Annotated in this window: 55 protein-coding genes (2 of these 55 cut by a window edge); 26 read left to right on the top strand and 29 right to left on the bottom strand. The window is 69.9% G+C overall.

What is annotated here, in order from left to right; all coding sequences use genetic code 11:
• Nucleotides 1–26, bottom strand: the 5' end (the start) of a protein-coding gene (locus tag CLV49_RS06355) for an APC family permease (RefSeq protein WP_106562787.1). 1,441 nt of this gene lie to the left of the window's left edge; the window shows 26 of its 1,467 coding nt (coding positions 1–26); the start codon lies at nt 24–26; the stop codon falls past the left edge of the window.
• Nucleotides 27–49: 23 nt separating this feature from the next.
• Nucleotides 50–829, bottom strand: coding sequence for a carbon-nitrogen hydrolase family protein (locus CLV49_RS06350; RefSeq protein ID WP_106562786.1), 780 nt, complete (start codon nt 827–829; stop codon nt 50–52).
• Between the two features lie 220 nt (nt 830–1,049).
• Between CLV49_RS06350 and CLV49_RS06345 the strand changes: the two genes are divergently transcribed.
• Complete coding sequence (locus tag CLV49_RS06345) at nt 1,050–1,625, top strand: hypothetical protein (RefSeq protein WP_106562785.1); 576 nt, start codon at nt 1,050–1,052, stop codon at nt 1,623–1,625.
• A gap of 148 nt (nt 1,626–1,773) precedes the next feature.
• On the opposite strand, the gene CLV49_RS06340 is transcribed toward CLV49_RS06345, so the two are convergent.
• Together CLV49_RS06340 and CLV49_RS06335 are read right to left on the bottom strand one after the other, a co-directional pair.
• Nucleotides 1,774–2,829, bottom strand: a complete 1,056-nt coding sequence (locus tag CLV49_RS06340; protein WP_106562784.1) for a 2,3-butanediol dehydrogenase — start codon at nt 2,827–2,829, stop codon at nt 1,774–1,776.
• A 43-nt stretch (nt 2,830–2,872) separates the two neighbouring features.
• Nucleotides 2,873–3,652: an SDR family NAD(P)-dependent oxidoreductase gene (locus CLV49_RS06335; RefSeq protein ID WP_106562783.1), complete on the bottom strand. Its 780-nt coding sequence runs from the start codon at nt 3,650–3,652 to the stop codon at nt 2,873–2,875.
• Nucleotides 3,653–3,749: 97 nt separating this feature from the next.
• Between CLV49_RS06335 and CLV49_RS06330 the strand changes: the two genes are divergently transcribed.
• From CLV49_RS06330 to CLV49_RS06320, 3 genes are all read left to right on the top strand, one after another.
• Nucleotides 3,750–4,343 carry a TetR/AcrR family transcriptional regulator gene (locus CLV49_RS06330; RefSeq protein ID WP_158261919.1) on the top strand — a complete coding sequence of 198 codons (594 nt, stop codon included), beginning with the start codon at nt 3,750–3,752 and terminating at the stop codon, nt 4,341–4,343.
• Between the two features lie 131 nt (nt 4,344–4,474).
• Nucleotides 4,475–6,667, top strand: coding sequence for an RNA polymerase recycling motor ATPase HelR (helR, locus tag CLV49_RS06325; protein ID WP_106562781.1), 2,193 nt, complete (start codon nt 4,475–4,477; stop codon nt 6,665–6,667).
• Nucleotides 6,668–6,780: 113 nt separating this feature from the next.
• A complete protein-coding gene (locus tag CLV49_RS06320) occupies nt 6,781–8,157 on the top strand; it encodes an NAD-dependent succinate-semialdehyde dehydrogenase (protein WP_106562780.1) in 1,377 nt (458 codons plus the stop codon).
• A 138-nt stretch (nt 8,158–8,295) separates the two neighbouring features.
• Here CLV49_RS06320 and CLV49_RS06315 read toward each other — a convergent pair whose 3' ends face one another.
• Nucleotides 8,296–8,709: a VOC family protein gene (locus CLV49_RS06315; protein ID WP_106562779.1), complete on the bottom strand. Its 414-nt coding sequence runs from the start codon at nt 8,707–8,709 to the stop codon at nt 8,296–8,298.
• 102 nt (nt 8,710–8,811) lie between these two features.
• Between CLV49_RS06315 and CLV49_RS06310 the strand changes: the two genes are divergently transcribed.
• Nucleotides 8,812–9,831, top strand: coding sequence for a helix-turn-helix transcriptional regulator (locus tag CLV49_RS06310; RefSeq protein WP_106562778.1), 1,020 nt, complete (start codon nt 8,812–8,814; stop codon nt 9,829–9,831).
• A gap of 40 nt (nt 9,832–9,871) precedes the next feature.
• Here CLV49_RS06310 and CLV49_RS06305 read toward each other — a convergent pair whose 3' ends face one another.
• The gene (locus tag CLV49_RS06305) at nt 9,872–12,544 is read right to left on the bottom strand and encodes a LuxR C-terminal-related transcriptional regulator (protein ID WP_106562777.1); all 2,673 of its coding nucleotides are present in this window, start codon (nt 12,542–12,544) and stop codon (nt 9,872–9,874) included.
• A gap of 449 nt (nt 12,545–12,993) precedes the next feature.
• On the opposite strand from CLV49_RS06305, the gene CLV49_RS06300 reads away from it, so the two are divergent.
• The 5 genes from CLV49_RS06300 (at nt 12,994) to CLV49_RS06280 (ending at nt 17,752) form a co-directional block, all read left to right on the top strand.
• Nucleotides 12,994–13,689 (top strand): SipW-dependent-type signal peptide-containing protein, encoded by a 696-nt coding sequence (locus CLV49_RS06300; protein WP_106562776.1) that lies wholly within the window; start codon nt 12,994–12,996, stop codon nt 13,687–13,689.
• A 7-nt stretch (nt 13,690–13,696) separates the two neighbouring features.
• Nucleotides 13,697–14,311 carry a signal peptidase I gene (locus CLV49_RS06295; protein WP_106562775.1) on the top strand — a complete coding sequence of 205 codons (615 nt, stop codon included), beginning with the start codon at nt 13,697–13,699 and terminating at the stop codon, nt 14,309–14,311.
• Nucleotides 14,308–15,105, top strand: coding sequence for a hypothetical protein (locus CLV49_RS06290; protein ID WP_106562774.1), 798 nt, complete (start codon nt 14,308–14,310; stop codon nt 15,103–15,105). The genes CLV49_RS06295 and CLV49_RS06290 overlap by 4 nt, the downstream gene beginning before the upstream one ends.
• Entirely contained in the window at nt 15,102–16,913 is a 1,812-nt protein-coding gene (locus tag CLV49_RS06285; RefSeq protein WP_106562773.1) for a choice-of-anchor G family protein, read from the top strand. The genes CLV49_RS06290 and CLV49_RS06285 overlap by 4 nt, the downstream gene beginning before the upstream one ends.
• A gap of 68 nt (nt 16,914–16,981) precedes the next feature.
• Nucleotides 16,982–17,752, top strand: a complete 771-nt coding sequence (locus tag CLV49_RS06280) for a dienelactone hydrolase family protein (protein WP_106562772.1) — start codon at nt 16,982–16,984, stop codon at nt 17,750–17,752.
• Here the strand turns inward: CLV49_RS06280 and CLV49_RS06275 are convergent.
• Entirely contained in the window at nt 17,749–18,243 is a 495-nt protein-coding gene (locus CLV49_RS06275) for an MSMEG_6728 family protein (protein ID WP_106564924.1), read from the bottom strand. The genes CLV49_RS06280 and CLV49_RS06275 overlap by 4 nt on opposite strands.
• Nucleotides 18,244–18,404: 161 nt before the next feature.
• The gene (locus CLV49_RS06270) at nt 18,405–18,866 is read right to left on the bottom strand and encodes a hypothetical protein (protein ID WP_106562771.1); all 462 of its coding nucleotides are present in this window, start codon (nt 18,864–18,866) and stop codon (nt 18,405–18,407) included.
• Nucleotides 18,867–19,084: 218 nt separating this feature from the next.
• Here CLV49_RS06270 and CLV49_RS06265 point away from each other — a divergent pair, with 218 nt between their 5' ends.
• Nucleotides 19,085–19,864 carry a hypothetical protein gene (locus CLV49_RS06265; RefSeq protein WP_127054433.1) on the top strand — a complete coding sequence of 260 codons (780 nt, stop codon included), beginning with the start codon at nt 19,085–19,087 and terminating at the stop codon, nt 19,862–19,864.
• 15 nt (nt 19,865–19,879) lie between these two features.
• Here CLV49_RS06265 and CLV49_RS18300 read toward each other — a convergent pair whose 3' ends face one another.
• The 4 genes from CLV49_RS18300 to CLV49_RS06250 form a co-directional block, all read right to left on the bottom strand.
• A complete protein-coding gene (locus tag CLV49_RS18300; protein WP_158261918.1) occupies nt 19,880–20,053 on the bottom strand; it encodes a hypothetical protein in 174 nt (57 codons plus the stop codon).
• Nucleotides 20,050–20,652 (bottom strand): hypothetical protein, encoded by a 603-nt coding sequence (locus CLV49_RS06260; RefSeq protein WP_106562769.1) that lies wholly within the window; start codon nt 20,650–20,652, stop codon nt 20,050–20,052. Before CLV49_RS06260 ends, CLV49_RS18300 begins: the two co-directional genes overlap by 4 nt.
• A 5-nt stretch (nt 20,653–20,657) precedes the next feature.
• On the bottom strand, nt 20,658–20,975 hold the full coding sequence (locus CLV49_RS06255; protein WP_106562768.1) for a lactococcin 972 family bacteriocin: 318 nt from the start codon (nt 20,973–20,975) through the stop codon (nt 20,658–20,660).
• 184 nt (nt 20,976–21,159) lie between these two features.
• The gene (locus CLV49_RS06250) at nt 21,160–21,456 is read right to left on the bottom strand and encodes a hypothetical protein (RefSeq protein ID WP_106562767.1); all 297 of its coding nucleotides are present in this window, start codon (nt 21,454–21,456) and stop codon (nt 21,160–21,162) included.
• Nucleotides 21,457–21,524: 68 nt separating this feature from the next.
• On the opposite strand from CLV49_RS06250, the gene CLV49_RS06245 reads away from it, so the two are divergent.
• Nucleotides 21,525–22,811 carry a M18 family aminopeptidase gene (locus CLV49_RS06245; protein ID WP_106562766.1) on the top strand — a complete coding sequence of 429 codons (1,287 nt, stop codon included), beginning with the start codon at nt 21,525–21,527 and terminating at the stop codon, nt 22,809–22,811.
• Nucleotides 22,812–22,827: 16 nt separating this feature from the next.
• Here the strand turns inward: CLV49_RS06245 and CLV49_RS06240 are convergent, their stop codons facing one another.
• From CLV49_RS06240 to CLV49_RS06230, 3 genes are all read right to left on the bottom strand, one after another.
• Complete coding sequence (locus CLV49_RS06240; RefSeq protein ID WP_106562765.1) at nt 22,828–23,892, bottom strand: magnesium and cobalt transport protein CorA; 1,065 nt, start codon at nt 23,890–23,892, stop codon at nt 22,828–22,830.
• 186 nt (nt 23,893–24,078) lie between these two features.
• On the bottom strand, nt 24,079–24,945 hold the full coding sequence (locus CLV49_RS06235; RefSeq protein WP_106562764.1) for an SDR family oxidoreductase: 867 nt from the start codon (nt 24,943–24,945) through the stop codon (nt 24,079–24,081).
• A gap of 68 nt (nt 24,946–25,013) precedes the next feature.
• On the bottom strand, nt 25,014–25,574 hold the full coding sequence (locus CLV49_RS06230; protein ID WP_158261917.1) for a TetR/AcrR family transcriptional regulator: 561 nt from the start codon (nt 25,572–25,574) through the stop codon (nt 25,014–25,016).
• Nucleotides 25,575–25,668: 94 nt separating this feature from the next.
• Here CLV49_RS06230 and CLV49_RS06225 point away from each other — a divergent pair, with 94 nt between their 5' ends.
• The 3 genes from CLV49_RS06225 to CLV49_RS06215 all read left to right on the top strand — a co-directional run bounded on the left by CLV49_RS06225 (nt 25,669) and on the right by CLV49_RS06215 (nt 28,486).
• On the top strand, nt 25,669–26,787 hold the full coding sequence (locus CLV49_RS06225; protein WP_106562762.1) for a zinc-binding alcohol dehydrogenase family protein: 1,119 nt from the start codon (nt 25,669–25,671) through the stop codon (nt 26,785–26,787).
• Nucleotides 26,788–26,946: 159 nt separating this feature from the next.
• Nucleotides 26,947–27,267, top strand: coding sequence for a helix-turn-helix transcriptional regulator (locus CLV49_RS06220; RefSeq protein ID WP_158261916.1), 321 nt, complete (start codon nt 26,947–26,949; stop codon nt 27,265–27,267).
• The gene (locus tag CLV49_RS06215) at nt 27,254–28,486 is read left to right on the top strand and encodes a type II toxin-antitoxin system HipA family toxin (RefSeq protein ID WP_106562760.1); all 1,233 of its coding nucleotides are present in this window, start codon (nt 27,254–27,256) and stop codon (nt 28,484–28,486) included. The genes CLV49_RS06220 and CLV49_RS06215 overlap by 14 nt, the downstream gene beginning before the upstream one ends.
• Before the next feature lie 60 nt (nt 28,487–28,546).
• Here the strand turns inward: CLV49_RS06215 and CLV49_RS06210 are convergent, their stop codons facing one another.
• From CLV49_RS06210 to CLV49_RS06175, 8 genes are read right to left on the bottom strand one after another with little or no spacing between them, the layout of a single operon-like run.
• Nucleotides 28,547–30,013, bottom strand: coding sequence for a glycoside hydrolase family 5 protein (locus tag CLV49_RS06210; protein WP_158261915.1), 1,467 nt, complete (start codon nt 30,011–30,013; stop codon nt 28,547–28,549).
• Nucleotides 30,014–30,065: 52 nt separating this feature from the next.
• A complete protein-coding gene (locus CLV49_RS06205) occupies nt 30,066–31,697 on the bottom strand; it encodes an FAD-dependent oxidoreductase (RefSeq protein ID WP_106562758.1) in 1,632 nt (543 codons plus the stop codon).
• Complete coding sequence (locus tag CLV49_RS06200) at nt 31,694–32,818, bottom strand: LacI family DNA-binding transcriptional regulator (protein ID WP_106562757.1); 1,125 nt, start codon at nt 32,816–32,818, stop codon at nt 31,694–31,696. Before CLV49_RS06200 ends, CLV49_RS06205 begins: the two co-directional genes overlap by 4 nt.
• On the bottom strand, nt 32,815–33,888 hold the full coding sequence (locus CLV49_RS06195) for an ABC transporter ATP-binding protein (RefSeq protein WP_106562756.1): 1,074 nt from the start codon (nt 33,886–33,888) through the stop codon (nt 32,815–32,817). The genes CLV49_RS06200 and CLV49_RS06195 overlap by 4 nt, the downstream gene beginning before the upstream one ends.
• Nucleotides 33,885–34,961: an ABC transporter ATP-binding protein gene (locus CLV49_RS06190; protein WP_243696666.1), complete on the bottom strand. Its 1,077-nt coding sequence runs from the start codon at nt 34,959–34,961 to the stop codon at nt 33,885–33,887. The genes CLV49_RS06195 and CLV49_RS06190 overlap by 4 nt, the downstream gene beginning before the upstream one ends.
• Before the next feature lies 1 nt (nt 34,962).
• Nucleotides 34,963–35,871 (bottom strand): ABC transporter permease, encoded by a 909-nt coding sequence (locus CLV49_RS06185; RefSeq protein ID WP_106562755.1) that lies wholly within the window; start codon nt 35,869–35,871, stop codon nt 34,963–34,965.
• Nucleotides 35,872–35,875: 4 nt separating this feature from the next.
• On the bottom strand, nt 35,876–36,955 hold the full coding sequence (locus tag CLV49_RS06180; protein WP_106562754.1) for an ABC transporter permease: 1,080 nt from the start codon (nt 36,953–36,955) through the stop codon (nt 35,876–35,878).
• Nucleotides 36,952–38,595, bottom strand: a complete 1,644-nt coding sequence (locus tag CLV49_RS06175; protein WP_106562753.1) for an ABC transporter substrate-binding protein — start codon at nt 38,593–38,595, stop codon at nt 36,952–36,954. Before CLV49_RS06175 ends, CLV49_RS06180 begins: the two co-directional genes overlap by 4 nt.
• Before the next feature lie 167 nt (nt 38,596–38,762).
• Here CLV49_RS06175 and CLV49_RS06170 point away from each other — a divergent pair, with 167 nt between their 5' ends.
• The 6 genes from CLV49_RS06170 (at nt 38,763) to pdxY (ending at nt 44,312) form a co-directional block, all read left to right on the top strand.
• A complete protein-coding gene (locus CLV49_RS06170) occupies nt 38,763–39,284 on the top strand; it encodes a hypothetical protein (protein WP_243696667.1) in 522 nt (173 codons plus the stop codon).
• Nucleotides 39,285–39,311: 27 nt separating this feature from the next.
• The gene (locus CLV49_RS06165) at nt 39,312–40,409 is read left to right on the top strand and encodes a hypothetical protein (protein ID WP_127054435.1); all 1,098 of its coding nucleotides are present in this window, start codon (nt 39,312–39,314) and stop codon (nt 40,407–40,409) included.
• Nucleotides 40,410–40,428: 19 nt separating this feature from the next.
• Nucleotides 40,429–41,694, top strand: a complete 1,266-nt coding sequence (locus tag CLV49_RS06160; RefSeq protein WP_106562751.1) for an ammonium transporter — start codon at nt 40,429–40,431, stop codon at nt 41,692–41,694.
• A 120-nt stretch (nt 41,695–41,814) separates the two neighbouring features.
• Nucleotides 41,815–42,825 carry an acetylxylan esterase gene (locus tag CLV49_RS06155; protein WP_106562750.1) on the top strand — a complete coding sequence of 337 codons (1,011 nt, stop codon included), beginning with the start codon at nt 41,815–41,817 and terminating at the stop codon, nt 42,823–42,825.
• Nucleotides 42,826–42,917: 92 nt separating this feature from the next.
• The gene (locus CLV49_RS06150; RefSeq protein WP_208019820.1) at nt 42,918–43,313 is read left to right on the top strand and encodes a cupin domain-containing protein; all 396 of its coding nucleotides are present in this window, start codon (nt 42,918–42,920) and stop codon (nt 43,311–43,313) included.
• Between the two features lie 147 nt (nt 43,314–43,460).
• Nucleotides 43,461–44,312 carry a pyridoxal kinase PdxY gene (pdxY, locus tag CLV49_RS06145; protein WP_106562749.1) on the top strand — a complete coding sequence of 284 codons (852 nt, stop codon included), beginning with the start codon at nt 43,461–43,463 and terminating at the stop codon, nt 44,310–44,312.
• A gap of 109 nt (nt 44,313–44,421) precedes the next feature.
• On the opposite strand, the gene CLV49_RS06140 is transcribed toward pdxY, so the two are convergent.
• Entirely contained in the window at nt 44,422–45,048 is a 627-nt protein-coding gene (locus CLV49_RS06140) for a PadR family transcriptional regulator (protein WP_106562748.1), read from the bottom strand.
• Nucleotides 45,049–45,222: 174 nt separating this feature from the next.
• Between CLV49_RS06140 and CLV49_RS18295 the strand changes: the two genes are divergently transcribed.
• The gene (locus CLV49_RS18295) at nt 45,223–45,381 is read left to right on the top strand and encodes a hypothetical protein (protein ID WP_158261914.1); all 159 of its coding nucleotides are present in this window, start codon (nt 45,223–45,225) and stop codon (nt 45,379–45,381) included.
• Nucleotides 45,382–45,402: 21 nt separating this feature from the next.
• Here CLV49_RS18295 and CLV49_RS06135 read toward each other — a convergent pair whose 3' ends face one another.
• Nucleotides 45,403–46,020 carry a hypothetical protein gene (locus tag CLV49_RS06135; RefSeq protein WP_127054437.1) on the bottom strand — a complete coding sequence of 206 codons (618 nt, stop codon included), beginning with the start codon at nt 46,018–46,020 and terminating at the stop codon, nt 45,403–45,405.
• 59 nt (nt 46,021–46,079) lie between these two features.
• Complete coding sequence (locus CLV49_RS06130; protein WP_106564920.1) at nt 46,080–47,078, bottom strand: LacI family DNA-binding transcriptional regulator; 999 nt, start codon at nt 47,076–47,078, stop codon at nt 46,080–46,082.
• A gap of 210 nt (nt 47,079–47,288) precedes the next feature.
• On the opposite strand from CLV49_RS06130, the gene CLV49_RS06125 reads away from it, so the two are divergent.
• Genes CLV49_RS06125 through CLV49_RS06110 form a run of 4 tightly spaced genes read left to right on the top strand, consistent with a single transcriptional unit; the run spans nt 47,289 to nt 52,823 of the window.
• A complete protein-coding gene (locus CLV49_RS06125; RefSeq protein WP_106562746.1) occupies nt 47,289–48,578 on the top strand; it encodes an extracellular solute-binding protein in 1,290 nt (429 codons plus the stop codon).
• Nucleotides 48,579–48,583: 5 nt separating this feature from the next.
• A complete protein-coding gene (locus CLV49_RS06120; protein WP_106562745.1) occupies nt 48,584–49,612 on the top strand; it encodes a carbohydrate ABC transporter permease in 1,029 nt (342 codons plus the stop codon).
• On the top strand, nt 49,609–50,502 hold the full coding sequence (locus CLV49_RS06115; RefSeq protein ID WP_106562744.1) for a carbohydrate ABC transporter permease: 894 nt from the start codon (nt 49,609–49,611) through the stop codon (nt 50,500–50,502). The genes CLV49_RS06120 and CLV49_RS06115 overlap by 4 nt, the downstream gene beginning before the upstream one ends.
• Entirely contained in the window at nt 50,499–52,823 is a 2,325-nt protein-coding gene (locus CLV49_RS06110; RefSeq protein WP_106562743.1) for a beta-xylosidase/alpha-l-arabinosidase, read from the top strand. The genes CLV49_RS06115 and CLV49_RS06110 overlap by 4 nt, the downstream gene beginning before the upstream one ends.
• 166 nt (nt 52,824–52,989) lie before the next feature.
• Here the strand turns inward: CLV49_RS06110 and CLV49_RS06105 are convergent, their stop codons facing one another.
• The 3 genes from CLV49_RS06105 to CLV49_RS06095 form a co-directional block, all read right to left on the bottom strand.
• Complete coding sequence (locus CLV49_RS06105) at nt 52,990–54,291, bottom strand: glycoside hydrolase family protein (RefSeq protein ID WP_146145355.1); 1,302 nt, start codon at nt 54,289–54,291, stop codon at nt 52,990–52,992.
• A 61-nt stretch (nt 54,292–54,352) separates the two neighbouring features.
• Nucleotides 54,353–55,324: a carbohydrate ABC transporter permease gene (locus tag CLV49_RS06100; protein ID WP_106562741.1), complete on the bottom strand. Its 972-nt coding sequence runs from the start codon at nt 55,322–55,324 to the stop codon at nt 54,353–54,355.
• Nucleotides 55,321–55,591 carry the 3' end of a carbohydrate ABC transporter permease gene (locus CLV49_RS06095; protein WP_106562740.1) on the bottom strand. Its footprint extends 695 nt past the window's final position, so only the last 271 of its 966 coding nucleotides appear in the window; the start codon falls outside the window, past its right edge; it ends in the stop codon at nt 55,321–55,323. Before CLV49_RS06095 ends, CLV49_RS06100 begins: the two co-directional genes overlap by 4 nt.

Raw genomic sequence — 55,591 nt, 5'->3', positions numbered from 1 at the left:
GGTTCGGCGATGGGGGAGACGGTCATGGGGTCACTTTCGGGAGGATGCGTCAGTAGAGCTCGGGTCGGCGGTCGGCGAGGTAGGGGTTCTCCTGCCGTGCGCGTCTGGTGACCTCCGGATCGATCGTGGCGATCATGAGGCCGGTGGAGGTGGAGTCGAGGGAGTCGAGGATCTCGCCCGCAGGGGAGACCATGCTGCTGCGCCCCACGTACGTGAGGTCGCCCTCGCTGCCCACGCGGTTCACATAGACGAGGTGCACCTGGTTCTCCCACGCCCGCACGGGGATGAGGCGTTCCGCGATGTGCGCGTACGGCTCCATCTGGGCGGTGGGCACGATGACGACGTCGGCGGCGGCGAGGGACGCGGCGCGCACGGTCTCGGGGAACTCGACGTCGTAGCAGATGAGGAGGGAGACCCGCACGCCGTCGATCTCGACGACGCCGGGCAGTGCGTCGCCCGCCTCGAAGAGCGAGCGGTCGAGGTCGCCGAAGAGGTGGGTCTTCCGGTAGCGGAGGAGGGCGGCGCCGTCGGCGTCGACGAGCACGAGGGCGTTAGCGATTCCGCCGTCGGGGAGCGGCTCGGGCAGGCCGGCGACGATGCCGATGCCGGCCTCCGCCGCGATGGCGGCGACCCGGTCGACGAGGTCGGCGGTGGCGAGGGGGGCGAGGCGCTCGCCGATGTTGTAGCCGGTGACGAACATCTCCGGGGTCACGAGGAGGCGCGCGCCTCGCGAGGCGGCCTCGCGGGCGGCCTCGGCGATGATCGCGAGGTTGGCGTCGACGTCTCCCGAGACTCCGTCGTGCTGGAGTCCGGCGATGGTCAGGGTCATGACGTGGTGCTCCTCGGGACGCGGCGACGCGGGTGCGTCGCTGCACCCATCAAACAGCTCAAATTGATCTGAATGATGTCCATCATGTTTCCCCGGCGTAACGAGCGCAAGGGAAACCTCCCCGCTCACCCGCCGACGTGCGGACGTCCGCCGCCTCTACGAGCGTCGAGGGGACGGGATTCCGCGCGTCGCGAGGGGTGGATTGCGGCAGACTCGGAGCATGACGGACGCGCGAACCTCCTTCCCCCCGCTCAGCGTCGGCACGGATGCGGCCGCCGTGAAGCGGTCCTATCGTCCTCTGATCGGGTTCTGCACGGCACTGACGGTGATCGTCCCCGGCGTGGCCGTCGTCATCGCGGCGCTGGTGGCGTCGACGGGTGGATTCACCGGCGGGATGCTCGCGGGGCTGGGGTTCGTCGCGAGCGGCGTCATCATCACTCTTCTGACGCTCAGCGTGGCGAGCGCCTACGGATCGCGAGTGGCGATGGGAACCGTCCTGCGCCTCGACGACACGGGCATGGAGTGGCGGCTCCCGCAGGGTGTTCTCGTCGTGCCGTGGGGTGCTGTCACCTCGGTGTCCGAGCGTCGTCGGGGCGGTCACCGCATCCTGACCTACAGGCTGGTCGACGGCCTGACGCCGTCGTCCCCCGGGGTGGCGAGCGACGTTGCACCGGCGATCTTTCAACGGCTCGTGAAGCGCGGGCTCCAGCTGGGTTCGGTCGGCATCGACGTGCCGGTCGACACGATCCTTGCCGCGACCGCGGCGTTCACGCAGGGACGCGTCGCGCCCCGCTGAGCCGACGCGTCGCGCCCGCTGAGGCCTCGGTAATCGCCCCACCCTCGCCGATGTGCGGACATTCGTCCTACGGATGTGCTCCGAAGGGACGAAAGTCCGCACATCGGCAGCGGGTGGCGGGGTCAGGCCCGGGTCGGGTGTGGCGGCGTCAGGCCTCGGCCGAGACGAGCACCTTCATGCCGCGACCGGCGCGCAGCTCCGCAAGCGTGTCGACGACGGCGTCGAGGCCCACGGTCGCGACCCACCCCGTGGTGTCGTACGCGCCGTCGGCCATCGCCGCGATGACCGCGTCGAAGTCCGCTTGCGTGTATCCGAGGGTTCCGGCGATCTCCGTCTCGGCCATCACGAGCAGGGTGGGATTGAACTCGAATCCGCGCTCGTGGAGCGCCACCACGACCATTCGGCCGAGCGGCGTGAGGTTCGCGATCGACGAGGTCACGGCCGGGCCGGCGCCCGCGGCGTCGAACGCCACGTCGACGCCGTCGCCACCTGTCGCCGCGGACACGGCCGCGGCGAGGTCCTCCGACATCGGGTCGACGAGGGTCGTCGCGCCCACCGCGGCGATCGCGTTCCGCCGCGACTCGCTCGGCTCCGACACGATGATCGTCTCGACACCGTGCGCGCGGAGGGCGAACCAGACCCCGATGCCGATCGGCCCGGCGCCCGCGATGAGCGCCGTCTGGCCCGGCTTCACACCGCTGCGCTCGACCGCGTGCCACGCCACGGCCATCGGTTCGACGAGGGCGCCGAGCGTGAGGTCGACGTTCTCCGGCAGCACGTGGAGCTTCTCCGCGGGGACGGTCGTGAACTCGGCCATGCCGCCGCCGTCGGACGTGAGACCGTGGAAGCCGATCTTCGTGCATGCGTTGAACGCGCCCTTGCGGCACGCGGCGCACTCGCCGCAGTAGTAGACGGGCCAGACCGCGACCCTGTCGCCCACGGACACCGAGGTGACACCGTCGCCGAGCTCGACGACGGTGCCCGAGAACTCGTGTCCGAGGATCTGCGGCGGGAGCGACCCGGTCACAGGGTGCGGCTTCGTGAAGTCGAGACCGGACGCCTCGGGCGAGTAGTAGACGTGGAGGTCGGACCCGCAGATCCCGGCGTAGGCGTTCCGGAGCTTCACCATTCCGGGGCCTGGCGAGGGCTCGGCGACATCCTCGATGCGGAGGTCCTCTTTCGCGTGGAAGACGGCGGCTTTCATGATCGATCCTTTCGAGTGGGGGGATGGCATGTGGAGGGGCTTCTCAACCGAGGAACGGGCGCAGGTCCGGGTAGCCGGACGTCGCCCACGCGCCGTCGACCACGAGGTTGTCGCCCGAGATGTACGACGCGTCGTCACTCGCGAGGAAGAGCGCGGCCGCGGCGATCTCGGCGGGTTCCGCCGCGCGCTTCATCGGGATGCGATCCATGTAGGCGTCGTCGACGCCGGGGATCTCGCGGAGTCCGCCGGTCATCGGGGTGGAGACCAGCCCGGGAGACACCGCGTTGACGCGGATACGGTGCTCGGCGAGCTCGAGGGCCGCTTGCTTCACGAGCATCACGGCGCCGGCCTTCGACGCCGTGTACCCGGCGCCGAAGAACATCGGCACGAGCGAGTTGAGGGAGGCGATCGTCACGATGGATCCGGGTTTCCCGTCCGCGATGAACTGCCGCGCCGCCGAGCGGGTGCCGTAGAAGGCGCTGTAGAGGTTGAGTCGCACGGTGAAGTCCCAGTCCTCGGCGCTGAGGTCGAGGAGACCGCCGGCGCGGGAGCCGCCGGCCACGTTGAACATCGCGTCGAGTGTGCCGTGCGCGTCGACGGCCGCGTCGACCACGGCCTGCACGTCCTCCTCCTTCGTCACGTCGGCGCGCACGCCGGTGACGGCGTCGCCGAACGTGTCGCGCGCGGAGGCGACGAGTTCCTCGTTGATGTCGGCGACGACCACACGCGCACCTTCGGCGACGAGTCGTTCGGTGATCTTCGCGCCGATGCCGGAGACGCCTCCGGTCACGACCGCGACGCGGTTCTCGAAACGGGTGGACATGGTTCTCCTTCCAGACCCCCGACGTTGGTGGGCCCGATCTCCACCCTACGCTTATCAGACAGGTGTTTGATAGATGGTTCGGTGCGATCATGGGCAGATGGATCCCCGGCAGGTGCGCACATGGTCGCGACTCGTCGACGTCGTGCACGAGGTGGCCTCGGAGACGCCGATCGACACGGTGAGCGTCGCCGAACTGGCCCGCCGCGCCGACATCACGCGCGACACGTTCTACCGTCATGCCGCCGGTCCGGCGGAGCTTCTCGCGCACGTCCTCCGCGACGAGCTCGATGCGCTGCGGGCCGAGTTCCAGCGGAACGCAGAGGCGGAAGGCGGAGGCCGCACGGTCTTCGACGTCGCCGAGCGGGCTCTCCTGCGGCACGTACTCGAGCACCGGGCGATCTATCGCGGGGCGATGACGCCGAGACTCACACCGGCGCTCCGCGACATGCTCGTGGAGAGTATCGAGAGCTCGCTCGTCGAGATCCTCGACCGGCACCCCGAGATCGCGCCGGACGGCCCGTCGGGACTCGATGTCGGCAAGCGTCACCGGATGTTCGCGGCCTACGCAGCCTCTGGCACGATCGGGGCGATCGAGGTGTGGCTCGCCGACGACGACCCGGCCGACGCCGACGACGCGGCCCGCGCGATCCTCGCGGCGTCGCCGTCGTGGTGGTTCACCCACCTCCGCTGACCTGCAGCCTGTGCCCCACGGCGGCGGGCGGGCACCAAAAAAGGGAGACTCTCGTCTCCCTTCCCTTTTAACACTATGACGCGTGCGGGGGCTTGCCGCAAGACCCCCCTGACGGCCCAGAATCGGGGACCGTGACCCCGACGAATGCCCCCGATCCCACGCCGGCCGGCGCTCCAGCACCCGGCCCCTTCGACCTGCCGGACCGCCTCGCCGCGAAACGCGACGAGCGCCTCATCGCCGCCGACACGCGGCATTTCTCCCGCATCGCCGAGCACCTCGAGCGCTCCACCGCCGAGCTGACGTCCCGCCTCGCGTCCGAGCGACGCGCGCCGGGCGGCGGCGGTCAGCAGGCCCTCGAGCGCGACCTCGAGATCCACCGCCTCTCCTCCCGGCTCCGCGCCCTCGGCCGGTTCTCCCTCGACGCGTGCCTCGGGCGCATGGTCGCCCAGGACGGCGCGATCTCGTTCGTCGGCCGGTTCGGTCTGACGGACGAGTCGGGCGATCCCCTCCTCCTCGACTGGCGTTCCCCGGCCGCCGCCCCGTTCTTCGCCGCGACGCGCGCCGAGCCGAACGGTCTCGCGAGCAGGCGCCGCTACAGGTGGAGCCGCGGCCGGATCACCGACTACTGGGACGAGGCGTTCACCGACGCGGGGGTGGAGGGGAGCGCGGCGGCCCTCGATGACGAGTCCGCCTTCATCGCGAGCCTCGGTCAGAACCGCACCAGCCGGATGCGCGACGTGCTCGGCACGATCCAGTCCGACCAGGACGCGATCATCCGGGCCTCCTCGCGCGGCGCACTCGTCGTGGACGGCGGACCGGGTACGGGGAAGACGGTCGTCGCGCTGCACCGCACCGCCTACCTCCTCTACTCGGATCCGCGGCTGTCCCGCTCGCACGGTGGCGTCCTCTTCGTCGGGCCGAACGACGGATACCTCGCCTACGTCGAGGACGTGCTGCCGAGCCTCGGCGAGGAGGGGGTTCTCACGTGCACGCTCCGCGATCTCGTTCCCGGCGGCTCGGCGCTCGGCGACGAGCGTGATCCCGCCGTGGCGGCGCTGAAGGCGGACGCTGACGTCGCCGGAATCGTCGAGGCCGCCGTCCGGTACTACGAGCGCCCGCCAGCCGGCCGTGTCGTGGAGACGCCGTGGGCCGACATCGAGCTCGACGACGCCGACTGGGCCGAGGCGTTCGACGCCCCCGACGGTGACACGAGTCACAACGATGCACGCGCCGAGGTGTGGGAGGCGCTGCTCGAGATCATCCAGGACCGGCTCGGCGACGCGGCACCGCCTCACCAGGTGCGTCGCGCGCTCACGGCCGACGAGGACCTCACGCGGACCTTCGCCCGCGCGTGGCCGACGCTCGATCCGCTCGGCGTCGTGGCCGACCTCTGGTCGGTGCCGGCGTACCTGCGGCTCTGCGCGCCCGGCCTCTCCGCTGCGCAGGTGCAGACACTCCAGCGGGAGGACCCGCGTGCCTGGACGGTGTCCGATCTCCCGTTCCTCGACGCCGCCCGCGCCCGCATCGGCGACCCGGGTGCGGCCCGTCGTGCCCGCGAGGCCGAGGTGGCCACCGCATCGGAGCGCGAGCAGCGGGATCGGGTGATGGACGAGCTCATCGCGTCGGACGATTCGGAGCTCGGCCTCATGTCGATCCTGCGCGGAGACGACGCCCGCAACAGCCTCGCGACGGTCGAGGCGCGCCCCGTCGTTGACGCCGACCTCCTGGCCGGACCGTTCGCGCACATCGTCGTGGACGAGGCGCAGGAACTCACCGACGCCGAGTGGGGGATGCTCGTCCGCCGCTGCCCATCGCGCAGCCTCACGATCGTGGGTGACCGCGCGCAGGCTCGTCGTCCATTCATCGAGAGCTGGGGCGAGCGGCTCGCGCGGGTGGGGCTGTCGCGTGCGGAGGTCTCGACGCTCACCATCAACTACCGCACCCCGCTCGAGGTGATGGAGGCGGCCGAGCCCGTCATCCGCACGGTGCTGCCGGACGCGAACGTGCCCACATCGGTGCGCCGTTCCGGGGTGCCGGTGTATCGCGGCATGCCAGCGGAGCTCGGGGACGTGCTCGACGCGTGGCTCGCGGAGGAGGGGGACGGGGTGGCGTGCGTGATCCACGCCCCCGACGCCGGCGTCGTCCCGGACCGGTCGCGTGCGGGCGTCCAGTGGCTCACTCCGGAGCTCGCGAAGGGGCTCGAGTTCGACCTCGTCGTACTCCTCGACCCGGAGCGCTTCGGTGGGGGCGTCGTGGGGACGGTCGATCGCTACGTCGCGATGACGCGCGCGACCCAGCGCCTCGTCCTCCTCGCCCCCCGGTGATCGAGCCTGCGGAATCCGCGGAATGGACCACTCTCGACGGTGGTAATCCTCCGTCTCATCCACGATGATGAGGGGATTACGTGATTCGATCCCGACACGAGGAGCCTCAACGCATGTACGCCGTCGTCAATCCAGCAACGGGGGAGACCCTCCGCGAGTACCCGACCATCTCGGATGAGGGAGTCGGCGAGGCGATCTCGTCGGCGCACAGCGCGTTCAGCGAGTGGTCGCGACGCGTGCCCGTGGCCGACCGCGCCGCCCTCATCGCCCGCGTCGCCGCCCTCCACACGGAGCGTCGCGAGGAGCTCGCCGACATCATCGTGCGCGAGATGGGCAAGCCGGTCGAGCAGGCCCTCGGCGAGGTCGACTTCGCCGCGGCGATCTACCAGTACTACGCCGACAACGGCCCGGAATTCCTCGCCGACGAGACCATCGAACTCGCCGACGGGGGCGGCTCGGCGTTCATCCGTCGCGCGGGCCTCGGCGTGCTGCTCGGCATCATGCCGTGGAACTTCCCCTACTACCAGGTGGCGCGTTTCGCGGGTCCCAACGTGGTCGTCGGCAACACGATCGTCCTCAAGCACGCCCCGCAGTGCCCCGAGTCGGCCGCCGCGATCGCCGACATCTTCGACACCGCCACCAAGGAGCTCGGCGCTCACGCCGGCGTCTACGTCAACGTGTACGCGACCAACGAGCAGGCGGCCACGATCATCGCGGACCCGCGCGTTCAGGGTGTGTCCGTCACGGGCTCCGAGCGGGCGGGAGCCGCCGTGGCGGAGATCGCCGGACGCAACCTCAAGAAGGTCGTGCTCGAGCTGGGCGGTTCCGACCCGTTCATCCTGCTCTCGACGGACGACCTCGACGGGGCCGTGCAGGATGCGGTGAGCGCGCGCATCGACAACAACGGTCAGTCCTGCAACGCGGCCAAGCGCTTCATCGTGCTCGACGAGCTGTTCGACGAGTTCCAGCAGAAGTTCGTGGAGGCGTTCACGGCCAGCCAGCCGGCCGACCCGACGGCCGACGACACGGTGCTCGGCCCGCTGTCCTCGAAGGCCGCGACGGATCGGCTCCAGGAGCAGCTCGACCGCGCGATCGCCCAGGGTGCGACGGTGCTCGCGAAGGGTGAGACGAGCGGCAACTTCTTCCCCCCGGCCGTGATCACCGACGTGACGCCCGAGATGGACGCGTTCCACGAGGAGTTCTTCGGACCGGTGGCCGCGCTCTACAAGGTGTCGTCGGAGGAGGAGGCGGTGGCACTCGCGAACGACACCCCGTTCGGCCTCGGCTCCTACGTGTACACGACGGACGACGAGCAGGCGCTGCGCGTGGCCGACCAGATCGACGCCGGCATGGTCTGGGTCAACATCGTGCTCGGCGACTCGGCCGAGCTGCCGTTCGGCGGCGTGAAGCGTTCCGGCTCGGGCCGCGAGATGGGCCGCTTCGCGCTCGAGGAGTTCGTCAACAAGAAGCTCATCCGCATCAACGGCTGACCCCCTCCTCCCTCGCCCCCCCGCCCACCACCAATACCCCAAAAAGATTCCGATACAGCCCGAAATTTCGTGCCGTATCGGAATCTTTTTGGTGTCTGGGAGGTGGATGAGGCGGGGTGGGGTGAGGGTGGGGCGGGGTCAGGGGAGGGGAGTCGGGTTCTCGCCCGAGCCGCCGGCCCCCGCGCTCCACTCGGGCAGCTCCTGGAGCGACCACGTGTTGCCATCCGGGTCCGCGAAGAATACGAAGCGGCCCCACGGCTGGTCGTCCACCTCCGATGCGTCGACACCGTTCGCGAGCAGGTGTCGCCGCGCCTCGTCCGCCGAGCCGACCACGATCTGCAGTCCGCGCAGGCTTCCGGCCGGCATGTCCGTGAGGGTCTTGTCGAGCACGATCGAGCACGCGGAACCGGGCGGGGTCAGCTGCACGAAGCGGAGCTCGTCGCTCACGGTGTGATCGTGATCGTCGTGGAAACCGACCTGATCGACGTAGAACGCCTTCGCGCGGTCGATGTCCGTGACCGGCACGGGGATGAGTTCGATCTTCCAGTCCATGTGCTTCTCCTTCGTCTGATCGGCTCGTCTGTTCTGCTCTGCTACGAACCGTAGGAGGCATTCAGGACGCGATCTGTCCTCTATCCGGAGCAGAATGGCTGAATGGCCGAGACGACGAACCGAGTGCTCGCGCTCCTGTCCCTCCTGCAGACGCACCGGCAGTGGTCGGGCACGGAGCTGGCTCGGCGCCTCGACGTGACGCCGCGCACGCTGCGTCGCGACGTCGAGCGTCTCCGCGAACTCGGCTACCGCATCGGTGCGGCTCGCGGCGCGGCCGGAGGCTACAGGCTGGAGCCGGGGGAGCGCCTGCCGCCGCTCCTCCTCTCGGACGCCGAGGCGGTCACGACGGCGATCGGTCTCCGCGTGGCAGCGTCCCTCGGGCTCACCGACGGCGAGGACACGACCCTCTCGGCTCTCGCGAAATTCGAGCAGGTGCTTCCGTCGGCCCTGCGGGAGCGCGTCAACGCTCTCGGCGGCCACGTCGAGGCGCGATCGCCGCGCGCCCAGGGCGTCTCGACCGACCTGCTCGGCCGGCTCGCTCTCGCGTGCCGCGACCGGGAGCGCCTCCGCTTCCGGTACACGGCGGCGGACGGCGCGGAGAGCGAACGTGTCGCCGAACCCGCGACCCTCGTCTCGGCGGAACGCGCGTGGTACCTCGTGGCCTGGGATGTGCGGCGGGAGGACTGGCGCACGTTCCGCGTCGATCGCATGGACGCCCTCCTCCGAACGCGTGTGACGTTCCCCGAACGCGACCTCCCGTACGACGACGCGGCGGAGTACGTCCGGCAGAGGCTCGCCTCGGTCTGGGCCGAACCGGGTTCCCCGCCCTGCGCCGCGGTGCTCACCATGCCGATCGAGCGCATGCTCGAATGGTTCGGCCCCTATGCGCGCGGTGCCGAGGCCGTCGATGATGAGCACGTGCGGTGGCCGATCGCGGCGGACGCGATCGAGGTGATGCTCTCGTCGCTCGTGTGGATCCCCGCGGGCGTCGAGTACCGCCTCGAGGGCAGCCCGGAGTTCCTCGCCGCCGCGCGGGACACGGCCGTGCGGCTCACGCGGGCCGTTGCGGCGTCGTCCGCCGCGTCGACGGAACACCCGACGCGACGCCCGACGGAGTCCTGACCGGCGGTCCGTGCGACGGACGGTCGGGCACGGGCCGACGTCACCCGGGCTGCGACCACGCGGCGAGGTCGAGGACGTCGCCGATGCCGCGTCGGCTCGTCGCGCCGAGTTTCAGTCGCGCCTGATAGATGTGCGACTCGACCGTGCGCACGGACAGGAACAGCCGGTCCGCGATCTCCCGGTTGCTGAGTCCCTGCGCGACGAACGCCGCCACCTGGCGCTCGCGGTCGGAGAGTCGCGCGACGGTGGGGTCGGCCGAGACACTGTTCGCTCGGCGGGAGAGCGTGCCGTAGTCGTCCAGCTGTCGGCGGGACTGCGCAAGCCGGAGGGCGTTGCCCTCCCGCTCGTAGGCCTCGACGGCGTCGCGCTGCGCGTGGAGCGCGAGCAGGTATGTGCCGGCCGTCGCGGAGTCGGCCGCGACGCGCTCCAGTTCCTTCGGGTCGCCGCCCTCGCGCGCCGTGAGGTGGCGTTCGAGGAGGCGTCCGAGGGGGAGGTCGAGCGAGGCCGTGAGGTGCCGCAGCGCGTCCCGGTCGTCGGGGGAGCCCTCTCCGAAGAGGAGCACGAGGTAGAGGTCGACCGCCCGGAGGCCGGGCGACTCGGACGAGAGGGTGAGCAGCTCCCGCGCGAGGGCCGCGGTGTCGCCGCTGCCGGATTGCGCGGACGTGACGAGCTGAGCGCGCGTGAAGAGGTGGCGGGTGAGGGGACTCCTCCCGGCCGCGAGATCTTCGGCCTGACGGAGGGCTTCGGTCGCGGCGGACGGATCGTCCAGGAGGGCGAGCACGAGGGCGTGCTCGCTGTGGATGCCGCTGCGCCATCCCGACGACTCGGCGGTCGTGAAACGCGCGACCGCCGCGCGGTACTCGTGGTCGGCCGCACGCAGGTCGCCGCGGAAGATGTCGGCCACGGCACCGACGTAGCCGAGGAACCCCAGGGCCGCCGGCGTCGGACGATCGCTCTCGCGGGTGAGGACGGCCTCCGCCTCGGTGAGGAGGTCGCAGAACCCCGCCCCCGACGTGAAGCGCACGAGAGCGTCCCCCGTGAGGATCGAGATGTGCGCGATCTCGTCGATCGCGGCACCGCTCACCGGGTCCGTGTTGATGCGGCGTGCGAGGCGCAGCGTCCGGAGGGCGCCCGGAACGTCGCCGCGATAGATGAGGGCGGTGGCCGCCTCGACGGCCGCCCGCACGCGGGTGGTCAGGGCGCACTGCGCGTCGTTCGCGATGTCGAGTCCCTCCGTCTCGACGTCCTCCCACTGCATGAAGGCATAGGCCGTCTGGAGCCGTGCCGCGCGGATCTCGCCGCGTACCATCGGGCCGGAGGCCGGCCACCCGCCCGCCTCGGCGTACAGCGGGTCGAGGTCCTCATAGTTCCCGAGACCGATGAGGAGCGACGTCCACCACTGGAAGAGTCGAAGCGCCTCCGCGTCGTCGCGGAGGAGCGGGACCGCCCCGGCGAGTGCGTCGAGCGCCTCCTCGTCGCGGCGCAGTCCCGAGAGGGCACGAGAGACGGCGACCTGGGCGTCGGCGGTCGGACCGATCGAGTCCGCCTTCCGGGCGAGATCGAGAGCATCCCGGAACCGTCCGTGCTCGAACGCCTCCGTCGATGCGACGAGGATCGTTCGTCGGACGAGGTCAGCGCCGTGGTGGTCCACGGCGGAGGCGAGCTGCCCGTCGAAGGACCACCGCGTCGCGAGGTCGGCGGACTCGACACTGCTCAGGACGGCGTCGGGTGGAAGGATCTGCGCGAGTGCGTCGACGAGCCTCTCCACCTCGTCGAGTTCGCCCGACGTCTCGAGGAACGTCGCGAAGATGCTGGACGCCCGCAGCATGTCCGGGGTCCGGGCATCCGTCGCGAGGTGCCCCTTCGCGAGCAACCGCTCGGCGGCGCGCGCGTCGAGGACGCGGGCGATCCGGGGTCGGGTGATGCCTCCGAGTCGGCTGACGAGGGCGACACACAGGCGCTCGCTCCGGCTCAGATCGCCGAGCTGGTACCGCAGCACGTCGCGGATGCGGGTGGTGATCGGCGCGCGATCGACCTCGCGGTCGCTTCGCCCTGCGAGGTCCCGCGCCATCTCCAGGAGGAAGAGGCGGGAGCCCCCTGAGGCCTTGAAGAGGTCGACCCGCCTGATGCGGTCGATGATGCCCGGGCCGACCTCCTGCCGGATGAGGTCCTCGGCCTCGCGGAAGGTGAGGGGGCGCAGGTCGATGCGCTCGGCGCGGCCGCTGAGCCAGAGCTCGTCGATCTCCGACAGGGTCTGCGGGTCGGCCCGTCGTGATTCGGGAGAGGAGCTGGGCGCTCCCACGACGAGCGTGGTCAGTCGGCGAGCATGGATCTCGCGGGAGATCCAGCGCGTGGAGTCGGTGTCGAGCAGGTGTCCGTCGTCGATGAGGACGATGGTGGAGGAGGGCGCCTCGCCCGCTGGCCGGTCGAGTAGCGCAGCGACGACGTCGTTGCTGCGGAGCGCACCGAAGGGTGTCGACGTGAGCGGGCCGGCGGCGCGCACGATGGTCGTCGACCGGCCGTCCATCGCAAGCGCGTGGGCCACAGCGTCCACCAGATACGACTTGCCGGATCCGAGGGTGCCGGCCACGATCACGCTGCGCCCGCGGGCGAGCGAGGCGGCGATCGTCGCGGTGCTCCGGTCGGCGCCCACAACGGGCCTGGACGGACTCGTCGTCGACTTGCGACCCGTCAGAATCTCATCGATCACCATCGCCCGTGGCCTCCCTCAGCAAGTCCCCCCTCAGGGACTCCACGTATCTCCATCGTTGGGTCTCGTGACGCGATCCGCTACCGGGTTGCGCAGGTCGGTGGTTCGCGATCCCCTGCGCGCGCTGGTCTCCCCGTAGTGCCGGCCAGTAGAAGACCAGTGCCGGACGGCGTCCGGATCCGCGTCGATTCCAGGCGTTCGGCCCACTTCTCGGACGTTCGTCGACGAGTCGGACCCCTTGTGGGGACCTTGCGCGGCGAGCTCGGGTCTGCATTCCCCTCGAACGGGTGTTGCGTGCCCCACCGAGCGCACGGAACGACCACGGGTCGTCCACGGGGCGACTACCGGAAAGGGGCGACCAGCGGTGAGATCGGCGCTCGCGCTGCCTAACTTCGACCTCACAGGCCGGGAACCTCCAGCTCCGGCGCCTCACCGATGAGAGAAAGACGACCATGACACGCACTCGTTCAGCGGCCTCCTCGCGCCGCACCAAGACCTACGCGATCCTCGCGGGTGGCACCCTCGTCGGGGTCGCGGTCACCGCGACGCTCGCCGCCTGGACCGACACCGAATGGGTCTTCGGCGGAAACGGCGCCGGCGGGCCCGGCGTCGGCACCTCGACCTTCGAGGTCGAGCAGAACACCGTCGCCCCGTTCGCCGCCGGTACTTTCACGAACGAGGAGGAGAACCCCGGAGGGGAGATCACCTTCGGTCTCGACGCCCTCGCACTCTCGCCCGGCGACTCCGTCTACGCGGCGGTCGCACTGCGTACGGCCCCCGAGTCGGTGGAGGGCGAGGTGCTCCTCCAGCCCGCCGTCCCCGCCGACGGCATCGCGACGGACGACGCGGACGGCTATCTCTTCGACGCCCTCGACGTCCGCGTCGCCACCGACGACGCCGCCTTCGACTGCGACGTCGACGCGTTCACCGGTGCTCCGGGAGCCCCGGCCGTGATCGCCGACGGCACCCTCGGAGCCACGGGAGCCACGGCGGAGCAGGCGCTCCTGGCCGACGCCGGATCCGTGCAGTACTACTGCTTCGAGGTCACGCTGCCCGAGGACCCCACGCTCCCTGCCGGCGCGACGCTCGATGACCTCATGGGTCTGACCGTCGCCCCCGCCTGGGAGTTCGAGGCCGAGTCGTTCTGACCCGGACGTGTCCCACACCTTCGCTGACGGGCCCGCCGTCGTGGTCGACGACCACGACGGCGCCCCGGAGGCGCAGACCATCGGCGTCGTCCAGACGCAGATCAGAATTGCCGGCATCGTCGGAGGAACCGTCCTCGCGTGCGTCGCCATCGGATGGATATTCGGGTTATCCGTCCTGGTCTTCGCCACCGGGTCGATGGCCCCGACGATGCCGGCTGGAACCGCCGCGATCGTGGAGCGCATCGACGCCTCCACCGTGAAGATCGGAGATGTCGTGACAGTGCCTCGTCCCGGACAGACCCTCCCGGTGACACACCGGGTCGTGTCCGTCTCCACCGTCGACGGTGACACGTCGGCCCGTTCGCTCGTCCTCCGCGGCGACGCGAACGATGCGAACGATCGCGAGCCGTACGTCGTCGAGCAGGTCGAGCGCGTGCTCGTCGCCGTTCCCGGCGCCGGTCGCGTCATCGGCGTGGCCCAGAGCCCGTTCGGGGTGGGCCTCGCGGCGGCCGTCGTCGTCATGGGCCTCCTCTGGTCCTTCTGGCCGGCCCAGCGCCGGAACGGGACGGACGCGGAAGCCGGCGCCGACGACGCGGACGCCCCGATGGCGAGCGACGAATGAGCGGCGCGATCCGCGGACTCACCGTCGTGTCCGCCGGCGTCCTCGTGGGCGGACTCTCGCTCCTCGCCACGTCGGCGCAGGCCGCCTTCCAGCCGGTCCCCGAGACCGGAGACCCCGGACGCCTCGTCCTCCTCTCCGACCCGTACCCGGCGGAGTTCCTCGACCTGCAGCCGGGGGTCGTGCGCTACTGGCAGGTCACGGCCACGATCGAGGGTGCGACGCAGGCGTCGCTCGTGCTCGAGGTGAGGAAGGACGGGGAGCTCGTCGAGCGGCCGGACGGACTCGTGATGACCATCGAGCGCTGCGACACCGCGTGGACGGGAGTGCCCGACGCACCGCAGTGCGCAGCGGGCCGCGCAGCCGTGGCGAGCGCGACGCCCGACGACGACTACACGACGTCGAGCCCCGTCTTCGACCTGGACGGCGTCGACGCCGATGGCACGCACCTGCTCGTGGCGCTGAGCCTCGTCGCCGAGGACAGCGGCGATGAGACCCTCATGGGCCTCGAGGGCGACATGGGCCTCGGCCTCACGGCCGCCGCCGTCGACCCCGTCACCCCCGAGGAACCGGGACGGCCTTCGCCGCCGCCCGGCGGCGGCCTCGCGGTGACCGGCGTCGACCCGCTGGGGCTCATCCTGGCCGCCTTCGGCGCGGTCGGACTCGGCGCGGCACTGCTCGTGTCGCGCGCACGACGGTCCCCGGCGCTGCGCACTGTGGGGTCTGAGGGGGCTTCGCAGCTCGCACGTCCGGGGAACCCGGCACGCTCGGGGAACACAGAGGAGAGGGAACGATGAAGCTGCCCGACCCGAGGCGCCGGTCGCACTCGCACAAGACGATGCGTGCGCGGTCCGCCGCGAGTCTCGCCGTCGCGCTCGCCGCGGTCGTCGTGGTGCCGTCCGGCGTCTCCTCGACGCTCGCCGCGTGGGACGACTCCGAGTGGACGAACGCGACCGTGGGCACGTCGAGCTTCGACTGCGGCGTCGACACGGGATACGCCGTGCGGGCCGAGTCGGCGTTCCTCCGGGGCGCGCTCCTCGGTCAGGACCTCGGCACCGTCGCGGAGCTCGAGCCTCTCGTGCTCGAGCGCTCGGGCGACGACCCCGTCGTGGTGTCGCCGGCGAACGCCGTCGACCTGGGTGCCGGCGACGGCGACCCCGGGCGTGACACCTACGCGAGGCCCCTCGTGGTCTCGGCCCTCGGCGGCATCGTTGGGCTCGACCTCACGGGTCTCACCGTGGGGTTGCCGGGCACGTCGGTCGGAGCCGTGAACCAGTTCGGGCGCGTGCAGACCACGGGCGTCTCGACGGCCGCATCCGGCCTCGTCGACAACACCGGGTCGGTCCTCGTCTCGGCGGACACCCCGCCGGACGAGCTCCCCGAACCGGCGCGCTTGTCGCTCGACGGCATCCTCCCGGGGATCGGCGGCGTCACCGACGCGGCCCTCGAGGTGGGCGCCGTGGGATCGCAATCGACGCTCGACTTCTGCGCAGCGGCGCTCAGCGACGAGTGGGGCGACGGTTCCGTCTCGGGAGTCGACCGCGACTACGGCATCGCGAGCCTCGATCTCGACGTCGACAGCCCGCTCGTCGCGGCGCTGAGCGACCAGGTCGACACCACGGTGACGAATCTCGACACCGCGGCCACGGCACTGACCGGTCCGAACGGACTGATCAGCGGCGTGATCCGGAGCTCGCTCATCGGCGGGATCCTGCCGGCGCTGTCGCTCGGGTCGTTCACGGGCACGGTCTCGATCACGGGTCTCGATCTGGAAGGAGCGGTCGAGCCCTTGCTCTCCACGCCCCTCTCGGACGACGTGGTCACGATCGATCCCTCGACCGGGTCGATCTCGGTGGACCTCGCCTACCTGCTGGGCGACGGCGCCGGCGGCCTCAACGAGCTCGACCCCAACACCGAGCTCGTGCTGAACAGCGACGTGGTGAACGACATCACCGCACGGGCCGGCGTCCTCCTCGACGGGTGGACGACGGACGTCATCGACGCCCTCCGCGCCGAGATCCAGACGGCCACCGTGGTCATCGACCTCGCCACGAGGGTGAGTCTCGGAAGCACGGCCCTCGTCACCGTCGACATCGACTCGACCTCGACGATCGGCCAGCTCACGGGTGGGACCGCGTCGCTCGCGGTCAACGCAGCGCTCGTGCCGGGAGGCAACCTCACGCTCCTGAACGGTCTCCTGTCGCCACTCGGTCTCAGCATCACGGGCCTCATCTCCACGCTGAACGGGCTCTCGGGAACCGTGCTGACCGCTGTCGCCAACCGGGTGACGACGTCGCTCATCACCCCGCTGACCACGGCCGGGACAGCGCTCGCCGCGGTCACCGCTCCGGTCGTCGTCCTGCTCGGCGACGTGGTCGAGGCGCTCCCGTCGGTCGTCTCGCTCGTGGTCAACGTGCAGCCCGACCAGCCGGACGCGCCCCCCGGATCGACGTTCGAGGGGCCGACGGCCACCACGAGCGGCGAGTTCTCGGTGAGCGCCCTGCGGGTCGGCCTCCTCGACGAGGTGGCCCCGGGAGGTGGTGTCGCGTTCGTGGAGTTCGCGACGTCGATCGCGGGGTCGAACGGGTTGCCGACCGCGTCCTGAGCGCGGTCGGAACGCTACGCGGGGAACCCTTCACCACGGTGTCGGGTTCCCCGAGTAGTGTTCGCGGCATGACCGACTTCTCTTCCCCCCACCGCGCCCTCGTCGACTCCGTTCCGCTGCCCGAGGGCGCGGACGTCGTGGAGAGGACCGTCGCGTACGAGCACGACGGCGTGTCCCTCGAGGCCGTCGTCGTCACCGACGCGAACGTGTCCGGTCCGCGACCCACGGTCGTGATCGTGCACGACTGGACCGGGCTGCGCGAGTACCCCGTGGCCCGCGCGCACATGCTCGCCCGCCTCGGCTACACGGCGGTCGCGATCGACATCTACGGCGTGGGCGTGCGCTTCGCCGACGACGACATGGAGGGCGCATCGGCCGAGGCCGGCCGCTACTACGGCGACACGCAGCTCCTCCGCGGTCGCGTGCGCGCGGGCTTCGACCTCGCCGCGTCGCTGCCGGAGGTCGACGCGGGGCGCATCGTTGTGGCGGGCTACTGCTTCGGCGGTTCCGTCACCCTGGAGCTCGCACGCATCGGGGCTCCCGCGCGCGGCTTCGCGTCGTTCCACGGCATCCTCACGGCGCACGAGCCGGCCGACGTCGCGCTCATCGCAGCCCCGCTGCTGGTCCTCACCGGCGGAAGCGACCCGATCGTGCCGGACGAGGCCGTCGCCGCATTCCAGGACGAGCTCCGCACGAACGACGACATCGACTGGCAGGTCTCCGTCTACAGCGGGGCACCTCACGCATTCACCCTCCCCGGCCCGAACTACCGCGAGGCGGCCGATCGTCGCAGCTGGAGTGTCTTCGTCGACTTCCTCGCGGAGACCCTCGGCGGCTAGCGGGCCTCTGCTCCGGACACCGGCCACACGTAGTCGAGGTCGGGCGGCGTCCCGGGGAAGAGCGGCATGTAGTGTTCGGGATCCTTGCGGACGAGGTTTGAGCGGTGGCTCGCGTGCACGTCCTCGCGGCCGAGCCATGACGGTGGCGATGTCTCGCCCGCGCGGTAGAGGCGGAGCTCGTCGACGGCCGGCAGGGAGAGCGAGCGGCGGAAGAGGGTGGACGGAAGAGCGAGGACCTCGAGCGTCTTCTCCCGGCACGTGTCGGTGAACCCGCGCCGTTCCCACTCGTCGCACGTCGCATCCTGGTAGGCCATGAGGCTCGGCCGATGCCCCTCCCACATTCGGGCGGCTGGATGGTTGCGCCAGCCGTAGCCCTCCACGGTGAGGGCGCGCATCACCTGAAGCGTCTCGACGCGCTGCTTGCCGAGGCGCTTCGTATCGAGCGTCCGCGCGCTGCGGGCGAAGTCGGCGAAGGGGAGGAAGGTCTGCACCATTCGACGCTAGGGACTGCGTGCGCACGATGCGCCCCGTGGCATGCCCGCCGTCCATCGACTAGCGCGTGTCCATCGGGACACCGGGTCTCGTCACGCCGCCATCGTGCAGATCCACCGAGGACCATCTCCCGGGAGTCGGAAGCGGAGCTCACGACCGCTCACTCGGGCGCGGTCCACTCGCCGTAGCGCTCGTCCATGTCGAAGAGGCTCACCCCGCCCTGACCGACGTCCGTGTGCCCCATCGGCGAGAGGTCGGCGGCGGCTGCTCGGAGGTCGACGGCTTCCGGCCCGTCCCCGTCCGCGCCGTCGACCCCGGCGACGAGCGCGATCGCGTTGGGCTCCCACGGCAGTGTGCGCCAGATGGCCTCCGCCGCCGCGTCGAGTTCGTCGCCTGTGAACGGTTCAGCCGAATCGAGCACCAGGGTCGCGTCGAGGCGGTAGCCGGCACCGTTGCCTGATCGCCCCAGGTCCTCGACGCCGACGATCCGCGGGACAGCCGTCGACAGCGCCTCTGACAGGTCTCCGTACTCCACGACGGGAGCCTCCTCGGTGGTCTTCTCGGGGTCGGGGGTCGCGGTGGCGCACCCCGTAACGTTGACGGTGAGCAGCGATCCGATCAACACCGTTAGGGTGATCGATGTTCGTCGCCGAATCTGTCGCATGTACGTCACTCGTTCCCTCGATCGTGGGGTCATCGGTGTAGCCATTGTCGTCGAAGACGTGCGCGAGGTCCGGATGAGCGGTGCGAATCATCGTCGACGAGCGAGTCGGCGTGGGACATGTCGAGCTGTGGGAGGTCGGTGCGGGTGAGATCACATCACGAGGAGCGGAACGTGCTGTGGCGGAACTGAACTCCACGCCGGCGACCTCCTATGCCCGTGCGGCCCGAGAGTGGGCGCCGCTGGACTGGTGGAAGCTCGAAGCCCGAGCGCTGCACCACCTCCCGCGATTGCGACGGGCACTCGCGTTCTTCGCGCCGTCCGCTGCCTGGAGGGATCTCGGCGCGAGTGTCGCGCCGGCCTGGGGATGTCTCGTGACCCTCTCGCACATCGCGAGTTTCGTCCTCCCGATCATCGCCTTCCTGCTCATCGTGCCGTGGGTGTTCGACCGCGACGACATCGCGCAGGTCGGCGTCGCCGGAATTCTCGCCGGCATCGCCGCCGTGCTCGGGGGAAACGGCCTCATCACCGAGGTCCGGGAGTCGCTCGGGACCGATCCCGGCATCCACCGGCTTCTGGGGGCACTGCACCTCATCCCCTCGGTCCTGGCGGCCGGGGTCGCGGTTCTCGCGATCAGCGAAGAGGCCGCCGCGGGAGCGTTCGGCGTTCTCGGGCTCGTGGCGGACGTCGTCGTCGGGCTCCTCCATTTCCTCCTGTTCCGAGGCCCCGCCCACAGGGGGAGCGACAGGTGGCGCCGGAACCTGAAGCGACTGGAGGAGGCCGTCGAATCGATGCCGCCCGCGGAACGCGCGCGCGTCTCCGCCGATCTCCAGGGTGCGCTGGAGGTTCTCGCTGAGCGCGGACTGATCGATGGCGCCGAGTGGGATCGAGCGCGCGGCGTGCGCATCGGATTGCTGGGCATCTCGATGGCTCCCCGAGAGGACATGACGCCGCGGTGATCGCTCGGGCTCCGGTCATTCGTCGAGGTCCGCCCGGTCCCTCTCATCGTCCTGATCCCGTCGGCGACGCGTTGATCGCGCAATAGCGACGAGCTGCCGGACGAGGACGACCACCACGATCAGGGGGATGACGACGGCCGCGGTCAGGGCGACGGCGACCAGGGTCGAGACGATGTCCACGGCGGTCATCCCTCCCTGTAGGCGAGCGGATCGGCGAGACAGCCCTCGAAGTCCTCGTCGTCGGACATCGCCGTGAGGTCGATTCCGTCGTCGTAGTCGTCAGGCGTGTAGTCGCGCCCCACGAGCCCGACCCGCTGCAGGCATTCGACCATGATGGTCGACTCGTCGAGGTTCTCCGGGTTGCGCTCGATCGCGTCGTGGGCGGTGAGGAGCTTGATGCCGTTGTCGGCCAGGCATGCGTCGATGCGCTCCTCGCCCACGGAGTCCGGGGTCGTGTAGTCGAGTGTCGATCCGTCCGAGAAGGAAGCCTCTACACCCAGGTCGGCGAGGCACTCCACGATCCGGTCGGAGAAGTAGGCGTACTCCTGTTCGTCGATGACGCCGTCCTCGAGGGCGTCCTGCTCCACCGGACCGACCTCGCCGTAGGTCATCGTGAGCAGTTCGGCCCACGGTCCGCTGAACGGGGTGGGAGGGGCGGCAGCGATGGACGTCGGGTCGTCCGAGACCGCCCGGCCGTCGGACGCAGTCGTGCATCCGGCGGCCGAGCAGGTGAGGGCGATGGCACCGAGACCGAGGACGATCCGGGCGCGTCGCTTCCGTGTGCGCATCGGGATCAGTAGGTGTCCCAGTACGCCGTGTTGCCGCCGATGTAGGTCTTGCCCGTGGAGGCCTTGGCCCAGGAGCCCGGTGCGGCGCTCTTCTTGCTGCAGTGCATCACGATGCCGCCGTCGCAGGCCGTGGCGGAGTGGTACTTCTTCGCGTGGTGGTAGTGCGAGAAGACGACGGATTCCACGCCGTACTCCCACAGACCGCCACCCGCCTTCTTCGTGGTCGTGCCGGCCTCAGCTCCCGCCATCGGCGTGAGGACGACCGTCAGTGCGACCCCCGCGGCAGCCAGTCCCTTCAGACCGGCGCTCTTCCAGCGATTCATGGATCCCTCCCTTTCCCTTCGGTACCGAGCCGAGCGACCCGGTTCACAACGACCATAGCGAAAGTACCCATACAGATACTAGATCGGATCGGGGTGTGGACAAATCGGACACCGAGGTGTCGAGGTGAGATGCCGGGTCGGGGCGCGATCGGTCAGACGGAGGGGGTGCCGGGCGGAGCGATCGTCAGGCGGAGGGGGTGTCGGGCAGGCGCCATTCGGCGACGAACTCCTCGACGGTCTTCGACTCGAGGTCCCGGCGCACCTGGTGCAGGAGGAACTCGGGATCGCCCATGTCGGCGGGGGTCCGCAGCACCTCGCGACCCGAGTCGCGTCGACGCACCACGAGGTCGACGTCGGCGATGTTGTCGAGTCCGGCGCCCGCGCCCGCGAGCACGAGGTTGGCGAGGAACCGCGCGCCCTTCACGACGCGGTTCCCGCGTCGTTCCTCGAGGTCCGCCGTCAGATGCTCAGCCGCGTTCACCCCTCCATCCTGCCGTGTCCCGTGCCCGACGCCCACGCGTTGTGCGGGGGCGGTGGTTGGATGGGGGCATGGATTCCGCCGCACACGTCGCCGATCTCGCCCGCTTCGTCACCGCCTCGCCGTCGTCGTACCACGCTGCGCGCGAGGTGGCGGTGCGCGCGACGGCTGCCGGCTTCACGGTGCTCGATGAGACGACGGACTGGGCCGGGGTGGTCACCCCCGGCGCGCGGATCGCCGTCGTGCGCGACGGCGCCGTCATCGTCGTCGCCGTCCCCGAGGGCGCGACGGCCACGACGCCGTTCCGCATCGTCGGCGCACACACGGACTCTCCCGGCTTCAAGCTGAAGCCGAAGCCCACCACGGCGGCGGCCGGCTGGCTGCAGGCCGGCGTCGAGATCTACGGCGGTCCCCTCCTCAACTCGTGGCTCGACCGGGAGCTCGAGCTCGCCGGGCGCATCGTGACGCGGGACGGAGCCGAGCGCCTCGTGCGCACGGGCCCGTACCTGCGCATCCCGCAGCTCGCGATCCACCTCGACCGCGATGCGAACGCCGGGCTCGCTCTCGACCGCCAGCGCCACGTCCAGCCCGTGTTCGGAACGGGGGAGCCGACAGCCGGCGACCTCGTGGGCCTGTTCGCCGAGCTCGCGGGCGTCGACTCCGCCGACGTGCTCGGCTACGACCTCCTCACCGCGGACACGCAGGAGCCGCGGACCTTCGGGCAGGGGGACGCCCTGTTCGCGTCCGGTCGGCTCGACAATCTCAGTTCGGTGCACGCCGGACTGACGGCGCTGCTCTCCGCCGCGGACTCCGGCTCGGACGGGGAGGCCGTCCTGGTGCTCGCGGCGTTTGACCACGAGGAGCTCGGCTCGGAGTCGCGGTCCGGCGCGAGCGGCCCGTTCCTCGCCGACGTGCTGTCGCGCGTCGGCGGAGCCCTCGGAGCCGCGCCCTCGGAGCTCGCGCGCGCCTTCGCCGCCTCGTGGGTGGTCTCGGCCGACGCCGGTCACGCCGTGCACCCCAACTATCCCGAGAAGCACGACCCCGTCGTGCGTCCGCTCGCCGGCCGCGGCCCGCTCCTGAAGATCAACGCCAACCAGCGCTACTCCACCGACGCGCACGGTGCGGCGCTGTGGGCGCGGGCGAGCGACGCGGCCGGCGTGCCGTTCCAGGAGTTCGTCTCCAACAACACCGTTCCGTGCGGATCGACGATCGGTCCGCTCACGGCCACACGCCTCGGCATCCGCACGGTCGACGTCGGCGTGCCGCTCCTGTCGATGCACTCCGCCCGCGAGCTCGTGCACGTCGACGACGTGACGGCGCTCGCCGCGGCCGCGACCGCCTTCTACGCCGGGGCGTGACCGGGCCGGGTGCCCGTCACAGCCAGTTCCTCCGCTTGAAGATCGTCCAGAGGACGACTCCGAGGACGACCATCAGTCCCACGGCGAAGGGGTAGCCGAACACCCAGTGCAGCTCCGGCATGTGGTCGAAGTTCATGCCGTAGATTGACGCGATGAGTGTCGGGGCGAACAGGATGGCTGCCCACGACGAGATCTTCTTCACCTCCTCGCCCTGAGCGATGGAGGCCCGCGTGAGCTGCCGGCTCTCCTCCCCTTGCGCGAGGCTCGCGCGGGTCATCCGCCGCATCGCGTCGTTCTGCTCCTGCGTCACGAGCGTCGAGTGCAGGGTGAGGGCGTTCTCGAGGAGGGCGCGGAAGGTGTCCACCCGCTCGGTGATGCGGATGGCGTGGTCGTACACGTTCCGCAGCTGGTCCTGCACGTCCTCGTTGGTTCCGTACTTGGCCGCGCCGCGGAGGAGCGCGTCGAGCATGCCGCTCAACGGCCCGATGGCGCGCTGGAATCCGATCACCTCGGAGAGAAGCTGGTAGATGCGCTTCGAGGATTCGGGGTCGACCTGACCATCGAACAGGTCGTCCTCGATCTCGTCGATGTCGTCCTGCACGCCGGCGACGACCGGAGAGTAGCCGTCGATGATCTCGTCGAGGATCGCCGTCAGTACCGCTTCCGATCCCGCCGCCAGGTAGCCGGGCCGGCCTTCGAGGCGCTTGCGGACGTCTGCGAGGGCCGGCTTCGACGCGTGCCGCACGGTGACGACGAACGTGGGGCCGGTGAAGATGTGGATCTCACCGAATTCGACGCTCTCGTTCTCCTCGTCGTACCACGCCGGGCGGAGGACGGCGAAGAGGGTGTCTCCATAACGCTCGAGCTTGGCGCGCTGGTGGCCCTTGCGGGCGTCCTCCACGGCGAGAGGGTGCAGGCTGAACTCCCGGGCGACGGCGGTGAGCTCCTCGTTCGTCGGACGATACAACCCGATCCACGCCAGGCCGCCTCGGTCGTCGAGGGCGTCGAAGGTCTGCTCGAGGCTCGCGGGATCGGCGACGCGATGCCCGTTCCGGTAGATGCCGTTGTCGATCAGCGCCATGAATGCTCCTCACCGTCGGGTGAGGCAGGTCGTGCAGGACGTGTCCGCGGTGGGCGGACTGCAGGTCATCGAGCGAGAACGCCGAATCCGGAGGTCGGGAGGCGGCTCGCGTCGGAATGGTCACCTGCCATCGAGCGTCACCTGCCTTCGTCGTGTTCCGTGGCCCGAGAGTGGGCCGTCGCGATCCTACAGGCGGGAAGTGGACGCGGTGCGGAGGAACGCCTCGAACGACAGGGGCGGCTCGCTCGTGAGGCGTTCGACGGCGTCGCTCACCGTGGCCATGCCGCCGCTCCCGATCGCCGTGTAGGTGCTCACCCAGGCATCGACCTGCCAGTCGGGGGCGCCGTAGACGGCGCGTGAGGCGTAGGCCTCCTCGATCGTCTCGTCCTGGAAGCGCACCTCGCGCCCGCGTACCTCGGTGATGATGCGGGCGACGTCGGTGAGCGAGAGGGCCTCCGGGCCGGTCATGTCGTAGGTCGCACCCGCGTGCGCCGCCGGGTCCCGCAGCACGGCGGCGGCCGAACGGGCCACGTCGCTCCGCGCCACGAGGGCGCAGCGTCCATCGCCCGCGGGCCCGCGGATCACCCCGTCCTCTCCCGCAAAGGGCTCCATGACGTCCATGTAGAAGCTGTCGCGCAGGAAGGTCCACTGCATCCCGGACGCGCGGATGTGCTCCTCGGTGGCGCCGTGATCGCGGGCGAGGGTGAAGACGGCGTCGGCTGCCGCGCCGACGAACGACGTGTAGACGACGTGCCGCACTCCCGCGGCCGCTGCGGCGTCGACGAAGGTCCTGTGCTGCTCGAGCCGGTCGGCGCTCTCCGATCCGGACACCATCAGAACGGTCTCGATGCCCTGGAGCGCGGCCTCGACGGCGCCGCGATCGCCGAACTCCGCCTGGCGGACGTCCGCGGCGAGCCTCCCTGGCAGCTTCGAGGGCGTGCGGGCCACGGCCCGGAACGGGACGCCGTCCGCTGCGAGCGAGCGGGCGACCATGCCGCCGAGTGCGCCGGTGACACCGGTGAGGGCGAGGGACGGGGAGGAGAGAGTCGACATGCTCCCACGGTAGCCCCGAGGCCGGACCGGACGACCGTGCTGTCGCGTGCGCGGCGTCCGCTGGTATGTCAGCCGAACAGGCGGTCGAGATCGCCCCAGGCGATGTCGAGCTCGTCGGTGAGTGAGGTGTCGGGATCGGCGTCGATCCAGCGTTGGACGGCCGTGTCGAAGACGACGGCGGACACGCGTGCGAGGGCCTCCGCCTGGCGTGCCTCGACGCCGCGCTCGACGAGCGCCGCACGGACGGCGTTCGACAGGTGTTCGTGCTTCAGGAGTTCCCGTTCCCGTAGCTGTTCCTCCCCGCCGATGATGCGCTGGCGCCGCGCGATGGGGTCGCGCCACCGCTCGATCTCGGCGCCCGCGCGCCGGAGGCCGGTACGGACGAGGGTCATGCCCGCGAGATCGTCGGGGAGGCCGTCGAGCACGGCGCGCACGACGTCGGGGAACTCGCGGTCGCGGAGGAAGAGCACGTCGCGCTTGTCGGCGAAGTGACGGAAGAACGTGCGCGTCGTGAGTTCGGCGCGCGCGGCGATCTGCGGAACCGTCGTCGACGCGTATCCCTGCTCGGCGAACAGGGACATCGCGGCCTCCTCGAGGCGGAGGGCGGCATCGGGGGACCAACGCGTCATCTCCCCATGATGACACGACATGTCGTCATGGCGCGTATAGTGATGACACGGCATGTCATCACTTGATGGGGCCGGACGATGGAGGAGCCTGCTCATGACCCGGAACACCGCCGCGTGGATCGATGCCCCCTACGCCGATGTCGTCGTGCGCGACTCCCCGTATCCCGCCGTCGGCCCCGGGCAGCTGCTCGTCCGGGTGCGTGCCGTGGCCGTGAACCCGCTCGACGCGATCGTGCAGTCGAACGGCCGGCTCATGTACCGCTGGCTCGCCTACCCGGCGATCCTCGGCGAGGACGTGAGCGGTGAGGTCGTCGCCGTCGGACCGGGAGTGGAGCGCTTCGCGGTGGCCGATCGCATCGTCGCCTACGCGATGGGTATCGAGAAGGGGAGGGACGCCGTCGCCGAGGGCGGGTTCCAGGAGTACGTCGTCGTGGAGGAGGCGCTCGCTGCGGCCGTCCCCGAGCGGATGAGCCACGAGGAGGCCGCCGTCCTGCCGCTCGCCGTGTCCACGGCCGCCGCCGCCCTCTTCGAGGTCGGACAGCTCGCGCTCCCCGTCGACGGGCTCGGTTCCGGCGTGGAGCGGGGCGAGGTCGTCGTGATCTGGGGAGGCGCGACGAGCGTCGGCGGGAACGCGATCCAGCTCGCGCGGGCGGCCGGGTACCGCGTCATCACCACGGCGTCGCCGCGCAACCACGAGCGTCTTCTCGCACTCGGCGCGGCGGCGGCGTTCGACTACCGCGACCCGGCCGTCGTGGATCGGATCGTCGAGGCTGTCGGCGGCTCGCGTGTCGCCGGCGTCGTCGCGATCGCCGTGGGATCGGCCGAGCCGTGCGTGACGATCGCCGCGAGGACCGGTGCGCGACGAGTCGCGCTCACGAGCCCGTCCGTCTCGTTCTACGACCAGCCGCGGCGCGGCGGCTTCTCGGTGCGGCGCACCCGCCTGCTCGTGCGGCTCGTCGCGTCGAACATCGCCCTGCAGTCGCGCTGCGCCATCCGCGGCGTGCGCGCTCGCTTCGTCTGGGGGAGTGCCATCGCCGACAGCGCCGTGGGCTCGGCGCTGTGGCGGGACCACCTGCCCACGGCGCTTGCCGCCGGCACGCACCGTCCCTACCCCGCGCCGCGTGTCGTCGGCGACGGGCTCGCGAGCGTCCAGACCGCGATCGACCTCGTGCGCGGGGGCGTCTCGGCGGAGAAGCTCGTGGTCACGCTGTGATTACGGCCCGCTGACCGGCAACCACGTCTCCAACCCGGAGAAGCCGACCCGGAGTAACACCGACGCGATCATGAGAAAGAGTGCATCCGTGATGTAGATAGATAGGTGATGAAACCGTTTCAGTGTACTTTTATCGACATGTCTCGACGGAAGATTGTGATGACCGCTCAGGCGGCGGACGCCGCGCGCATCCTTGGTCAGCAGATCCGACTCGCGCGTCACGCCAACCGAATGACGGCGGCGCGACTCGCCGAGCTCGTCGACGTGTCGCCCCGCGTCATCACCCTCATCGAGCGCGGAGACCCCGCCGTTTCGCTCGGAAATGTTCTGAACGCTGCCACCCACGCCGGAGTGCCGCTCTTCGACATCACAGATCCGAAGACGCTCTCCCGCATGCGCCAGCAAGGTGAGCAGGCTCTGACCCTGGTTCCGTCGAACGTGCGCAACAGACGAGAGCGGGAACTCGATGGCGACTTCTGACGCGTTCGTCTGGGTGTTCCTTCCCGGCGCGAGAGAACCGGTCGTCGCCGGAGTGCTCGGCCGGTCAGTCTCCGGCCGCGGGCTCGCATTCCGCTACGCCAACAGCTATCTCGCTCACGACAATCCGCTGTCACTCGGACCGGATCTCGAACTCACGGATCGGACATTCCCTCCCGCTGTCGGGCATGGGATGCCATCATCCATTCGTGATGCGATGCCGGACGGGTGGGGGCGGCAGGTCATCAATCTGGATCTCGGGCGCGATGTGGAGGACGCGCTCCCTGACGTGCAGTACATGCTCCGATCCGGCAGCGACCGGGTCGGAGCGCTGGACTTCCAGGCCAGTCCGACGACGTACGAGGCTCGCCTCAGTGGCGGCACATTGAGAGAAGTGGGAGACGTCGCAACGGCCATCGACGACCATGAGCCAGTGGGATCGGGCTTGCTCAACGCCGTGCGCAACACGCTGACATCGGCAGGCGGTTCGCGGCCGAAGGCGTTCGTCTTGTTCGGTGGGCGGTCCTGGTTGGCCAAGTTTCAGACGTCTTACGACAAAACGTCCCCTCTCATCAAGGCGGAGCGCGCTGCCCTCCACGTAGCTGAGCAGGCCGGTCTGGATGTGCCGGCCGCGCAGCTCGTCCGCATCACCACGGCCCGCAATCCGAACGACCTCGTGCTTCTCACCGAACGGTTTGATCGTCGCGGAGAGGGACGACGGATGGTGATCTCCGGCATGACGGTCGCAGAGGAGCACTCGACGATGAACGCCTCCTATCCGAGGCTGGTCGAGAAGCTTCGAGGCCTCGCACGGAATCCGGACGCAGTCGGTCGGGAACTCTTCCAGCGGCTCGCATTCCGCATCGCGATGCGCGTCGACGACGATCATCTGCGGAACGTCGCCTTCTTCTGGGACGGGAGTCACGCGGAGTTCACTCCGGCATTCGACCTCTCTCCAGACCTCGTGGGCACACCCATCGGACTCACCGACATCGGAGAGGGGAGCCGCGAGTTCAGCCTCGAAGCTCTCACCGCCCGGCATCACTATTACAACGTCTCGCGGAGCGAGTCCGTCGACATCGCCGAGCACATGGTCGACGTGGTGAAGGCGCACCGCGCGGATGCGGCCGAGGTGGCCGAGATGCTGCCGCACGAGAAGGATCTCTTGCTGACGCGCACCGCCACGCCTGACATAGTCGGGCGGCTGAAGCGCACCGCATGACGGCGGCTCGGGGGAAGCGTGTCCGCTTCCCCCGAGCCGCCGGCCCTCCGATGGAGGGCGTCAGCCGCGCACGGCCAGCTCGTAGACGCGCGCGATCTTCGCCTCCGTCGTGGAGGCGGACGGGTTCGTGACCACGAGGCGGATCTGGTCCACCCCGCTCACGCCCACCGTCACATCACGGGCGGCCTGCGTGTTGCCCGTGATCGCGGCCACCTGCTGCCAGCCGGCCGAGGTGTGGACCTCGATCGTGAAGTCCACGAGCACGACGCCCGTCCCTCCGCTGTACCCGCTGTACACGCCGACGGAGGAGACGTCCTGCGCGGAGGCGAGCGTCACGGTCGCCGTCGGCGTCGTGTCGCCCACCGCCGAGATCCACCGTCCAGCGTTCGTGCAGTCGCCGTCCGTCAGGTTGTCGCCCGTAAAGGACTGGTACACGGAGGACACCTGCACGCTCGCACCGACGGCGTCGTGCGTCTCGCACGGAGACACGTTCGGCTCGCCCGCGAGCCACGACTTGATGAACTGTCCCTGATATTCGCCGCCCATCAGGTTCCAGTCGTAGTCGAACATCTGCGGCTTCCAGAAGTTGTCGAGGATCCACGCCTGCCACCCGATCCACGGGTGCGCGTCCACGTACTCGCGGAACGGGACGCCCCAGTTCGACGTGGTGCCGTTCGTGATCACGTCGGAGAACTCGCCGGGAGGGTTCCACCCGAACTCCGTGATCACCACGGGGATCTGGTCGGCGGCGTTCCCGAACTTCGAGTCGAGCAGCGCCTCGGTCGGCGAGCCCTGGTTGGGGTAGATGTGGTAGACGTACGCGAGGTTGTCGTCCTCGACGGGGTTCGCGAGAGCGCCGTTCAGCATCGTGCTCCACTGCGGCGACCCCATCAGGAGCAGCGTGTCGGGAGCCGTCGTGCGGATGGAGTCCACGACGGGCTGGATGTAGTCCTTCCAGGTGTTCCAGTTCGCCGGGTTGATCGGCTCGTTGAAGACTTCGAAGATCACGTTCGACGTGCCGCCGTAGATGGGGGCGATGTAGTCCCAGAACCGCTTCACCATCGACTGGGGCACGGCGCCGGCCGCGTCTCCGTAGTCGCGCACGAGGTGCAGGTCGATGATCAGGTAGATGCCGAGGTCGACGGCCTGGTCCACGTACGGCGCGATGTACTGGGCGTCGTAGGCGGCGAGGTCGGTGGTGGAGCTGATCTCGGTGACGGGCAGGCGCACGACGTCGGAGTTCCAGCCCGCAGCGGTGTCGGCGGCCAGGTCGATGAGCTCCGACGTGGGTTTGGAGTTGCAGTACTCGCACAGGTCGTTCTGCTCGGGGGCGAGCACGGAGACGCCCTGGAGCGTGACGCCGTTGCCGTTCGCGTCGCGGATCCAGTTGCCGTCCACCTGCAGGGCCGGAGCGCTCCCCGTGGGGGCGGCCGTCGCTGTGGCGGGGATCGCCCCCAGTGCGAGCGCCGCGGCGACGAGGCCGGTCAGCGCGAGCGCCGTCCGACGTGATCGATGTGGTCTGAACATTGTTTTCCCTCTCGTCCGTCCGGCGCCTCGTTGCGCCGGACGAGCCCCGGCCTCAGCGGACCGGGACGTCTTCGGCATCCACCGGTTCGGGCTTCCAGTGATGCGTGCGCACCTCCTCCGACCACTGCAGCGTGACGCCGAGGCGATCGGTGAGGAGACGTCTGTAGTCGTCGAGCAGCGCCGGCTCCGCGCGGACCGCGCGGGGCGGGACGCCATGATCGAGGGCGAAGGACGCGAGCGCGCCGACGGCCTCCCCGATCGCCCACTCCACGGGGTGCAGGCGGTAGCAGCCGTTGGTGATGTGCGTCGAGCCGATGTTCTTCGCCGCGGGCAGCAGGTTGTCGACCCGCACCGGCAGGAGCGCGCCGAGCGGGATCTGGAACGGGTACGCCTCGATGTCCACGTATGTGCGCCCCGAGGTGCTCGGGTGCAGGTCGATCCGGTAGTGGCCGATCCCCACGCTGTCGTCGAAGATCTCGCTCCCCACGCCGGCGCCGCGCGCCTCCACGCCCACGTGCTGCTCGAGCACGCGGAACTCGGTGAGGGCGCGGCGGGCCTCGCGGATGTACGGAGCCTTCGCGTAGCCGTCGTCCGTGCCCGTCACGTCGCCGCGGAGGCGGAGCCCGCGGTAGCCGGTGCCCCCGTCCTCGCGCGGCGCCTCGGTCTGCATCCAATACAGGAAGGACGCGGACAGCTCACGGCTCGCCGTCAGCGCGCGTGCGGCCGACTCCTCATCGACGCCGAGGATGGGTGCCTCCCAGTAGTCGATCTGGGGCCAGTTGACGATCGTCACGTCGGAGTCGATCGTGCCCTCGCGGAAGTTCTCGGCCGCGAGGATGCGGCGGAATCTCCAGAGGTCGAAGGGCACCTCGCGCGTGGGCTGCAGTTGGAAGAGCGGACGGGTGTGCACGCGCAGGCTGATCGGGTCGACGTCGGTCCACGACAGCTGCGGCCCTGGCCAGAACGGAGCGACGTGGGTGAGCCAGTGCTCGTAGCGTTCGGGGCGGTCACCCACGTGGTCCTCACCCGGCCGGTGCTCGAGCGCGAAGCACCACGAGATCGCCTGCTGGTCGAGCGGGTTCGCCGTCTCGGGTGCGTGCAGCTCGCCCGTGTCGTCGCGACCCTCCGCGCCGATCACGTGCTCCACGTCGCCGAGGGCGAGCAGGTCGCCGAGCTCGGTCGCGTCGACCACGATCGGCGCGGAGAGCTCACGCTCGGCCCCGTCGGGGCGGCGGACGGTGACCGAGGCCACCTCGTCGCCGCGCATCTCCACGGCCACAGGACGGTGCTCGAGGAGCACCTCGAGCCGGCCGGACGCGATCCACGGCGCGAGCATCTCCTCGATCACGGCGAGCGCCACGCGCGGTTCGTGGCACAGCCGGCTCACGACGCCGAGCCCCGGATTGATGTCCCGTTCGGCGGCCGCGGCGGCCGTGAGCGGGTAGTTGCGGCGGTAGTAGTCGCGCACGCGGCGACGGAACTCGGTGTAGCCGGGACCGGTCGCCGGCCCCTCGATCCACGCGTTCTCGTCGGGCGGCACGGCCTGGCTCGTGAGCTGCCCGCCGAGCCAGTCGGTCTGCTCCGTGAGGACCACGCGACGGCCGAGGCGCACAGCGGTGAGGGCCGCGGCGACCCCGCCGATGCCGCCGCCGATCACGAGCAGATCGGGGGTAGGGCGCGTCATCGGGCGCTCCCGTCGTGTGCGCCCGTCGCCGTGCCGCCCGGAACGGTGCTCCTGGCGGCCCCGATCGTCTCGCCCGCCATGACGGTGCACGCGACGAGCACGCTCTCGCGCGGGGCGTCCGGGTCCTCGACCATCTCGATGAGGCGCTCGACGGCGATCCGTCCGATCTCCTTGCGCGGGATGCGCAGGTCGTCCCAGCGCACGCCGGCGCCCGAGGTGTCCTCGAGCACGGCGACGGAGACGTCCCCCGGGATCGAGAGTCCACGGGCGGAGAGTTCCGCACGCAGGGTCTCGGCGATCCGCTCGCTCTCGACGACCGCTGCGGTGACCGAACCGTCGACGAAGCTCTCGATGACGGCGTCGGATAGTCCGCTCTCGTCGTACAGGAACCCGGGGGAGGAGTCGCGGATGCCGAGCTCCGTCACCGCTGCGCGATAGCCGTCGCGGCGATCCTCGTACGGCTCGCCCTCGATCGACTCGCGGACGAAGGCGAAGGAGCGGTGGCCGTGGTCGTGCAGCCGGCGCACGATCTCGGCGGAGGCCCGGCGGTAGTCGGGGATGATGCACGGGAACGGGGCACCGAGCACCTCGCGTCGACCGATGTGCACGAAGGGGTAGCCCTCGTGCCACAGCCGCGCGAGCTCGTCGCGGTCGGGTGACATGCCGAGCAGCACGCTGCCGTCGGCGATCGTGAGCCGGTTGGTCTCGTCGCGGTAGATCTTGCGAGCGCCCGCTCCGTCGCCGGTCGAGCTGAACAGCACGAGGTCGTGCCGGGTCTCCTCCGCGCGTTCCTCGATGCCGAGCAGGAACTCGAAGTAGAAGCTCTCGCGGGCGTTCGGGAAGAGGGCCTCGAAGGTGTGCACGCCCAGCAGCTGGGTGCGCTTGCCGCGGAGGTTCCGGGCGATCGGGTTCGGCACGTAGCCGAGCGTCGCGATGGCGTCGAGGATGCGCTTGCGCGTCTCCTCGGGGATCCGCGAGTCGGCGTCGCCGCTGATCACTCGGGAGACCGCCGACTGGGAGACCCCGGCGAGGGCCGCGACGTCCGATTGCCTGGCCGCGCGCTGGCGCCCGTTGGTGTTGGTCGGACCGTTGGTGCGGGTCGGACCGTTGGTGCGGGTCATCGGGGGTCCTCCGTCAGTTTCCGGGTGATGCGTTCCGTCATCGTGGTGTGGGCGAGCTCGTCGGCCCTGCCCTCCTCGTGCAGCCAGCAGTCGGCCCACCGGCCGTCCGGCAGCTGCGCGCGCGGCGGGGCCGTCGTTCGGCACTTCTCCATCGCGAAGGGGCAGCGCGGATGGAACCGGCAGCCCGTCGGCGGGTCGATGAGGCTCGGCGGTTCTCCGAGCTCGTCGGCCGACCCGAAGATGTCGTCGCGGTCCGCCGCGGTGTCGCGGTGCGGATCGGGGGAGGACTCGACGAGCAGCTTCGTGTACGGGTGCTGCGGGTTCGAGATGACCGCGTCCTTCGGGCCGGCCTCCACCATCTGTCCCGCGTACATCACGACGATGTCGTCGCACAGGTAGCGCGCGCTCGCGATGTCGTGCGTGATGTAAAGGAGGGCGAGCCCGTCCTCGCGGCGCAGCTTGTCGAGCAGGTTGAGCATCTCGAGCCGAATGGACACGTCGAGCATCGAGATCGGCTCGTCGCCGAGCAGCACACGCGGCTCGACCGCGAGGGCCCGCGCGATGACGACGCGCTGGCGCTGCCCGCCCGAGAGCTCGTGCGGGAACTTGTCGAGGTAGTCGCTCGCGGGCGTGAGGCTCACGCGCTCGAGGAGGCTCGCGAGGCGCTGGTCGACCTCGGTGCGGCTGAGCCGGCCGTGGTGCAGGCGCACGGCGCGCTCGAGGTTGTGCCGAACGCGGTGCAGCGGGTTGAGGGACCCGAAGGGGTCCTGGAAGATCAGCTGCACCGCCTTCCGGTACGACTTCTGCACGGCCTTCTTCCGGATGCCGTCCCCGGCGACGGGCACGCCGTCGAGGCGGATCTCGCCGGAGGTGGGCTCGTAGAAGCGGGCGAGGATGCGCGCGAGCGTCGTCTTCCCGCTGCCGCTCTCGCCGACGACGGCGGTGATGCGGCCGGGTTCCAGGCGGATGCTGGCCCCCTCCACGGCACGCACCACGGAGGAGTCTCCGACGGAATTGGCGACGGCGAAGTGCTTCGCCACGTCGACGGCTTCGAGTACCGGTTCGGTCATCGGACGACCTCCTCGTCGTGGAGATGGCAGGCGACCGATCGGCCGCCCTGCTCCGGCCCGCTGCCGTCGTGCGAGACGAGGAGCGGGAGCTCCTCGCGGCAGCGGTCCATCACCGCGGGGCAGCGCGGCGCGAAGGGGCACCCGGCGGGGAGCGCGCGCAGGTCGGGCGGCGTGCCGGGGATTCCCTCGAGCCGTTCGACGGGCGCGTGCAGCGGGGGGAACGAGTCGCGCAGTCCCCGCGTGTACGGGTGCATCGGCGTGCGGTAGAGGTCCCCTGCGGAGGCGAGCTCCACGATCCGGCCCGCGTACATGACGGCGATCCGGTCGGCGAGCTCGAGCAGGAGCGAGAGGTCGTGGGTCACGAAGACGACGGCGAAGCCGAATTCGCGCCGGAGCCGCAGCACCTGGGCGAGGATCTGCCGCTGCATCACGACGTCGACGGCGGTGGTCGGCTCGTCCATCACGACGAGTTCCGGCCGGCACGCGAGCGCGAGGGCGATCGTGGCACGCTGGCGCATGCCGCCCGAGAGCTCGTGGGGGTAGCTGCGCGCGCGGTCGGCGGAGATGCCGACGAGGCCGAGCAGGCGCCTCGCCTCCTCCCACGCGGCGGCTCTACTCATCGAGCGGTCGTGCACACGCAGCACGTCGACGAACTGCGCGCCCAGCCGCATCACGGGATTGAGGGCGTCCATCGCGCTCTGCAGCACGATCGAGAGGCTCGTCCAGCGGAGCGCCCGCAGCGCGCGCGGCTTCAGCTGCACGAGGTCGATGCCCGGCTCTCCCGACTGCGGGTGGAACACGACGCGACCGCTCGTGGTCACGGCCGGGGGCCGCTGCAGGCGGGTGAGCGCTGTGATGAGCGTGGACTTGCCCGAACCGGACTCGCCCACGACGCCGAGGATCTCGCCGCGTCGGAGTTGGAACGTCACGTCGGTGCACGCCCGGACGGGGGCGCCGGCGCCCGCGTACTCGACGGACAGTCCGTCGACGTCGAGGACGATCTCCGACGGTGTCGCGACGGGCTCGTCGCCGCGTCTGGTCCGGGTGACGGTCATGTCGGCCGTGTTCGTCATCTCAGGCCCCTTCCGGTGCGAGGGCGGCGCGGCGCACGGCGGCCGTGCGCTTGGCCACGCGGCGGGACGCCGAGCGGAGCTTCGGGTTGGCGAGCTCGTCCACGCCGAAGTTGATGAGGGCGGCGGCGGTGCCGACGAGCGCGATGCAGAGCCCTGGCGGCACGAACCACCACCACAGCCCGCGGAGGACGGCGCTCTGCTGCTGCGCCGCCTGGATCATCGTGCCCCAGCTGATCGCGGAGGAGTCGGAGACGCCGAGGAAGGCGAGTCCCGCCTCGGCCATGACGGCCCCGATGAGACCGCCGAGGAACATGGAGGCGATCCAGCCGTAGAGGTGCGGCATGACCTCGGTGAAGATGAGGCGGCGGTTCGACTCGCCGAGCATGCGCATGACCTGCACGAAGTCGCGGTTGCTCACGCTCATCGCCTGGGCGCGCAGGGTCCGCGCGCCGCCGGCCCAGCCGAACACTCCGATGATGAAGGCGATCATCACGAGCCCGGTCCCCTGGAGGTAGCCGGCGAGCACGAAGATGAGCGGCAGCACCGGCATCACGAGGAACAGGTTGGTGAGGAAGTTCAGCAGGTTGCCCGTGGTGCCCCCGAAGTACCCGGCGGGGACGCCGACGAGCACCGAGATGACCGTTCCGACGATCGCGCCGAGGAAGCCGACGAACATCGACCCGCGAGCGCCCTCGATCACCTGGGCGAGCACGTCCTGCCCGAACTGCGTGGTGCCGAGCGGGTGCTCGGCACTCGGAGGAGCGGAGATCGCCGAGATGTCGTTGGCGCGGGCATCGAGGCCGAGCACCGTGCTCGTGAACCAGGGCCCGAACAGCGCGAGCAGCACGAAGAAGCCGAGCACGATCACGCCGAACGTGACCTTGCCGTTGCCGAAGATGTTGTACTTCATGTCCTCAGCCCTCCTCTCGCACGCGGGGATCGAGCCACACGTAGACGGAGTCGGCGATGAGGTTCGCGATGAGCACCGTGAAGGTGACGAGCAGGAACACGCCCTGCATGACGGGGTAGTCGCGCTTCTGCAGCGCGGAGAAGAGGAGGTACCCGATGCCCGGGTAGCTGAAGACGATCTCCGTGAGGAGGGCGCCGCCCACCACTCCTCCGAGCGCCATCGCGAAGCCCGTGAACTGCGGCAGCATCGCGTTGCGGGCGGCGTAGCGCCAGCGCACGCGGGCGGGGGAGAGGCCTTTCGCCTGGGCGAGGAGCACGTAGTCCTCTCCCACCGTCGTCACGGTCATGTTGCGCATGCCGAGCATCCACCCGCCGAAGGCCGAGAAGACGATCGTCGCCGCGGGGAGGGCGCCGTACTGCAGCACGCTCGCGATGAACGCGGGGTCGAACGAGATCGGGAGGTTCGGGTCGTAGCCGCCAGCGAGCGGGAACCAGCCGAGCAGGAAGCCGAACGCCCAGAGGGCGAGGAGCGCCACCCAGAAGTAGGGGACGGAGGAGAGGAACGTCGTGAGCGGCGTGACGATAGCGTCGAAACGCGTGCCGGCCCGCCATCCCGCGGCCACACCGAGCGCCGTCCCGAGGAGGAACGCGACGATGGTCGTGGTGCCGACGAGGAGCAGGGTCCAGGGGAGTCCCGTCGCCACGAGGTCCGCGACGGGCACCGGGAAGTTCACGATGGAGACGCCGAGGTCGAAGCGGGCCAGCTGGCCGAGGTACGCGATGTACTGCTCGAACAGGTTGTCGTCCGGGTTGCCGAAGAGCCCCTGGATCGAGACGAGTGTCGCGGGCGGCAGCGACTGCCCGCTCACGCGCTCGAGCTGATCGATGATCGCGGCCGACGGGTCGCCCGGCATGAGGCGAGGGATCACGAAGTTCAGGGTGATCGCCGACCACGCGGCCACGAGGTAGAAGCCGAGGCGGCGGAGGAGGAAACGCCCGCTCTTCCGCTTCCTCCTCCGGCGCGTCACCTCGAGAGGACCGGAAGCGGCGACGGCCGGCGCCGCCGCTCCCGTGCTGGTCGTCATGATGCGGGCTCGAGCGCGAGCAGCGTCAGGACGGTGTCCGGGCCGAGGCTCGGGAACGGTACGGCCGTGAAGTCCTCGGGCGTCGGCCAGCCGGTCCAGTTCGACGCGTTCACGTCCACGAACCAGTAGGAGTTGTAGAGCGGGGTGAACGGCACCTCGTCCACGACGATCTTCTGCATGTCGAGGGCGAGAGCCTTCATGGTCTCCTCGTCGGAGGCCTCCGTCATGCCCGTGAGGATCTCATCCGTCTCCGGGTCGCTCCAGCGGCCGATGTTGGTGGCGGCCGAGGTGCCGATCGGCTCGACGTAGCGGCTGTCGAGGAAGCTGTAGACGCCGTAGACGCCCGCTCCACCGGTCGTGGCGATCGTGAGGTCGAACTCGCCCGTCTTCTGCTGGTCGTAGAGCGTGGCACCGGGGGCTCCAGCCGGTGCGACGGTGATGCCGAGCACCTTCTTCCAGCTGTTGATCATGATGTCCGCGTAGGCGTTCCAGCCGAAGTCCTGGTTGAACGACAGGCGCGGGTTGTAGGTCTGACCGTCCTTCACGAGAGCACCGTCGACCACCTCGTAGCCGCTCGCATCGAGCGCCGCCTTCGCGGCGTCCTCGTCCACGTCCTGCACGACGCCGCGGTACTCGGGGTCGATCCAGTCCTCGTAGATCTGGTCGACGAGGCCCGTCGGGCCCGCCTCGGTACCGGGGCGGTTGAGTGTGGCGGTGATGTCGGAGCGCGGGATCGAGAGGGCGAGGGCCTTGCGAAGGTCTGCGTCGTCGAACGGCGCCTGCGCGGTGTTGTACATCATCGAGTACGCGCCGCCCGTGGCGTAGAGCTGGTAGAGGTTCGTCTCCGGGTTCTTGGCCACGAACTCCTCCTCGGCACCCGGCCAGCCGGCGGGCGCCCAGTCCACGTCGCCGCGGAGCAGCTGAGCCTTCACCGTCTCGCCGTTGGTCGCGAGGATCTTGAAGTAGGTCATCGGCATCTCGCCGCCCCAGTAGTCGTCGCGCGCCTTGAGCGTGACCTGCTGGGCCGCGAACGCGTCGAGGGTGAACGGGCCGGTGCCGATCGGGTCGGGGTTCGTCCACGTCGTGAGGTCCTGTTCCGCCCAGATGTGCTCGGGCACCATCGGCAGGGAGCTCGAGGCGAACTGGTTGAGCGCGGCGAAGGAGGGGGAGTCGAAGCCCACGGCCACCGTGAGATCGTCGACCTTCTCGACCGACGTGTAGGTGACTCCCGCGAGGTTCAGCTCGGGCTTCTCGAGGGGGAGGGAGAGGGAGTAGGCCGCGTCGTCGGCGTCGAAGGCGTCGCCGTCGGAGAACGTCACGTCGTCGCGCAGGCTGATCGTGAGCGTCGTGCCGGCGTCGTCGAAGTCGAGGGACTCCGCGAGCCACGGCTTCACGAGTGCTCCGTCGCTGTAGTCGACGCGAGCGAGGGGCTCGTAGATGAGCTCGGCGTTCGGGGCCTTCTCCGTGGCCGGCCCGAGCACGTTGTAGTTGCGCACGTAGGTCGTGCCGCCGTCTGACTTGCCGTAGACGATCGTATCGGTGCGGGCGCTCGTGGTCGTGCCGCTCGACGAGCAGGCGCTCACGCTCGCGACGAGCGCGAGGGCCGCGACCGCGGCGACGGTGCGTGACGTTCTGGACATTCCTGTCTCCCTTGACTGGATGTGCCGCCGGTGTTCCGGGTGGTGCTCATACGTATGACCGGCGAGGCCGCGCGATACACGCGGTGCTACTACGTATGAGCGATACGGTAGCGACGCCCTCCACACGGTGTCAAGAGCGGATTCCGGCGCGGGCGTACGCTGCTGGAATGGCGAAACGGACACGACCCGAACTCTCCGACGACGAGCGCGAGGTCCGCGCCGAACAGCTCAAGGAGCGGGTGTACGTCACGTTCACCGCCCTCGCGATCGTGCTCGCGCTGCGCTCCCACGCGAGCGAGACCACCGCGGGCGAGGCCGCGACGACGCTCGCGATCGCCGTGGTCGGCACGCTCCTCGCCGTCTTCGTGGCCGACTTCGTCTCCCACATCGCGGTGCACGAGCGGATGCCCGACCGGGCGGAACTCCGTCACATGATCGGCGTCACCGCGAGCGCGCTCGGCGTGCTCATCCTCCCGATGATCTTCCTGGCGCTCGCGGGCCTCGACGCGTGGACGGTCGACGGGGCGCTCCTCGCCGCGTCCATCGCCCTCATCGCGAGCCTCGTCGCCGTGGGCTTCTTCGCGATCCGACGCGTACGGCTTCCCATCGCCCAACGCCTCATCGTGCTCCTCGCCGAAGCGGTCCTCGGCCTCGCCGTGATCGGCCTCGAACTCCTCGCCCACGGCTGACCCGCACGAGTCTGGGAGGATCGGGGGATGAGGGCATCGGGGATGGCGAAGCGACCGGGTGCGACGGGGTTGGTCGCGGGGGTGCTGCTCCTGCTGCTGTCGGGGTGCACGAGTGCCGGTGATGGTGGCGATGGCGGTGGAGCGGGCGCGACGACGATCCTGGAGTCGCTCGACGGGGTCGTGGACATGCCGGGCGTCGACTCCGTCGACGACTACACCTCCGAGCTGGTCGTCCGCATCGCCGCCGACGCGACCGACGCCGAGGTCCTCGACATCGGGGCGGCCGTGAACGCGGCCGCGATGCGCGAGGGTCGTGAGGGGCGGATCATGCTCAACCGCGTCGGCGAGGGGATCCCGACGGAGACCGACATGCTGCCCGTCGAGCCGTGGAGCGTCGACGTGCTCACCGCGGATCCGGACGAGGCCGAGCGTCGACTCGCGGGCGCGCTCGAGGTCGAGGACCTCGGCCTCGGCACGAGCCTCTTCGTGAGCTCCCACTGGCCGAGCGTCATGGTCGACCCGGCCGTCGACCTCGGTGATGCCGTCGCCCGCATCGCGCAGACCGAGCTCTTCGCGGACGGCGGCACCTACAGATCCGGCGGCGGCGAGCACCTCACGATCGTGCATGTCGCGAAGCGGACGACGGTCGAGGCCGTGCAGACGATCATCGCGATCGCGGCCGACTACCCGACCTCGGAGTTCCTCCTCCAGGCCACGGAGGAGGGCCCGCAATGGCCGCACCTGCTCGTGGCCGGGCTCGATGCGCAGCAGGGCGCCACGCTCGACGCCCGCCTCCGCGAACCCGACCTCGCCGACGCCGACCCCGAGGGTTTCGCCCAGCAGTTCCAACTCACGGTCACCGGCGCCGACGGCCCGACCTACATCGCTGGCACCCTCGGCGACGACCCCCCGCTGACGGCGTCGATCGCCCCCTCCCCACCCGCCGATGTGCGGACTCTCGACGCCGGAACCGCCCCAGAGGGGACCGAAGCCCGCACGTCGCGGCGCCGCGCCGGGTCCGTGGCACAGCCTGTGGAATTCGTAACGAGCGCGAAACACGGTCGCGACAACGGCCGAAACATGAGTCCGACACCATGTGAGGCACGCGTCACGATGTCGCGTTAGCGAATTAGGGGTCTTCTCAATGGATCAAGGAAATACTGCGTTCATTCTGATCGCTGCCGCCCTCGTGCTGCTCATGACACCGGGCCTGGCGTTCTTCTACGGCGGACTGGTCAAGGCCAAGAGCGTCATCAGCATGATGATGATGAGCTTCGGCGCCATGGGCCTCATCGCCGTGCTCTGGGTGCTGTACGGGTACGCGATCGCGTTCCCCGGCGCCGAGGGCACTCTCTTCCCGTGGTCGATCGACGGTGGAGCCATCGGCCTCACCAACGTGCTCGAGACGCCTGAGGGTGCATCGTTCCCGCCGCTCGCCTTCGTGGCCTTCCAGGCGACGTTCGCGATCATCACCGTCGCCCTCGTGTCCGGTGCCATCGCCGACCGCGCGAAGTTCGGTGCGTGGATGGTCTTCGCCGGTGTCTGGGCGACGCTCGTCTACTTCCCCGTCGCGAGCTGGGTCTTCAACTTCGGCCTCGCCGACGACGGATCCTTCGCCTACGGCGGCTGGATCACGCACGGTCTGCAGGACATCTTCGGCGTCGGCGTCATCGACTTCGCCGGTGGAACCGCCGTGCACATCAACGCCGGTGCCGCTGCCCTCGCCCTCGCGCTCGTCCTCGGCCGTCGCGTCGGATTCCAGAAGGGCGTGCACGTCCCCCACAACCCGCCGTTCGTGCTCCTCGGCGCCGGCCTCCTGTGGTTCGGCTGGTTCGGCTTCAACGCGGGCTCCGAGCTCGCGGCGGACAACACCGCGGCGCTCGCGTTCGTCAACACGATCGCCGCTCCCGCCGCTGCGCTCCTCGCCTGGCTGATCGTCGAGAAGATCAAGGACGGCAAGCCGACCTCGATCGGTGCCGCGTCTGGTGCCGTCGCCGGTCTCGTCGCGATCACCCCGGCCTGTGGCTCGCTCGACCCGATCTGGGCCGTCGTCCTCGGCCTCCTCGCCGGTGCGGTCTGCGCCCTCGCGATCGACCTGAAGTTCAAGCTCGGCTTCGACGACTCGCTCGACGTGGTGGGCATCCACCTCGTCGGTGGCCTCATCGGAACGCTGTACCTCGGCTTCTTCGCCCGCGGCACCGGCCTCTTCATGGGCGGCGACGCGTCGCAGCTCCTCGTGCAGGCCATCGCGGCCTTCGCGGTCCTCATCTACTCGTTCGTCCTCGCGTTCGCCATCGGCTGGGTCATCCAGAAGACCATGGGCTTCCGCGTGAAGAACGAGGACGAGGTCGCCGGTATCGACACCGTCGTGCACGGCGAAGAGGGCTACGTCCTGAGCGACGGACGCTAGTCACCACTCGTACGACACATCTCCAGGACGCGGGTCCGGCTCTCGAGCCGGGCCCGCGTCCTCGTCGTTCCCCTGGTGGACGATTGACGAGACCCGCCCGAGCCGTGAGGCTGGACGACCATGAACGACCCCATCGGTGGTGAGCCCCAGGACGACGGACTCGGCGACGGCGGTTACGGATACGACCTCGCGGCGCTTCTCGCCGTGCCGCCTGTGCCGCCGCCCAGGGGATTCGAGGAGCGGTGGCGGACCTGGTTCGACGAGGCGCGCGCGGTCGACCCGGACCCGCTATCGGCGCCGATCGGCCGGATCGGCGGGCGGGAGGTCTCGGTCGTCGACCACGTCGTGGCGGATGGACTGCGGCTGCGGGGGTGGTTCGCCGGCACCGTCGGCGGGGTCGAGGCGGCCGTCGGGATCGTGCACGGCCACGGCTACGGGGGACGCGCGGCACCCGGCTTCGAGCGCGTTCCCGACGACGCCGTCGCGTTCTTCCCCCTGGCTCGCGGTCTCGGGTCGCTCAACGCCGGAGTCGGCGCCCCGACGCCCGAGGGCGGCCACGTCCTCTTCGGCATCGAGTCGGTCGACGCCTACGCGCTTGGCCGGTGCGCCGTCGACCTGTGGCACGCCGCGTCGGCGCTCCACGCGATCGCGGGCTCGCACCTCCCGCTCTACTCGATCGGAGAGAGCTTCGGCGGCGGGATCGGAGCGCTCGCACTCCCGTGGGACGACCGCGTCGTCGGCGCCACGTTGATCGTGCCGAGCTTCGGCCAGTACGACATCCGCTTGGCCCTGCCGTGCGAGGGCAGCGGCGAACGCGTTCGACACCACGTGGCGGAGCACCCCGGGGCGCGCGACGTGCTGCGGTTCTTCGACGCCTCGACCGCGGCCGCGTTCGCGCGCGTGCCCGTGCGCGTGGAGTGCGCCCTCCGCGACCGATCCGTCCCGCCTCCCGGGCAGTTCGCTGTCGCGAACGCTGTTGCGCTCGCCGAGGAGCGGGGGGACGGGGCCGAGCTGGAGCTCGACGTGCAGCCCGCCGGACACGCCGAATACCCGGGGATCGACGAGGTGCACCGTGCCGCTTTCGCTGCGACCCGTTCCCACGTCCGCCGCAGCGTCGACCGCGCGTCCTGAGATGGAGCCGGTGGTGCGCGATTGGCTCTTGTCCCGTCGCTGAACGGCGGGGAGGCTCGATGGATGTTCCGACGAGATGAAGGCAGGACGCCGTGACCGACCCGACCCCCTCCGATCTGCACGACGCCCGGGTCGAGAAGGTCGATCTCGCGGCCGTGCTCGACGGCCTCGACGAATTCTGGTCGCAGCGCGTCGTGGGGGAGGCGAACGGCACGCTCCTCAAGGTCGCGAAGGGCACCGGCTCGACGCTGTGGCACAGCCACGACGACCAGGACGAGACGTTCCTCGTGATGTCGGGGCGCCTCGTCGTCCAGCTGCGGGACCGCGACGTGACCCTCGACCCGGGCGAGATGTTCATCGTGCCGCGCGGTGTGGAGCACTGCCCGATCGCGCCGGACGAGGCGCGCTTCCTCATCCTGGGAACGTCGATCACGTCCAACGCCGCCGGCGGTAAGCCGGCCTGGAGCGCGCGGCCCGCCTCCGCGTGACCGGCCCTCTCGCCGTTGGTTCTGCGAGATCACCGTGGAAGCGGTACGGCGGCGGAGAGCGCCGTGGTTCAGGAAGGGCGTAGGGTTTTTCTCAGCCCGTGAGTCACCGCTCACCGGCGCTCGCCTCGTGATGAAGGACCCGCACTCATGAAGATCCTGTCGATCCAGTCGGCCGTCGCCTACGGGCACGTCGGCAACTCGGCCGCCGTGTTCCCCCTCCAGCGCATCGGCGTGGAGGTGCTGCCGGTCTACACCGTCAACTTCTCGAACCACACCGGATACGGCGCGTGGCGCGGGCCGCTCATCTCGCCGGAGCAGGTCGCCGACGTGATCACGGGCATCGAGGACCGGGGCGTGTTCCCGCAGATCGACGCCGTGCTGTCCGGGTACCAGGGTGGCGTCGGCATCGGCGACGTGATCGTGGATGCGGTCCGCCGGGTGAAGGAGGCGAACCCCTCGGCGATCTATGCCTGCGACCCCGTCATGGGCAACGCGAAGTCCGGCTGCTTCGTCGCTCCTGAGATCCCGATCCTCCTGCGCGAGCGCGTGGTACCGGCCGCCGACCTCATCACGCCGAACCAGTTCGAGCTCGGGTTCCTCACCGGCACGGAGCCGGCGGACCTCGAATCGACGCTCGAATCCGTGGATCTCGCCCGCGCGATGGGTCCGTCGATCGTGCTCGTGACGAGCGTCGAGCGTCCGGACCGCGATCCGGAGACGATCGAGATGCTCGCGGTGGACGACGACGGCGCCTGGCTCGTGGCGACGCCGCAGCTGCCGATCAAGGCGAACGGCTCGGGCGATGTGACGGCTGCGCTCTTCACGGCCCACTACCGCGAGACGGGCTCGGCGCAGACCGCTCTCGAGCGCACGGCGTCGAGCATCTTCGACCTCATCGACCTGACGTACCGCTCGGGTGAGCGCGAGCTGCAGCTCGTGGAGGCGCAGGAGTTCTACGCGAACCCGCGCATGCAGTTCACGGCGGCCCGCGTCCGCTGACCCGGCCGGACGTCGCCGAGCGCGACAGGAACAGCCGAGCGCGCCACGAGATCGTGGCGCGCTCGGCTGTATGTGTAGCGCTCGGCGGGGTCACCGCCGGGGCCGAGGGTCAGTCGGCGAGGATCGCGTAGAGGGCACGACGGGTCTCGTCGAGCTTCTCCGCCGCGGCCGTGCGCTGGGCGTCGGTCGCGTCGTGCATGAGCGGCTTCACGACGCCCATGAGCTTCATGAGGCTGGTCTGGAACGCGTCCTCACCCTCCGTCTTGTCGGTGGTGGCGGCCCAGGCCGCTTCGATCGCCTCAGCGTTCTCGGCGACGTAGGCGGTGCCGGCCTCGCTGAGCGCGTAGACGCTCTTCGAGCCCGACTCGTCGGCGACGATGAGGTCCTCGTCGACGAGCTGCTGCAGCGTGGGGTAGACGGAGCCGGGGCTCGGACGCCAGGTGCCCTCGCTGCGGTCGGCGATGCTCTTGATCAGGCCGTAGCCGTTCGAGGGACCGTCGGAGAGGAGGGACAGGATCGCGAGCCGGACGTCGCCGCGGCGGGCCCGTCCGCGTCCGCGGCCCGGGCGGCCGGGACCGAATCCGGGGCCGAAGCCGCCGAATCCGGGACCGAAGCCGAAGCCGCCCTGGGGTCCGCCGGGTCCCCTGCGGGGGTGGCCGGGACGGAAGCCGAAGGCGCGACGGTCGTCGTGTTCGTTGTCATGGCTGTCGTTGTGGTCGTGGGTGTGGGGGCGCATGAGCGCTCCTTTCGGTCGAAGTGGTTTTGGGATCGCGACCGACCCGGTCGCGATAGCTCAAAGATATATCGCCGAATATCGCTTGTCAAGACCTCGTCGACCTGAACGGTCGCGACGACCCGTGCGGCCGATACGCGTCGGGGACGGAATCGGACGGTCGGGGGGAAGTCGGCGATGGACGTGAACACAGGACCGTTCAACGGACGCGGGGGTCGAGGGCGGCGGCTGAGCGCGGCCGGCGAGGACGGAGCGGTCATCGACATCTGGGACAAGGACATCACGAAGATCAGCCTCGACGTGGACGTGACCGACGAGGAATGCGTAGCGCCGTGACCCGGCGCTGTCTCCGGAGTGTCAGCGGAGGATCGGCGGCAGACCGCGTGAGACGCGCAGCTTCTGCGCCCGGCGTTCGATGAGGTAGTAGCGCCACGCGACCGGGACCGAGAGCAGCGAGAGCACGAGGAAGCCCCACTCGACCGGACCCAGATCGCTGTCGTCCGGGTTCCGCGCGAGGATCCCGTTCGCCTGGGCGATGAGGACGCCGACGAGCACGAGGACGAAGGCGTTGATGACGGACAGGAGGACCGCGAGGAACAGCAGGCCGCCCGCCGAGTTGACCGGTGTGACGATGCTGCCGACGTCGCCCTTGTAGACGCCGTACTCCTCGGGTGTGAGGCCGCGCCGCTCCGCGTCTTCCGCCGACAGCTTCTGGGAGAGACCGGGCGGACGGACGGCACGCGGTGTCGGCGGCCTGCGCGCGAACCTCACGATCGACACGACGAGGACGACGAGGGCCGCGGCGATGCCGACGAGCATCATGACGAAGACGGCCCTGGTCAGCTCGCGCGGTGGACCGACGGAGCGGAGCGCGAGGGTGACGACCACCGCCGCGAGGATGACCGCCGGGATGGCGAGCAGGGGGAGGACCCACATGCGGTGCCGACGAGGGGCAAGTGCTGGTGGTGTCGTCACCGTCTCATTGTGTCCGGTTCCGGCGTCGACGCGCGCGGCGACGGACCGTTCGAGGACGGTCAGGCGGGTGGAGCCGTCGTCGCACGACGGACCAGACGGGTGGGGAGGCGGACGTGCAGGTGGTCGGGCTGCTCTCCGGCCATGAGGGCGATGAGCATCTGCACGGCGGTGCCGCCGAGGTTCTGCATGGGCTGGCGGATCGTGGTGAGCGCCGGGTTCAGTCGCGACGCCTCCGGGACGTCGTCGAACCCCACGACGGACAGGTCGTGCGGAACCGCGAGTCCACGCCGAGACGCCACCTCGATGGTCGCGATGGCCATGAGGTCGTTCGCGGCGAACACGGCGGTCGGTCGGTCGGGGAGCGACAGGAGAGCCTCGGCCGGTTCGCGAGAGGCGTCCTGCAGGTACATGCCCACGCGGATGAGCGCCGGATCCACGGGGATGCCCGCCTCCACGAGCGCGCGCCGGTAGCCGGCGTCGCGCGCGATCGACGACCGCAGGTCCGGGCGTCCGGCGAGGAATCCGATGCGACGGTGCCCGAGTTCGATGAGATGCCGGGTCGCCTGCATCGCTCCTGTGAAGCTGTCCGACTCCACGGTGGGAAGGTCGGCGCGGCCGGTGTGCGGGTCGATCGCCACGACGGGGATCTCGGTCGACGCCCCCACGACGGTGGGCGTCACCATGATCGCGCCGTCGATGAGGGTGCCGCTCAATCGGCTGAGGGAGCGCCGCTCCCAGCCCTCGCTGTCGCGCTGGCGGGTGCCGCTGTAGGCGAGCAGGTCGTAGCGCGAATCGTGCAGCGCGGCGCCGACGCCCTTGAGGATCTCGGCGCTGAACGGCTCGAAGTCGGCCACGAGCACCCCGATGACGCCCGTCCGGTGCGATCGCATCGAGCTCGCCACGAGACTCGACTCGTATCCGAGCTCCTGCACGGCGTCGAGGACCCTCTGCGCGGTGGCCGCGGCGATCCCGTAGCGGCCGTTGACCGCCTTCGACACCGTGGCGACGGAGACGCCGGCGGCCGCTGCGACGTCGTGGATCGTGGGGCGAGGTGGCATGGAGGTCACCATACGCCCTTTGGAAAATGTTTTCGAAAACGTTTGACACTATTTTCTGGCCGGGTGAGACTTTCACCGTCCGAGGGGACGCCCACAGCAGAGTTGCCGGCGCCCGCCCGGACAGCGCCGCCCGAGAGGGCACGGATTCACTCCCCCCTTGGTGATCCCCCGGGACACACCGCTCAACGAAGAGAACAGGTCGAAACATTCATGAAGGCCACCAAGATCCTCGCCGGATCCTCCGCCCTCCTCCTCGCGGGACTCGCGCTCAGTGCGTGTTCCACGGACGACGGCGGCGGGTCCTCCGACGGCAGCGTCTCGATGACGCTCTGGCAGAACTCCACCACTGGTCCGGGACAGGAATTCTGGGACCAGACCATCGCCGACTTCGAGGCGGAGAACCCGGGCGTCACGATCGAAGCCCAGGCGATCCAGAACGAAGACCTCGACGGCAAGCTCCAGACCGCCCTCAACTCGGGCGACGCCCCCGACGTCTTCCTCCAGCGCGGCGGCGGCAAGATGGCCGCGATGGTCGCGGCCGGTCAGCTCATGGACCTCACCGACCTCCTCTCGGACGAGGCGACGACCGAGATCCCCGAGGGCTCGTTCTCCGCGAACTCGCTCGACGACAAGGTCTACGCGATGCCCGTCGCCGTTCTCCCCGGCGGCATCTTCTACAGCCAGGACCTCTTCGACGACGCCGGCATCACCGCGGCGCCGACGACGATGGACGAGCTCGACGACGCCGTCTCGGCGCTCAAGGACTCCGGCGTGCAGCCGATCGCCCTCGGTGCGAAGGACGCTTGGCCCGCCGCGCACTGGTACTACTTCTTCGCTCTCCGCGAGTGCAGCCAGGACACGCTCGCCGAGGCAGCCGACACGATGAACTTCGACGACGACTGCTGGGTCCGCGCAGGCGAGGACCTCGAGGACTTCGCCGCTACCGAGCCCTTCAACGAGGGCTTCCTCACGACCGCCGCCCAGCAGGGCGCCGGAAGCTCTGCAGGACTCCTCGCCAACCACCAGGCCGGTATGGAGCTCATGGGTGCCTGGAACCCCGGCGTGATCGCCTCGCTGACCCCGGACGAGCAGCCGCTCCCCGACCTCTCCTGGTTCCCGTTCCCCGAGGTCGAGGGCGGTGACGGTGGCGAGGGCGCGATCCTCGGTGGCGTCGACGGCTACTCCTGCTCGGCGACCGCTCCCACGGAGTGCGCGGACTTCCTGAACTACCTCGCCACGAGCGACGTGCAGGAGAACTACTACAAGGCGTTCAATGCGCCGCCCGTGAACACGGTCGCCCAGGAAGCCGTCACCGAGCCGTACCTGCAGTCCATCCTGGAGTCGTACAACGCGGCCCCGTACGTCTCGCAGTGGCTCGACACGGTCTACGGCCTCAACGTCGGCAACGCGCTGAACGTGGGCGTCGTCGACCTCCTGGCGGGCAAGAGCACGCCTGAGCAGCTCGTGGAAGCCGTCAACGCCGCCGCGGCGAAGGCATAGCGCTCATGTTGCAGACCCCGGTCGGTTCGTCGAACGAGGCGAACACCCCGGCGGGCGTCGCCACTGGCGGCGCCCTCCGGGGCGCGGGTCCCCAGTCGCCGCCGCCCAGCCCCGTCGGGGTGCGCGGCCGCGCCTGGGGCGCCCGGCTCGAGATCGCGGTGCTCGTCGGCCCCGCCCTCATCGTCTTCCTCGGCTTCGTGATCTTCCCGATCGTGATGGCCGCCTACTACGGCTTCTTCAGCTGGCAGGGCTTCGGCGTACCCACCGACTTCGTGGGGTTCCGCAACTACCTGACGATCCTGCAGGACCCCACGTTCCACGACGCGCTCCGTCACAACGCGATCATCGTCGTGCTCTCGCTCGTGCTCCAGGGGCCCGTCGCCATCCTGCTCGCGCTCCTCCTCAACCAGAAGCTGCGCGGACAGTCGATCATCCGCGTCCTCATCTTCGTGCCGTACGTGATCTCCGAGGTCGTCGTGGGAACGGGCTGGAGCCTCATGCTCCAGACGAACGGCGCCGTCAACGGACTGCTCGAGAAGCTCGGTCTCGAGTCGGCCCAGCAGGACTGGCTCTCGAACCCCGACATCGCCATCTGGACACTCATGGCGATCATCACCTGGAAGTACATCGGCTTCGCGGTGATCCTGTTCCTCGCGGGACTGCAGGGCATCCCCGAGGAGCTGTCGGAGGCCGCGGCGATCGACGGCGCCTCCTACTGGCAGATCCAGCGGCTCATCGTCCTGCCGCTGCTCGCTCCGACGCTGCGCATCTGGGCGTTCCTCTCCATCATCGGAGCGCTCCAGCTGTTCGACCTCGTCTACATCATCTGGGGCCAGTACGTCTCGTCGACGGCTGGGACCTCCACGATGGCGACCTACCTCGTCACGAATGGTCGCAACTCGGGCAACTTCGGGTACGGCAACGCCGTCGCCGTCGTGCTGTTCCTCATCTCACTCGTCGTCGCCCTCATCTATCAGCGGTACGTGCTCCGGCGCGACACCGCCGGGGCGATCACCGGAAAGGCCGGACGATGACCGCCACACTCGAGACCGTCAACATGCCGGGCGTCAGCCCGCGCGGCCCAGGACCGAGCAAGGCGCCGATCCGACGTGGACTCGGCCGGCCCTTCGGCTACGTCGCGGCCGTCGTCATCATCGTCGCGATGCTCGCGCCCGTCGCGTTCATCATCATCGGCGGATTCCGGTCGAACAGCGAGATCACGACGGACCCCGCTGGGCTGCCGACGGTCTGGAACATCGGCAACTACCTCGACGTGCTCACAGGCGGCGTCTTCTGGCGGCAGGTGCTCAACTCCACGATCGCGGGGGCGGCGACGACCCTCGGCGTGGTCGTGCTGGGCCTCATGGCGAGCTACGTCCTCGCCCGCTACGACTTCCGCGGACGCGGCGCCCTCTACGCGACGTTCGCCGCCGGTCTCATGTTCCCGATGACCGTGGCCATCACGCCGCTCTACATCCTCATCAAGAACCTGGGCCTCATGAACTCGCTCGGCGGGATCATCCTTCCGCAGATCGCGTTCGCGCTGCCCACGACGATCATCATCCTCGTGCCGTTCCTGCGGGCCATCCCGGACGAGATCCAGGAGGCCGCGTTCATCGACGGTTGCAGCCGCCTCGGCTTCTTCTGGCGCATGGTCGTGCCGCTCGCGATGCCCGGCGTCATCACGGTGGGCATCCTCGCCTTCATCGCGAGCTGGAACAGCTACCTGCTGCCCCTGTTCATCCTGAACAACCAGGAGACGTTCACGCTGCCCCTCGGCGTGCAGGCGTTCTCGTCGCAGTACTCGGTGGACACCGCCAGGGTGCTCGCGTTCACATCGCTGTCGATGATCCCGGCCCTGCTGTTCTTCGCCTTCTTCGAACGCCGTATCGTCGGCGGCCTCACCGGAGCGGTCAAGGGATGACCGCCGAAAGGACCCTGTCCGTGCACGAGTACTCCGAGCGGGTCCGTGACCTGCTCTCACGCATGACCCTGGACGAGAAGCTCGCGCAGCTCGTCGGATTCTGGGTGGACCAGGGCGACGAGGTCGTGGCCCCGCTCGCCGGCGAGATGGCCACGAGTACGCGCTACGAGGAGTTCACGCGGCACGGTCTCGGTCAGCTCACGCGGGTGTACGGGACGCGTCCCGTGGACCCCGTGGAGCGGGCGGCGTGGCTCTGGGAGGAGCAGCGTCGGCTCGTCGCCGAGACGCGACTCGGGATCCCGGCCCTCGTGCACGAGGAGTGCCTCACGGGACTCGCCGCCTGGCAGGCGGCCACGTTCCCGACACCTCTCGCGTGGGGGGCGTCGTTCGACCCCGAGCTCGTGGAGGAGATGGCCGCGTTCATCGGACGGTCGATGCGCGAGATCGGCGTGCACCAGGGGCTCGCCCCCGTGCTGGACGTCATCCGCGACCCGCGATGGGGCCGCGTCGACGAGTGCATCGCGGAAGACCCCTACGTCGTCGGCACCATCGGCACCGCGTATGTCCGTGGGCTGCAGTCCAGCGGAGTGCATGCCACGCTCAAGCACTTCGTCGGGTACTCCGCGTCGCAGGCCGGCCGTAACCACGCGCCGGTGCACGCCGGAGCGCGGGAGATCAACGACGTGCTGCTGCCGCCGTTCGAGATGGCCGTGCTCGACGGCGAGGTCCGCTCGGTCATGAACTCGTACGCGGAGATCGACGGTGTCCCCGTCGGCGCCGACCCCACCTACCTCACCGAGGTCCTCCGGGAGCGCTGGGGATTCGACGGCACCGTCGTGTCCGACTACTTCTCCGTCGCCTTCCTCCACCTCATGCACGCCGTCGCCGCCGACCGCGGCGAGGCCGCCGCGCTCGCGCTCGCCGCGGGCATCGACGTGGAGCTGCCGACGGGCGACGCGTTCCTCGAGCCGCTCGCCGAGCGCGTCCGCGACGGACGTGTCGACGAAGCCCTCGTGGATCGCGCCGTGCTGCGAGTGCTCGCGCAGAAGGACGAGCTCGGGCTCCTCGACGCCCGCTTCGACGAGGCGCCCACGGCGATCGACCTCGACACCCCCGAGCACCGCGCGATTGCACTGCGGCTCGCCGAGGAGTCGGTGATCCTGCTCGCGAACGACGGCGTCCTCCCGCTCGCCGGCTCGACATCGGCACCCGCGACCATCGCCGTGATCGGGCCGAACGCCGACTCGTCCGATGCGCTCATGGGCTGCTACTCGTTCGTGAACCATGTGCTCGCGCACCACCCGGGCGTGGAGGCGGGCATCGCCCTGCCGAGCGTGCTCGAGTCGTTGCGCGACGAGATGCCCGGAACGGTCGTGACTCATTCTGTTGGGTGCGCAGTGGAGGGGGACGACCGTTCCGGGTTCGCCGAGGCGGAGGCGGTGGCGGCGGCCGCCGATCTCGCCGTCGTCGTGGTCGGCGATCGTGCCGGGCTCTTCGGGCGCGGCACCGTGGGGGAGGGCAACGACGTGGAGTCGCTCGAACTCCCCGGCGTGCAGCGGCATCTCGTCGAGGCTGTGCTCGCCACCGGGACCCCGGTCGTACTCGTGGTGCTCTCCGGCCGGCCGTACGCCATTGGGTGGGCGCTCGACTCGGCCGGAGCGCCGGGGGCCGTCGTGCAGGCGTTCTTCCCCGGCGAGGAGGGGGGACGGGCGCTCGCGGGCGTGCTGTCGGGGCGCGTCCAGCCCTCGGGCCGGCTGCCCGTCTCCCTTCCGCGATCCGCGGGCGCCCAGCCCTTCACCTACCTGCATCCGATCCTCGGGGGCTCGTCGGAGATCACGAGCGCCGACGTCACCCCGGTGCGTCCGTTCGGGTTCGGGCTGTCGTACACGCGGTTCGTGCACAGCGACCTCGCGGTGGACGAGAGCGTCGACGCGGGGGCGGCGTTCTCCGCGACCGTTCGCGTCTGCAACGCGGGCGACCGTGCCGGCGTCGACGTCGTCCAGCTCTACGGGCACGACCTCTTCGCCCAGGTGACGCGCCCCGTCGCTCAGCTTCTCGGCTACGCGCGCATCGCGCTCGAGCCGGGCGAGGAGGCGGTGGTGCGCTTCACCGTGCCGACGCCGCGGCTCGCGTTCACGGGCATCCGCGGCGGACGGATCGTGGAGCCGGGAACGGTCGACCTCTGGGTGGGCACCCCGTCGGATGTGGAGACCACCGCGACCATCGACGTCACGGGCGTGGAATACCGCGTGACCACGGCGGACGAGCGCTACGTGGAGGTCTCCGTTGAGCGCACCTCGCCAGCGGCCCTCGCGGGCTGACGCCCCCCGCCCGCTTCACCTCGCCGCCCTCCCGCCCTCTTCACCTGGCCGCCCTCCCGCCCTCCACCACATGCCGCGTTTGAGCGTGTTTGCACCGTTGTACCGGTGCAAACACGCTCAAACGCGGCATATGGCGGGGGTGGAGGGTGCGGGGTGCGGAGGTGGATCAGCAGGTGATCGCCGTATAGGGGGCGGTGATCGTCGCGGATGTGGCGACACCGTTCGGACGCACGACGAGCGTGATGGTCGCGGTTCCCGAGGGGATCGACGCCCCGCCGGACGAGAGCGTGGGTGCGACGGTGGCGCCGTCGGCGACCCCGTTGAACTGGCGGCCCCCGTACGACGTCGCGATCCCGATGTCGACAGCCCGTCCCGACTCGTTGTGAGCACGAACCGTGACGCGGGCCACGCCGTTCGCGCACGTCGACGTGGCCGTCGCGTCCACGTCGAACGGCTGATCGCTCGGGTAGGCGTCCGACACGGCGAGGGAGATGGTGGCGTTCAGACGGTCGCCCTGCTCATAGAAGAGGTACGTCTTGCCTTCGGCCGAGACGATCTCGGGGGCCGCCGCGCGGATGAGCTTCGTCGGGTCTGCCGGGTCGGGAAGGCCGTAGAGCGCGACGAGCGGCCCGGTGGTCGTGAGGGTGGGATCCACGGTGCGCGAATGGATGCGACCGGAACCGGCGTGGTAGATCACGTACAGCTGTCCCTCCCACTCCCAGAGGTTCCCTCCGGACACGTTGTCGCCGTCGGAGCCGCCTCCGACAAGCGGGGTGGGACGGACGACCCAGTCGAGTCCGTCCACGGACTCCGCCACGCGGATGCGCCGTTTGTTGCCGAGCTTGTCCATGTAGAACATGGCGTACTCGTAGATCGACGCGGGGTCGGGGTGCGGGAAGACACGCGCGTAGGAGGTCTCCGTGACGCCCGTACCGCTCGCCGCGTTGTCGACGGCGATCTTCTCGTAGTCGAAGGTGATGCCGTCGTCGGAGGAGGCGATGCGGGTGACGTCGTTTCCGCCGTGGAAGTAGAGGAAGAGCTTGTCGGCTTGGGTGTTCCAGATGACGTCGGGGCTGGAGACGTGGTAGGTGGAGTAGTGGGGTTGCCAGACGTTGGCGACGACCGGGTTGGCGGTGTGTTCGGTCCAGGGTCCGTCGAGGTCGTCGGCGTACATGAGGGAGATTCCGCCGGGGTTCTCGTGGGGTGCGTAGTAGAGGTACCACTCGCCCAGCGGGTTCGCGAAGTACTCGGATGCGTGCAGGACGCTCGGGAAGATCTGCTCGCCGGTGGGGTTGTAGGTGAGCTGCGAGTCCACGGTAATCTCGCCGACCTCCGTGAACACCGGGAGAGGAGCGAGCGCGACTGCCGACGGCGGACTGTACTCCGTCACCGTCGCTCCGAGAGCGAGTGCGCCTGCCGCCGCGAGGGCGGCGAGCCGCATGAACCGGGACCGGGGATGGCGTGACATGGTTCCTCCAAGAGAGACGTGTCCGGAGCGGACGGGAGTGACGGGCGGGCGCTGACGGCAGTCAGCCCTTGAGCCCCGAGAACCCGATGCCGCTCACGATCTGTCGCTGGAAGGCGAGGAAGATCAGGATGGGCGGGATCGTGGCGATGAGGAGTCCCGCGATCAGGAACGCGGGATCGGTGTTCTGCGCGAGTCGTGGCAGTGCGACGGCGAGGGGCTGGGTCGCGGGATCCGACAACACGATGAGCGGCCACAGGAAGTCCTTCCACGCCGTCATGATCGACAGCAGCGACACGACCGCGAGGATCGGCTTCGACAGGGGCAGCACGATGCGCCAGAAGATCGTGAACCATCCGGCGCCGTCGATCTGGGCGGCCTCGAAGAGCTCCCGTGGGATCTCGTCGAAGAACTGCCGCACCAGGAGGATGTTGAACGCGTGCGCTCCGGCGGGCAACCACACAGCCCACCAGGAATCGGCGAGGGAGATGCCGAGCCCCGGCAGGTCGAGGATCGTCAGGTAGAGGGCGATGAGCGTCACGGTGCCGGGCACGAAGAGCGTCACGAGGAATCCGCCGTAGACGATCCGTCCGTAGAACGGACGGATGATCGCGAGCGCGAAGCCGGCCGTCGTCGCGACGATCAGCTGGACCGCCCAGGATCCCGCGACGAGACCGACGGTGTTGGCCAGGTACTGGCCGATCCCGAGCAGGTTCCACGCGTCGACGATGTTCGACCAGCGGGCGGGGTCGGGGATGAGGCTCAGCGGGCGGTTGACCAGATCGGTCGTCGTCGAGATGGCCGCCCGCACCATCCAGAGGAGGGGCACGGCGCCGAGCGCGACGAGGGCGACGAGGAGCACCGTGTGCATCGAGCGCCACCCGATACGCGTCGAGCGTCGCTTCCAGTCGAACGTCGACAGGATGCTCCGCGCACGTTCCGGCCGAGGGGTGGCCGTGCGCCTGGACGACGACGCCGGGGGAGCGGGGTCGGCCACGGGCGTCGGGATCGGAGTGGGCGGGGCTGTCGCGGTCATGAGGTACTCCAGGAACGGGTCACGCGGAGGTAGACGGCGGAGACGACGACGAGCACCCCGGCCAGGAGCACGCTGAGCGCCGTGGCCACGCCGTAGTTTCCGAAGAGGAAGGCGTAGCGGTAGATCATGAGGAGGATCGTGACGGTCGCGTTCGCCGGCCCGCCGTCCGTCATGACGTAGGGCTCGGTGAACACCTGGAGCGCTCCGATGATCTGGAGGAGCAGCAGCACGAGGATCACACCGCGGAGTCGGGGGAGGGTGACGAAC

The organism is Labedella gwakjiensis, from assembly GCF_003014675.1.
GTDB classification, from domain to species: Bacteria; Actinomycetota; Actinomycetes; order Actinomycetales; family Microbacteriaceae; genus Labedella; species Labedella gwakjiensis.
This window is presented reverse-complemented; position numbering and strand designations above follow the sequence as displayed.

Bases quoted from the DNA above. Each gene is read 5' to 3' on its own strand.
- CLV49_RS06350 (WP_106562786.1), bottom strand. From the start codon at position 829: ATGACCCTGACCATCGCCGGACTCCAGCACGACGGAGTCTCGGGAGAC.
- CLV49_RS06345 (WP_106562785.1), top strand. From the start codon at position 1,050: ATGACGGACGCGCGAACCTCCTTCCCCCCGCTCAGCGTCGGCACGGAT.
- CLV49_RS06340 (WP_106562784.1), bottom strand. From the start codon at position 2,829: ATGAAAGCCGCCGTCTTCCACGCGAAAGAGGACCTCCGCATCGAGGAT.
- CLV49_RS06335 (WP_106562783.1), bottom strand. From the start codon at position 3,652: ATGTCCACCCGTTTCGAGAACCGCGTCGCGGTCGTGACCGGAGGCGTC.
- CLV49_RS06330 (WP_158261919.1), top strand. From the start codon at position 3,750: ATGGATCCCCGGCAGGTGCGCACATGGTCGCGACTCGTCGACGTCGTG.
- CLV49_RS06320 (WP_106562780.1), top strand. From the start codon at position 6,781: ATGTACGCCGTCGTCAATCCAGCAACGGGGGAGACCCTCCGCGAGTAC.
- CLV49_RS06315 (WP_106562779.1), bottom strand. From the start codon at position 8,709: ATGGACTGGAAGATCGAACTCATCCCCGTGCCGGTCACGGACATCGAC.
- CLV49_RS06310 (WP_106562778.1), top strand. From the start codon at position 8,812: ATGGCCGAGACGACGAACCGAGTGCTCGCGCTCCTGTCCCTCCTGCAG.
- CLV49_RS06305 (WP_106562777.1), bottom strand. From the start codon at position 12,544: ATGGTGATCGATGAGATTCTGACGGGTCGCAAGTCGACGACGAGTCCG.
- CLV49_RS06300 (WP_106562776.1), top strand. From the start codon at position 12,994: ATGACACGCACTCGTTCAGCGGCCTCCTCGCGCCGCACCAAGACCTAC.
- CLV49_RS06290 (WP_106562774.1), top strand. From the start codon at position 14,308: ATGAGCGGCGCGATCCGCGGACTCACCGTCGTGTCCGCCGGCGTCCTC.
- CLV49_RS06285 (WP_106562773.1), top strand. From the start codon at position 15,102: ATGAAGCTGCCCGACCCGAGGCGCCGGTCGCACTCGCACAAGACGATG.
- CLV49_RS06280 (WP_106562772.1), top strand. From the start codon at position 16,982: ATGACCGACTTCTCTTCCCCCCACCGCGCCCTCGTCGACTCCGTTCCG.
- CLV49_RS18300 (WP_158261918.1), bottom strand. From the start codon at position 20,053: ATGACCGCCGTGGACATCGTCTCGACCCTGGTCGCCGTCGCCCTGACC.
- CLV49_RS06260 (WP_106562769.1), bottom strand. From the start codon at position 20,652: ATGCGCACACGGAAGCGACGCGCCCGGATCGTCCTCGGTCTCGGTGCC.
- CLV49_RS06255 (WP_106562768.1), bottom strand. From the start codon at position 20,975: ATGAATCGCTGGAAGAGCGCCGGTCTGAAGGGACTGGCTGCCGCGGGG.
- CLV49_RS06245 (WP_106562766.1), top strand. From the start codon at position 21,525: ATGGATTCCGCCGCACACGTCGCCGATCTCGCCCGCTTCGTCACCGCC.
- CLV49_RS06240 (WP_106562765.1), bottom strand. From the start codon at position 23,892: ATGGCGCTGATCGACAACGGCATCTACCGGAACGGGCATCGCGTCGCC.
- CLV49_RS06235 (WP_106562764.1), bottom strand. From the start codon at position 24,945: ATGTCGACTCTCTCCTCCCCGTCCCTCGCCCTCACCGGTGTCACCGGC.
- CLV49_RS06230 (WP_158261917.1), bottom strand. From the start codon at position 25,574: ATGACGCGTTGGTCCCCCGATGCCGCCCTCCGCCTCGAGGAGGCCGCG.
- CLV49_RS06225 (WP_106562762.1), top strand. From the start codon at position 25,669: ATGACCCGGAACACCGCCGCGTGGATCGATGCCCCCTACGCCGATGTC.
- CLV49_RS06220 (WP_158261916.1), top strand. From the start codon at position 26,947: ATGACCGCTCAGGCGGCGGACGCCGCGCGCATCCTTGGTCAGCAGATC.
- CLV49_RS06215 (WP_106562760.1), top strand. From the start codon at position 27,254: ATGGCGACTTCTGACGCGTTCGTCTGGGTGTTCCTTCCCGGCGCGAGA.
- CLV49_RS06210 (WP_158261915.1), bottom strand. From the start codon at position 30,013: ATGTTCAGACCACATCGATCACGTCGGACGGCGCTCGCGCTGACCGGC.
- CLV49_RS06205 (WP_106562758.1), bottom strand. From the start codon at position 31,697: ATGACGCGCCCTACCCCCGATCTGCTCGTGATCGGCGGCGGCATCGGC.
- CLV49_RS06200 (WP_106562757.1), bottom strand. From the start codon at position 32,818: ATGACCCGCACCAACGGTCCGACCCGCACCAACGGTCCGACCAACACC.
- CLV49_RS06195 (WP_106562756.1), bottom strand. From the start codon at position 33,888: ATGACCGAACCGGTACTCGAAGCCGTCGACGTGGCGAAGCACTTCGCC.
- CLV49_RS06190 (WP_243696666.1), bottom strand. From the start codon at position 34,961: ATGACGAACACGGCCGACATGACCGTCACCCGGACCAGACGCGGCGAC.
- CLV49_RS06185 (WP_106562755.1), bottom strand. From the start codon at position 35,871: ATGAAGTACAACATCTTCGGCAACGGCAAGGTCACGTTCGGCGTGATC.
- CLV49_RS06180 (WP_106562754.1), bottom strand. From the start codon at position 36,955: ATGACGACCAGCACGGGAGCGGCGGCGCCGGCCGTCGCCGCTTCCGGT.
- CLV49_RS06175 (WP_106562753.1), bottom strand. From the start codon at position 38,595: ATGTCCAGAACGTCACGCACCGTCGCCGCGGTCGCGGCCCTCGCGCTC.
- CLV49_RS06170 (WP_243696667.1), top strand. From the start codon at position 38,763: ATGGCGAAACGGACACGACCCGAACTCTCCGACGACGAGCGCGAGGTC.
- CLV49_RS06165 (WP_127054435.1), top strand. From the start codon at position 39,312: ATGAGGGCATCGGGGATGGCGAAGCGACCGGGTGCGACGGGGTTGGTC.
- CLV49_RS06160 (WP_106562751.1), top strand. From the start codon at position 40,429: ATGGATCAAGGAAATACTGCGTTCATTCTGATCGCTGCCGCCCTCGTG.
- CLV49_RS06155 (WP_106562750.1), top strand. From the start codon at position 41,815: ATGAACGACCCCATCGGTGGTGAGCCCCAGGACGACGGACTCGGCGAC.
- pdxY (WP_106562749.1), top strand. From the start codon at position 43,461: ATGAAGATCCTGTCGATCCAGTCGGCCGTCGCCTACGGGCACGTCGGC.
- CLV49_RS06140 (WP_106562748.1), bottom strand. From the start codon at position 45,048: ATGCGCCCCCACACCCACGACCACAACGACAGCCATGACAACGAACAC.
- CLV49_RS18295 (WP_158261914.1), top strand. From the start codon at position 45,223: ATGGACGTGAACACAGGACCGTTCAACGGACGCGGGGGTCGAGGGCGG.
- CLV49_RS06130 (WP_106564920.1), bottom strand. From the start codon at position 47,078: ATGCCACCTCGCCCCACGATCCACGACGTCGCAGCGGCCGCCGGCGTC.
- CLV49_RS06125 (WP_106562746.1), top strand. From the start codon at position 47,289: ATGAAGGCCACCAAGATCCTCGCCGGATCCTCCGCCCTCCTCCTCGCG.
- CLV49_RS06120 (WP_106562745.1), top strand. From the start codon at position 48,584: ATGTTGCAGACCCCGGTCGGTTCGTCGAACGAGGCGAACACCCCGGCG.
- CLV49_RS06115 (WP_106562744.1), top strand. From the start codon at position 49,609: ATGACCGCCACACTCGAGACCGTCAACATGCCGGGCGTCAGCCCGCGC.
- CLV49_RS06110 (WP_106562743.1), top strand. From the start codon at position 50,499: ATGACCGCCGAAAGGACCCTGTCCGTGCACGAGTACTCCGAGCGGGTC.
- CLV49_RS06105 (WP_146145355.1), bottom strand. From the start codon at position 54,291: ATGTCACGCCATCCCCGGTCCCGGTTCATGCGGCTCGCCGCCCTCGCG.
- CLV49_RS06100 (WP_106562741.1), bottom strand. From the start codon at position 55,324: ATGACCGCGACAGCCCCGCCCACTCCGATCCCGACGCCCGTGGCCGAC.